This is a genomic window from Endozoicomonas sp. ISHI1 (assembly GCF_024606225.1).
Classification (GTDB): Bacteria; Pseudomonadota; Gammaproteobacteria; order Pseudomonadales; family Endozoicomonadaceae; genus Endozoicomonas_A.
In genome coordinates, this window is record NZ_JAGRPU010000046.1 from 1 (window position 1) to 44,903 (window position 44,903).

General features: G+C 47.9%; 17 protein-coding genes. 4 read left to right on the plus strand and 13 right to left on the minus strand.

Annotated features, from left to right (window positions below; genetic code table 11):
* From KBW69_RS19975 to KBW69_RS19985, 3 genes are all read right to left on the minus strand, one after another.
* Positions 1 to 3,355, minus strand: a 3,355-nt coding sequence (locus KBW69_RS19975; protein ID WP_257282016.1) for a hypothetical protein, incomplete at its 3' end; no start/stop codon positions are given.
* Between the two features lie 200 nt (positions 3,356 to 3,555).
* Positions 3,556 to 8,289: a hypothetical protein gene (locus KBW69_RS19980; protein ID WP_257282017.1), complete on the minus strand. Its 4,734-nt coding sequence runs from the start codon at positions 8,287 to 8,289 to the stop codon at positions 3,556 to 3,558.
* Between the two features lie 465 nt (positions 8,290 to 8,754).
* Entirely contained in the window at positions 8,755 to 12,498 is a 3,744-nt protein-coding gene (locus tag KBW69_RS19985; protein ID WP_257282018.1) for a hypothetical protein, read from the minus strand.
* A gap of 761 nt (positions 12,499 to 13,259) precedes the next feature.
* Here KBW69_RS19985 and KBW69_RS19990 point away from each other — a divergent pair.
* Together KBW69_RS19990 and KBW69_RS23950 are read left to right on the plus strand one after the other, a co-directional pair.
* Positions 13,260 to 14,717 (plus strand): C2H2-type zinc finger protein, encoded by a 1,458-nt coding sequence (locus KBW69_RS19990; protein ID WP_257282019.1) that lies wholly within the window; start codon positions 13,260 to 13,262, stop codon positions 14,715 to 14,717.
* A 39-nt stretch (positions 14,718 to 14,756) separates the two neighbouring features.
* Entirely contained in the window at positions 14,757 to 14,882 is a 126-nt protein-coding gene (locus KBW69_RS23950; protein WP_368736451.1) for a transposase, read from the plus strand.
* A 55-nt stretch (positions 14,883 to 14,937) separates the two neighbouring features.
* Here the strand turns inward: KBW69_RS23950 and KBW69_RS19995 are convergent, their stop codons facing one another.
* The 5 genes from KBW69_RS19995 to KBW69_RS20015 form a co-directional block, all read right to left on the minus strand.
* On the minus strand, positions 14,938 to 15,234 hold the full coding sequence (locus tag KBW69_RS19995) for a YcgL domain-containing protein (protein WP_257255511.1): 297 nt from the start codon (positions 15,232 to 15,234) through the stop codon (positions 14,938 to 14,940).
* Positions 15,235 to 15,296: 62 nt separating this feature from the next.
* Positions 15,297 to 16,442 carry a ribonuclease D gene (gene rnd, locus KBW69_RS20000; RefSeq protein ID WP_257255510.1) on the minus strand — a complete coding sequence of 382 codons (1,146 nt, stop codon included), beginning with the start codon at positions 16,440 to 16,442 and terminating at the stop codon, positions 15,297 to 15,299.
* Between the two features lie 323 nt (positions 16,443 to 16,765).
* Complete coding sequence (gene htpX / locus KBW69_RS20005; protein WP_257255509.1) at positions 16,766 to 17,653, minus strand: protease HtpX; 888 nt, start codon at positions 17,651 to 17,653, stop codon at positions 16,766 to 16,768.
* A 100-nt stretch (positions 17,654 to 17,753) separates the two neighbouring features.
* Positions 17,754 to 18,260 (minus strand): hypothetical protein, encoded by a 507-nt coding sequence (locus KBW69_RS20010; RefSeq protein WP_257282020.1) that lies wholly within the window; start codon positions 18,258 to 18,260, stop codon positions 17,754 to 17,756.
* Between the two features lie 6 nt (positions 18,261 to 18,266).
* Positions 18,267 to 19,481: a pyridoxal phosphate-dependent aminotransferase gene (locus KBW69_RS20015; protein WP_257255507.1), complete on the minus strand. Its 1,215-nt coding sequence runs from the start codon at positions 19,479 to 19,481 to the stop codon at positions 18,267 to 18,269.
* A 266-nt stretch (positions 19,482 to 19,747) separates the two neighbouring features.
* On the opposite strand from KBW69_RS20015, the gene msrB reads away from it, so the two are divergent.
* Positions 19,748 to 20,140 (plus strand): peptide-methionine (R)-S-oxide reductase MsrB, encoded by a 393-nt coding sequence (msrB, locus tag KBW69_RS20020; protein ID WP_257255512.1) that lies wholly within the window; start codon positions 19,748 to 19,750, stop codon positions 20,138 to 20,140.
* 69 nt (positions 20,141 to 20,209) lie between these two features.
* On the opposite strand, the gene KBW69_RS20025 is transcribed toward msrB, so the two are convergent.
* The 5 genes from KBW69_RS20025 to KBW69_RS20045 all read right to left on the minus strand — a co-directional run bounded on the left by KBW69_RS20025 (position 20,210) and on the right by KBW69_RS20045 (position 44,378).
* Complete coding sequence (locus KBW69_RS20025; protein WP_257255506.1) at positions 20,210 to 20,560, minus strand: hypothetical protein; 351 nt, start codon at positions 20,558 to 20,560, stop codon at positions 20,210 to 20,212.
* A gap of 291 nt (positions 20,561 to 20,851) precedes the next feature.
* Positions 20,852 to 26,077: a hypothetical protein gene (locus tag KBW69_RS20030; RefSeq protein ID WP_257282021.1), complete on the minus strand. Its 5,226-nt coding sequence runs from the start codon at positions 26,075 to 26,077 to the stop codon at positions 20,852 to 20,854.
* A gap of 251 nt (positions 26,078 to 26,328) precedes the next feature.
* Positions 26,329 to 32,100 (minus strand): hypothetical protein, encoded by a 5,772-nt coding sequence (locus KBW69_RS20035; RefSeq protein WP_257282022.1) that lies wholly within the window; start codon positions 32,098 to 32,100, stop codon positions 26,329 to 26,331.
* Positions 32,101 to 32,242: 142 nt separating this feature from the next.
* Positions 32,243 to 38,554 carry a hypothetical protein gene (locus tag KBW69_RS20040; protein ID WP_257282023.1) on the minus strand — a complete coding sequence of 2,104 codons (6,312 nt, stop codon included), beginning with the start codon at positions 38,552 to 38,554 and terminating at the stop codon, positions 32,243 to 32,245.
* Positions 38,555 to 38,891: 337 nt separating this feature from the next.
* On the minus strand, positions 38,892 to 44,378 hold the full coding sequence (locus tag KBW69_RS20045; RefSeq protein ID WP_257282024.1) for a hypothetical protein: 5,487 nt from the start codon (positions 44,376 to 44,378) through the stop codon (positions 38,892 to 38,894).
* 387 nt (positions 44,379 to 44,765) lie between these two features.
* Here KBW69_RS20045 and KBW69_RS23955 point away from each other — a divergent pair.
* Positions 44,766 to 44,903, plus strand: a 138-nt coding sequence (locus KBW69_RS23955; protein WP_373690723.1) for a MerR family DNA-binding transcriptional regulator, incomplete at its 3' end; no start/stop codon positions are given.

A 44,903-nucleotide genomic window follows, 5' to 3' on the forward strand; every position in this document is an offset into this window, starting at 1 on the left:
CATGGCATTGATGAAATTTTCTTAAAGTCGCCCAATGGAGTAACCAGTCTGGCTTAGAGGTGGAAAGATAAAGAGCAACAGTTCTTATCTGCCGATTATATTTGTCACTCTCTTCATCCTCTGAATCTCTGCATTCTTCATTAGATCCTGTAAAAAGCCACTGTTTCAGTTGTGTTTCCTGGTGTTGCAGCATATCAACAGCAGGTGATCCTGCTGATGCCCAGAGTCTGGTCATAATTTGCAGTAGCTGATGATTAGTTACATCCCCGAAGCTTGTCCAACCCATCACTTTTTTCACTTCCTCATATTTGGGCACGCCCCGGCCATTATTCATGGACGAGAAAGCGTGGAACCGTTCCATATTGAACTCGCCATCCTTGTCTTTCCATTCTGGCCAGCCCGACACTGCTTTGACTTCCTCATGTTTGGGGACTCCTTTGCCATTATTCATGGACGAGAAAGCGCGGAACCGTTCCATATTGAACTCGCCATCCTTGCCTTTCCATTCTGGCCAGCCCAGAACTGCTTTGACTTCCTCATGTTTGGGTATTCCTTTGCCATTATTCATGGACGAGAAAGCGTGGAACAGCTCCGTACTGAACTCACCATTCTTGTCTTTCCATTCAGGCCAGCCCAGCATCTCTTTCACTTGCTCATGCTTGGGCAGGCCTCTGCTAGCATTCATGGACGACAGGGCGCGGAACAGCTCGATGTTGAATTGGCCATCTTTGTCTTTCCATTCCAGCCAGCCCTGCACCTCTTTCACTTCCTGATGTTTGAGCACGCCCTGGCCATTATTCATGGACGAGAAAGCGCGGAACCGCTCCATATTGAACTCATCATCCTTGTCTTTCCATTCTGGCCACCCCAGTATTTCTTCCACTTCCTTATGCTTTGGCAAGCCTTTACCATTATTCATGGACGAAAAGGCGCGAAACAGCTCCATGTTGAATTGGCCATCTTTGTCTTTCCATTCAGGCCAACCCAGCACCTCTTTCACTTCCTCATGGTCGAGCATGCCTTTGCTACTATTCATGGACGAGAAGGCGCGGAACCGCTCCATGTTGAATTGGCCATCTTTGTCTTTCCATTCAGGCCAACCCAGCAGCTGTTTCACTTGCTCATGTTTGGGCACGCCTTTGGTATGATTCATGCCCGAGAAAGCGCGGAATAGCTGTATACTGAACTCGCGATCTGCGTCTTTCCATTCCGGCCAGTTCAGTACCTCTCTCACTTCTTCATGTTTGAGTATGCCTTTGCTACTGTTCATGGACGAGAAGGCGCGGAACAGCTCCATGTTGAATTGGCCATCTTTGTTTTTCCATTCAGGCCAGCCCAGCACTTCTTTCACTTTCTCGTGTTTGAGCATGCCTTTGCTACTGTTGATGGACGAGAAGGCGCGGAACAGCTCCATGTTGAATTGGCCATCCCTGTCTTTCCATTCGGGCCAGCTCAGTACCTCTTTTACTTGCTCATGTTCGGGCACGCCTTTGCCATGATTCATGGACGAGAAGGTGCGGAATAGCTCCATACTGAACTCGCGATCCTTGTCTTTCCATTCGGGCCAGCCCAGAACCTCTTTCACATGCTCATGTTTGAGCATGCCTCTTGCGTTGTACATGGACGAGAAGGATCGGAATAGCTCCATATTGAACTCACCATCCTCCTCTTGCCACTCCGGCCAGCTCAGTATCTCTGCCACTTCCTCATGTTTTGGCAAGCCTTTTGTGTTACACATTGACGAGAAGGCGCGGAACAACTTCATGTTGAACTCACCACGCTTATCCTTCCATTCAGGCCAGCCCAGTATTGCTTTCACTTCCTCATGTGTGGGCACACCTTTGCCATTATTCATAGACGAGAAGGAAGTCAATATATCCAAACTCGCTAAATATTCGAGTTCACACTGGCTACGCTTTGCGAAACTGAGGATATGCTTTTTTGTGCAATTTAGCATGCAGGTTAGCATGCCTGTATTTTTGAAGTTTTCAGAAAGGTGCCCAAAAAAAGTTGCGGCATTATCGAAGAAAGCATTAAAAGACTCTCTCTCAACGAAACAAAGAAGCTTATAAAAAGTGTCTTTTACATTGATGTTTTTTTTCTTGAATATCTCAATCAGGGTTTGTGCTTTTTCCAGCTCTTCCTTACTTAATTCGTATTGGATACTTTCTTTCATTTTTTTCAATAGGTCATCGGGGATCTGGGGGGCTGCCCGATTCCTTTTTTTGGCCGGAGCCCCTGCCACAACTGTTTTTGAATGATTTCTCTTTCTGCCCGAGCCCTTCTTTTTTTTCTGATCAGGTTCTGATGCATCCGGCTCTGTTTCTTTCTGGGGTTGTCTTGCTCTTTTTTGACCGTGAGTACCCGCCAGGCAGTTGTTGCATAAAAACGCTGAAACGGCTGCTTCATTGGCTATCCGACTTAATTCCTGTTGATTCAGTGGCTTGTGACACTTCGAACAAGTGACAACCGAACCTCTGGTATCCTGCTCTGCTGAAGGTTTCAGTGACTCATCGTCTCCATCACCACTGTCGCCCGCCGAACCGGTTGTCTGTTTACGGGCAGCGGCTCCGCTCATCTGGCCTGTTGTCGAGGTGGTTGATGCTTTGATTATTCTGGAGGGTTGATTCTTTTTCCTGGTGCCCGCCTGTCGGCCAGAATATTTGCCAGAAATGATCTCACGGTAAACACAGAGTTCCTGATCATGCCCTGCCAACCATCTCCCAATCAGCCCCGGATGCATCGTGTCGGGATCTGATCTTTCCAGATCCAGAAGATCCGCTTCAGTCACCATGATCCGGTCTGACAAAATCCGGGCCAGCGTGGTTTGGCCTGTCATAGTTGCCCATAGACGTTTAATGCGTAACATTCGAAGGAGTTGTCTTTTATGTTGCAGGCATTTTTTAACAGGGCTGAGAGCAAGGGGAACGTCAGGCTGGGGCTCCGGGTGAGAATCCCAGTGGTTTCCGTCAGGTGGCTTATCGCCATCATCTCCCCCGGCAGCCCCCGTGGCTATCAGCATATTGGAAGTGTTCTCCGGAACTTCAGGGGACATAGCCAACAGGTTAATGTGGCGGGTTGGCTTCATTGACCAAAAGGGCAGGGGCAACAACTCATTCCCACCGCTGGGATCCGCAGGGCCTGAAAGCATGGGAACCAGCGTTTTGTGACACCCGCGAAGAGGCTTGGGCAGTTCAGGTTCAGCTAACTTACCGGCATACAAGAAATGAGCTGGCAGCGGGTTTGAGCCGACGAGTCCCAGTGCAGGCAGCGATTCCCCGAACATTATTGTCACTAGCAGAAGCAGTGATCGAACTACTGAGTAGAAAATTTTGTTTTGTTGTGAGCGTCTCATAGATCCAGACTTAAAAATCAGCGTCTGTGAATCCATTCGCTATTGGGCCAAATTCGTACGTCATTTGACATAAGGCTCAGGCTCATTCATTGATGTTTGCGTCAGATTGTATAGCACCGAAATGGCGAGCCTACCATGAACAGAATTGGTAAAAAGCTTTTTTTCAGAAGCTTCTATTCTGTAAGACGACACAGGTCTTTTTATAAAGTACTCCCACTCCCATCAAGTAAATCTAATTCCTGACAACTCTCATAAACATCAGGGTCAACCTCTGATAATAAAGGGTCTAGCATTTTTAACCGCTTTATTTCGCTGAATGCCCGTTGTATCCACCCTTCAAGTATGTGGTCAGAGATATTGATTTTGGCTTTTTTAAGGACGGTCACTATATGTATAAGCTCCATTTCATCCTTATACTCGTCCAGTAACGTCAGTATTTCGGTGCCAAAAACTTCTGTCTGGTTGAGCTTTAACCATAAACTGCCAAACGCCTGTTTTTCGCTTTTTTCGTCCGTTGGATTAACGCTCTGCGGTTCCGGTTCGCTGATTGGCTCACAGGCTTCAGCTGCACCGGATTGAACGCTATCCAGGTATTGGGACAGTGATTCTTTAACCTCATCGGGGCATTCTGTACCTGATACTTCGATTCTTTCTTTCAGTTTGCCAAGCAAGGATTCAGGCAGTTTTTCTTTATGATGGTCAAGGGATTTCCAGACGATGGGTTTGATGGCCATTCCTCTTTTGATCAGGGTAGCCAGAACATGAACAGGTAAGGGGCTGAAGGCGGCTGTTTCAATTGCACCTTTAGCGTTCAGCGCTTTATTTGCGGCCAGTCTGGCTTCGTGTCTTTGGATGCATACCGGGTCATCCGGGTTTAAGCGCTTTTGCCATTGATCTGCTGTCAAATAATACTGTTCAGACACCCCTGTGATTTTCAAAAAAAACCTGAACTGCTCCTCTGACCAGTTACTGATTGCCATTTTTTCATCCTGTATTTTCAGCTGTGGCATTGGATAACGATAGATCTCAACACCGTCATCCATCACCTCAACCTCAAGCCAGTGCCCTTTAACGGTAAATGACATCTCGTTGAGATTCTGCATCAGCACGGCGATATAGCTCAGGGCCAGCTGTTCTCCTGACGGTATAAGTCCAGAGACAGGTATCTCTACGTGGTTGTTGTCGGTTTTTCGCATACCGGAAAGAAAGTTATCGGGGATATCCTGATTCCAGGGTAGAAGGCTATGGGTTTCTAGTAGCGCTTCAAACACTATCTGGATGCCTTCTTTAGTGACGTCATGAGTTTTTAGTTGAAGGCAGGCTTCAAGCAGCTGTTTTAGATATTGGGAGGAATGGCCTTCGCTGAGTTTTTGCAGGGCGCTCAACGAGGGAAACAGCTCGAATACAGCCCGGGCGTGGCTGGCATTCAGAAAACGCAGCTGATCATCCTTTGTTAAGGGTTGCAGGATTTTCAGGTAGAGCCTTTGCATATAGTCGAATTTCAGCAACCCCGACAATGGTTGCAACCGGACTGAGTACTGCTCCCATAATCTTTGATTCGGCAATGACTTCAGCCGCTTGGCAAAATAGACAAAACGCTCTCTGTCTTCATCGGAAACAGATAGTAACATGGCTTTATTTAACACGTGCAAAGGCACGGCTTTCATTGAATGACGCCACAAAAAAAGGCGATCCTGTTGATTAGCCTGAAGGTAGCGGCTGACGCTTTTTCCACCAGAAGAAGATAAAAGCCCTATCAATGATTCCAGCATCAGAACCGTTTTAGTCTTTTCATGGAGTTGGCAGAATTGTTTTAAAACCGTCCATGTTAGTGACCAGTCTGGCTTAAGTGTGGAAAGATAAAGGGCGACTGTTTTTATCTGGCGATTGCATTTGTCTTCTTCACCCTCTGAATCGCCATTGTATCCGTCATCTGCTTCATTATTCGGGTTGCAATGCTCTCCGGTAAATTCTGTAAACAGCGATTCTTTCAGTTGCCTTTCCTGATGTTGCAGTACTTCAACCGCAGGAAGCCCTGCTGATTTCCAGAGTCTGGTCATAACTTGCAGTAGCCAATGATTGGGAGGGCCGTAGTCACCTATCCAGCCCAGCACTTTTTTCACAGGCTTGTGTTTGGGCAAGCCCTGGTCACAATTCATGGACGAAAAAGTGCGGAACAACTTCATATTGAACTTGCCATCCTTGTGTTTCCATTCCGGCCAGTTCAGTATCTCTTTCACTTTCTCATGTTTGAGCACACCTTTGGAATGATTCATGGACGAGAAGGCGCGGAACAGCTCAATATCGAAATCGTCATCCTTGTGTTTCCATTCCGGCCAGTTCAGCACCTCTTTCACTTGCTCATGTTTGAGTATGCCCTGACCATGATTCAAGGACGTGAAGGCGCGGAATAGCTGTATATTGAACTCGTTATCCTTGTCTTTCCATTCCGACCAGCCCAGCACCTCTTTCACTTTCTCATGTTTGAGCTTGCCCTGGCTACGATTCATGGACGAGAAGGCGCGGAACAGCTCCATACTGAACTCGCCATCTCTGTCTTTCCATTCCGGCCAGCCCAGCACTTCTTTCACTTCCTCATGTTTGAGCATTCCTTTACTACTATTCATGGACGAGAAAGCGCGGAACAGCTCCATAAAGAACTCGCCATCCTTGTCTTTCCATTCCGGCCAGCCCAGCATTTCTTTTATTTCCATGTGTTCGGGCAGGCTTCTCTTTGCGTACATAGATGAGACCGAGCGGAACAGCTCCATACAGAACTCGCCATGCTTGTCTTTCCACTCCGGCCAGTCCAGCACATCTTTCACTTCCTCATGGTTGAGCATGCCTTTACTACTATTCATGGACGCGAAAGCGCGGAAAAGCTCTATACTGAACTCGCCGTCTTTGTGTTTCCATTCCGGCCAGCTCAGCACCTCTTTCACATCCTTATGTTTGAGCATGCCTTTGCTTGTATTCATGGACGAGAAGGCGCGGAAAAGCTCTGTACTGAACTCACCATCCCTGTCTTTCCATTCCGGCCAGCCCAGCACCTCTTTGACTTGCTTATATTTGGGCATGCCTTTGCTACTGTTCATGGACGAGAAGGAACGGAACAACTTTATACTGAACTCGCCGTCCTTGTCTTTCCACTCCGGCCAGCCCAGCAGCTCTTTCACTTCCTCATGTTTCAGCATGCCTCTGTTATGATTCATGGACGAGAAGGCTCGCAATAGCTCCATACTGAACTCGCCATCCTTGCCTTTCCATTCGGGCCAACCCAGCACCTCTTTCACTTCCTTATGTTCAAGCATGCCTCTGCCGCTATTCAAAGAGGAGAAGGTGCGGAACAGCTCCACACTGAACTTGCCATCACTGTCTTTCCATTCAGGCCAGCCCAGCACTTCTTTCACTTCCTCATGTTTGAGCATGCCTTTACTACTATTCATGGACGAGAAAGCGCGGAACAGCTCGATACTCAACTCGCCATCTTTGTCTTTCCATTCCGGCCAGCCCAGCACCTCTCTCACTTCACCATGTTTGAGTATGCCTCTGCCATGATTCATGGACGAAAAAGAGCGGAACAGTTCCGAATTGAACTCGCCATCCTTGCCTTTCCATTCATGCCAGCCCAGAATTGCTTTCACTTCCTTATGTCCGGGCACCCCTTTTCTTTTGTTCATGGACGAGAAGGAAGTCAATACCTTCAAACTCGCTAAATATTGGAGTTCACTCTGGCTACGTTCTGCAAAACTACGGATATGTTTTTTATTATTATTTAGCATGCTGGTCAGCATGCCGGTATTTTTGAAGTTTTCAGAAAGGTGCTCAAAAAAAGTGGTGGCATTAACGAAAAAACCATCAAAAGACTTTCTCTCTACGAAACCAAGCAGTTTATAAAAAGTCGGCTTTACCGTGATGTTTTTTTTCTTGAATACCTCCATCAGGGTTTGCGCTTTTTCCAGCTCTTCCTGACTTAATTCGTATTTGATATGTGCCTTTACTTTTTCCAATGGGCCATCGGTGGTCTGAGTGCCTGTCGGCTTCTTTTTTTTGGCCGGTGGTGCATTGGTTGCTTTTGAATTTTTTCTCTTTCTACCCGGGCCTTTCTTTTTTTTCTGAACAGGTTCTGATGAGTCAGGCTCTGTTTCTTGCCGCGGTGGTCTTGCTCTTTTTTTACCTCGAGTGCCCGACAGGCAGCTTTTGCATAACAGTGCTGAAACTGCTGCCTCATGGGCTACACGTCTTAATTCCTGTAGATTCAGTGCCTTGCCACACTTGGTACAAGTTACAACCGAACTTGCGGTATCCTGCGCAGCAGAGGGTTCCATTGGATCATCGCCGCCACGACCATTGCCGACTGTCGAACCAATGACCTTTCTATGGGCAGCAGCTTGGGAAACCTGATGGGATTTTCGAGTCTGGCTTTTTGTCTCGGTCGTTGATGCTTTGGTCGTTTGGGAGGATTGACTCTTTTCCCTGTTAGCCGCCTGTCGGCCAGAATATTTGTCAGAAGTGACCTCAAGGTAAACACTGAGTTCCCGACCATTCTCTGCCAGCCGTGTCTGAACCAGCACCGGATGCATATTGGCGGTGTTTGATCTTTCCAGGTCCAAAAGGTCCGCTTCAATCACCATGATCCGGTTTGACAATATCCGGGCCAGGGTGGTTTGCCCTGTCGTAATAGCCCATAGTCGTTTGATTCGCAACATTTGAAGGAGTTGCTTTTTTTGTTGCAGGCATTTTTGAATAGGGTCAGAAACAAGATTAAGGTCAAGGTCAGTCCGGGACTCAGGGTCAGGATTCCAGTTATTTCTGTCAGTTGGCTTATCGCCATCATCTCCCCCGGCAGCGGCGATGGTGTTCAGCTTATTGGAAGTGTTATCGGGGACTTCCGGGGGCATAGCCAACAGTTCAGTGCGGAGTGTTGGCTTCATTGGCCAGATGGCTTGGGGAGGCAGTTGGAGAGACTGAAGAGGACTATTATTTGGCAGCCGCCGCAGTAAACTGAAGGCGAATTTCATAAACCCAGCCGGAACAGGGTCGGGCGGTTCAGGTTCGGCCAACTGATAGGGATATAAGAAATGTACTGGTAGTGGGCTTGAGCCGATCCATTCCAAAGCTTGCAGTGACTCCCCAAACATTATTGCCACCAGCAGAAGCAGTGATCGAACCATTGAGAAGGCAGTTTTGTTTTTTTGTGAGCGTCTCATAGATTCAGGCTAATAAAATCAGCGTCTGTGAATCCATCCGCTTTTGGAAAAATTCATACGTCATTCGGATAGGGCCCATTGATTGACGTTTGCGCGAGACTTCATAGCACTGCACCGGCGAACTTGCCATGAACGGAGTTGGCTGACGTTTTTTTTTCAGAAGCTTTTATCATACGACACAGATCTTTTTTATAAAATAACTCCACACCGATCAAGCAACTCTAGTTCCTGACAACTCTGATAAACATCAGGATCAACCTCTGATAATAAAGGATCTCGCCTTTTTAACAGCTTTATTTCGCCGCATGCCCGTTGCCTCCATCCTTCCATTATGTGGTTATCGATATCGATTTTGGCTTTTTTAAGAGCGGTAACGATATGCATAAGCTCCATTTCATCCCTGTACCCGTCCAGTAATGTCAGTATTTCGATGTCAAAAACTTCTGTCTGGTTGAGTTTTAACCATAAAAGACCAAAAGCCTGTTTTTCTCTTTTGTCATCTGTCGGGTTAACGCTTTGTGGTTCTGGTTCACTTAACGGCACACAGGCTTCAGCCGCCCCGGATTGAACGTTATCCAGGTATTGGGACAGTGATGCTTTAATCTCATCGGGGCATTCTGTACCTGATGCTTCGATTCTTTCCCTCAGTTTGCCAAGCAAGGATTTATGCAGTCTCTCTTTATGGTGGTCAAGAGATTTCCAGACGACAGGTTTGATGGCCATTCTTCTGTTGAGCAGGGTAGCCAAAACATGAATAGGCAAGGGATTGGAGGGGAGAGCTTCTTCAACATCGCCTCTTGCCTTCAGCCTTCTGTTAGCGGCCAGTCTGGCTTCGTGCCTCTGGAGGTATGCCGGGTCATCCTCTTTTAAACGCCTTTGCCAATCTTCTGCGGTCAGATAATAGTGTTCAGGTACATTGATGATTTTCAAAAAAATCCTGAGCTGTCGCTCTGACCAGTTGCTAATTTCAATTTTTTCATCCTGTATTTTTAGCTGCGGTATTGGAAAACGGTAGGTCATAATACCGAAAGGCAGCCCTTCAACTTCAAGCCGCTGTCCTCTGACAGTGAAGGACACTTCTTTAAGGTTCCGCATCAGCATAGAAATAAAACTCAGGGCCAGCCCTTCTCCTGACGGGATAAGCCCAGAGACAGGTATCTCAACGGTATTGTTGTCGGTAGCACGCATCCCCGACAGAAAGCGATCGGGGATATCGTTATCCCGGGGCAGAAGGCTATGGGTTTTGAGTAGCGCTTCAAAGAGTGTCTGGATGCCTTCTTTGGTAATGTCATGGGTTTTTAGCCCAAGGCAGGCTTCAAGCAGCCCTTTTAACCATTGGGAGGAATGCTCTTTGCTGAGTTTATGCAGGGCGCTCAACGAAGGAAACAGGTCGAATATAGCCCGGGCATGGCTGGCATCCATAAAAAGCAACTGATCATCCTTTGTTAAGGGTTGCAGGATTTCCAGGTAGAGCCTTTGCATATAGTCGAGTCTCAGCACCCCTGACAGTGGTTGCAACCGGACTGTATACTGTTCCCAGAGGCTCTCATCCGACAATGACTTCAGCCGCTTGGCGAAATAGACAAAACGCTCCCTGTCTTCATCGGAAGAAAACAAAGCCGTTGCCTTATTTAACACGGGCAAAGGCACGGTTTTATCCGCATGATGCCAGAAAAAAATCCGATCCTTTTCGCTGGTCTGAAGGTAGCGCTCGACGCCCTTTCCCCCATAAGAAGACAGAAGCTTTATCAATGATTCCAGCATCAGAACGGTTTCAGTGTTTTCATGTATTTCAAGAAATTGTTTTAAAACCGACCAGTTTAGTGACCAGCCCGGCTTAGGGGTGGCGAGATAGAGAGCGACCGTTTTTATCTGGTGATTGAATTTATCATCTTCTTCAGCTCTTTCATTATCTGAATCGCTGTCTTCTGAAGTGAATTCTCTAAACAGGCTCTTTTTCAGTTGTGTTTCCCGGTATTGCAGTTCCTCAATGGCAGGTAGCCCTTCTGATGCCCAGAGCCTGGCCATAATTTGCAGGAGTAGGTGATTGGGGGCTGTCCAGCAACTTGTCCAGTCCATCACTTGTTTCACTGCCTTATATTTGAGCACGCCTTGACCATTGTTCATGGAAGAAAAGGCGCGGAAGCACTCCATACTGAACTCACCATTTTTTTCTCTCCATTCAGACCAGTTCAGTACCTCTTTCACTTCCTCATATTTTGGCATACGTCTGGTGTAGTACATTAATGAGAAAGAGTGTAATAGCTCCATATTGAACTCGCCATACTTGTCTTTCCATTCCGGCCAGCTCAGTACCTTTATCACCTCACTCTGTTTGGGCATGCCTTTGCCATGATTCATAGACGAGAGGGCGCTGAACAACTTCCTATTGAACTTGCCATCCTTGCCTCTCCATTCCGGCCAGCTCAGTATCTCTATTACCTCATTATGTTTGGGCATGCCTCTGCCATGATTCATAGACGAGAAGGCAAGGAACAGCTCAATACTGAACTTGCCATCTATGCCTCTCCATTCCGGCCAGCTCAGTATCTCTATCACCTCATTATGTTTGAGCATGCCTCTGCCACGGTTCATAGACGAGAGGGCGAGGAACAAGTTCATATTGAACTTGCCATCTTTGTCTTTCCATTCCCGCCAGCCCAGCACCGCTTTCACTTCCTCATGCTTGGGCAAGCTTTTGCCATTATTCATTGACGCAAAGGAAGACAATACATCCAGAGTCGCTAAATATTCGAGTTCATCCTGACTGCGTTGGGCAAAATCAAGGATATGTTCTTCTCTATTCTCCAGCATGTTGGTCAGTATGCTGGTACTTTCGACGGTTTCATGAAGGTGCTCAAAAAATACGATCGCATTACGGAAGAAGCCATTAAAAGACCTTCTTTCTACATGGCTAAGTAGCCTGTAAAAAGAGTGTTTGACAGTGATGTTTTTTTTCTCGAATACCTTCATCAGGGTTTTCGCTTTTTCCAGCTCTTGCTCAGTTAATTCGTAATGGATATTTTCTTTTACTTTTTCCAGTGGGTTATCTGTAACTTGAGTTTTTGCCCTTTTTCTTAGTTTGTCCGCTGGTGCTCCTGAAGCAACGACTTTCAAAGTATTTCTCTTTTTATCCAGGCCATTCTTTTCTATCTGAACAGGTTCCGATGAATCAGGCTCTGTTTCTTCCGGCGTTCGTCCAGCTCCTTTATTATCATGAGTGTCCGACAGGCACTTATCGCATAAAAACACTGAAGCAGCTGCATCACCGGCTATACGACGTAATTCCTGAGTATTCAGTGCATTGTTACACCTTGAGCATGTAACAACCGAATTTTCTTGATCCTGCTCAGCTGAGGGTTTCAGTGGGTCATCGCCTCCATCACCACTGCCGCCTGTCGAACCGGTTTCCTGGTTATGGGCTGCGGTTCCACTCATCTGGCCGGATTGGCCAGTCTGACCTGTTGTTGCGGTCATTGATGCATTGGCCTGTCTGGAGGGTTGACCTTTTTCTCCGTTATCCGCCTGACGACCAGAATATTTGCCAGAAACGATCTCACGGTAAACACTGAGTTCGTGATCATTCTGTGCCAGCAATGCCTGAATCAGAACCGGATGCATCGTGGCAGGGTCTGAGCTTTCCAGATCAAGTAGATCCGCTTCAATAACCATGATCCGGTCTGACATTATCCGGGCCAGAATGGTTTGGCCTTTTATAATTGACCATAGTCGTTTAATTCGCAAGATTCGAAGCAATTGTTTTTTTTGTTGCAGGCATTTTTGAACAGGGTCAGGAACGAGGTTAAGGTCAGGCTGGGGCTCTGGGTCAGGAGTCCGGTTGTTTCCGTCAGGTGGCTCGTCGTCATCAACTTCCCCGGCAGCACCCAAGGCGATCAGTGCCTTGCAATGGTTCTCTGGGTATTCATGTAACACAGCCTTCAGGTCAATGCGGTGTTTTTGCTTTATTGGCCAAATCGGTAGAGGAGGCAATGGGAGAGGCGCAAGTGGACTTTTATTCGGTAGTAGCTGGAACAAGCTGAGGGCGAACTGCATAAATTCAACTGACAGAGAGTTGGGCTGTTCAGGTTCAGCCAGCATATTGGTAGAGAGGAAATGCGCTGGTACCGGGCTTGAGCCGACTAATCCCAGAGCGGGCAGCGACTCCCCATACATTATGGTTACTAACAGAAGCAGTGATCGGACCATCGAGTGGGCAGTTTCGTTTTTTTGTGGCTCTCTCCTGGACCCGAGCTTAAAAAAAATCAACATCCGAGACCTCATTCGCTATTGGAAATATTTCGTCATTTTCACGACGTCCGGCGTAATGTACAGGCTCATTAACTGACCTCTACCATTTGCACCGGAATGTATAGCACTGCAATGACCAGCCTGCCATGAAGGGAGTTAGCGAAAAGCTTGTTTTGGTATTAGAAAAACTATAATGGTTTTGTCACCCCGGGTTTCACATTTACAGTTCTGTGCTCATCCCTGAGTTCATCGCTTTTCTAAAACCAAATCTTACGACAGTTGTTAGGAATAAAACATCGGCGTTTCAGTAAAATTTCAGCACGTTTGCCGTAGATGAAAGAATCTATGAACCACTCTGTTTTAGTTTCTTGCCCCTTATCCTCTCGTCTATCCTCACTGCTCGTATCCATAGAAAAAATAAGGATAGAATCATTAAAAGTCTACTCTTGCACGTATTGGTCTTTGTGCCTTTCGTCTGCCCGGTTGAGCTGCAGACTTATCGCTTTATCGTTGAGGTTAACCAGAATGGGGCTTCGACCAGCCAGAGTTTTTCTATAAAAACTAAGCCGGGCACACTATCTGCAATGCCAATGACCGATGGGATGTCAATGCAAAACGAACCATCACACTTTACCCGCACAAACGGATATTCAGGCTCAGGCACGCTAAGCAGTGACAAACCCTATGGGCGAAGCAAATTTCAGATCATTACTTTAATGTACGGAACGGGCGGCGGTAACTATTCCCGGACAACGGGGCCAGAGGTTCATGGTCAGTCATTCAATATGCATTCAGAAAAATCGCATTCACTATACGACGACGACCATAGTGATGAAAATTCGGGCCGGCCCATCGACTCTCGACATAGCTTTGACGAAAATTGTCATGAACAGCCCTGTTGTAATCGACAAGGACGCTGTATCTTCGCTCCCTACACATATACCCAGTGTCGTTCAATATCAGATGACTATTTCGCTTGCAAAACATATGTCCATTTGACAACAGGCGATCAGGAATCTTGCTCGGTAAGCCGTCCTGCTGAAGATCCGACAATTGTCTCAGGGGCTGACAGCACAACCGGTCCATCATTAACATTCAATCCACCTCCTGCGAAAAAAGAAAGGAAATCAGGCTCTAAAAAATACCGATGTGATCACCCCGGCTGTGAAAAATTACTTGGCTCTCAAGCCTCACTGGACACTCACAAAAGGCAATACCACACCGGAGAGAAAACCTGTCCTGAATGTCAGAAGATCCTGCCAAGCATGAAAACCCTGTCGGATCACAAGAGAAGAGATCACACCCTGGATCAAACCTGCCCTGAGTGTCAGAAGACCCTGCCAAATGCTCAAGCCCTGTCGGATCACAGGAGAAGACATCACACCTCAAAGCAAACCTGCCCTGATTGCCGGAAGACCCTGCCAAACGCTAAAGCCTTCTCGAATCACAAAAGTCAATATCACACCGGAGAGCAAACCTGCCCTGAGTGCCAGAAGATCCTGCGAAATGGGAGAGCCCTGTCGGATCACAAAAGTCAATGTCACAGCGGAGAGCAAACCTGCCCTGAGTGCCGGAAGACCCTGCCAAATGCGAGAGCCCTGTCGGTTCACAAAAGAAGAGATCACACCCCGGAGCAAACCTGCCCTGAGTGTCAGAAGACCCTGCCAAACGCTCAAGCCCTGTCGGATCACAAAAGAAAAAAGCACACCCGAGAGCAAACCTGCCCTGAGTGTCAGAAGACCCTGCCAAGCGCTCAAGCTCTGTCGGATCACAAAAGAAAAGATCACACCCCGGAGCGTACCTGCTCTGAGTGCCAAAAGACCCTGCCAAACGCGAGAGCCCTGTTGGATCACAAAAGGCAACACCGAAAACGAAAGCTTGATGATGCAAAGTCAAGTGATTGATTTTGCTTGTCACAGGCTCAGGAGGGAAAGGTACTGCACATGTCCGGGCATGATCTGAAGTGCAATGTTCACGTCCGTATTTCAATCACCTGCGGCGGGTTAACCGATGACAAAATGACATGGAAGGAAATCTTCTTCAACAAGCAGTTCTTAATGCTCATGTAGCACTATGAAATCATCAACCCTCGTTAAGGTGCTAATTAAGTGAACAGCGTTGTTTTCATACCGGGTCGTTAAAGCTCAGCAGTTCTTCAGGAAGGTGCTGAATATAGTCTGCTTCGGTTGGAGGCATCTGTAGGTAAAAACCCTTTTCCTGAAGCTCGGACATCACTTTTTCAATGTCAGCCCTGGCCAGTTTGCGCTCGGGTGTCAGCAGAATATCCATTACATGAACGGCTTTACCGAAGGCCTGATGAAGCGCTTCGGGTATTTTCTCCAGCTGGTTGCGTTTGTCAACGTAGAGGTACATTTCGTTGTGTTTGCTACTTTTGAAAATGGAGGCAAGGACTTTAGACATAATATCAATACCATCTTGAAGATGCTCAGGACCAGAAGAGTAACAGGTACTTGTATCCTGTGTTATCTCTGGTCTTCTTTGTACTCTTTCAGTGCCAGAATTAAGGGCTCGGCAATTACCTGCTGTCGCCAGCCCTTAATGCTCTCTGGTATCGAAAAACGGCCACTGCTCTGCCACTGACGTAAGAGAGCGTTGGACATTTTGCCCGGGAATAACAACTCTACAGGCATATCCAGCTCATCCGATTTGTGATGCACCCAGGCCTTGATCAGTTTGTTATAGTTTCTGGCGGCTTTGGGCAGAGGAGCAGGGAGTTGATCCGGATAGTCAGCTTCCGGGCTGTCTTTGGCTTGTCTGACCAGATTCAGAATAACCTCGCCGTATTTTCTCAGGGTCTTGGGTTTCATATCCTGAATGGAAGAGAGTGAACGCATATTGTCTGGCATATAACGGGCAATTGGCCACAGGCATCCCTTGGGGATGATCCGGTTGCGTGGTGTATTACTCTTTCGGGCTTCCATTTCACGGTATTCACAGATGTTTTGTAAAACCGCCAGCTGTTGAGGCCGCAATTGCCAGGCACGCTTGACATCTTTCCAGATTTCGTTGGGGATAGGGAACAATGGCGAAGTGAGTAAGGCATCACAATCCTCTTTGAGCCATTGCAACTGAGGCTTGCCTTCCAGTTTTTCGAGTAATAGCTCGTACGCTTCCAGCAGATGCACGACATCAAGTGTGGCATAGCTGATCTGGGCTTCAGTCAGTGGACGCTGAAGCCAGTCTGAACGAGTAGCATCCTTTGGGAGGTCAACTTTCAGAAGCGTTTTCAGCAGATTCTGATAGCTTAATGAATGTCCCAGCCCTGCATAGGCTGCAGCAAGCTGTGTATCCAGCAATGCAACAGGTAGGCAACCGGTCAGAATATTGAAAACTTCGAGATCTTCACCGCAGGCGTGAAGGACTTTGACAACAGATTCAGATTGCAGAACCCGGCCAAAGGAACTCCAGTCCTGAATGCTGAGCGGGTCAATCAGGAAAACCTTATCACGGGTACCCACCTGAATAAGTCCGGGAATAGGGTAAAAGGTATCGGTTCGAATAAACTCGGTATCCAGTGCGATGGCATCCAGCTGAAGCCACCTTTGGCAATAGTGGTCAAGGCTTTCGCTGTTGAGAACCCAGATGGGATCAGAATGTTCAATAGGCATATAAGCAGCTGGATTAGAAATAAAAGCTTATTATAAAGAGCTTGTCTCTGAAGCCAAAGTAATATTCTCCGGTCTCTGGTTTAGAAAAGAGGTTGTTGCCGATGGCAACCAAGCGTCTTAAAACAGATCCTCTGCATGGGAGAGCTGGAAAGGTTCCCGGAACCCGAGGGCTGATCCCGCCTTTGCTCTCTGCGTTAATGGCTGACAAGCGAAGTGCAGCAGTGCTTTCATAGTAAAATCCTGTTCTTGTCTGGAGCTGTTGCGGTTTTGTTTTTCAGAAAAAAAGGCCCGCGTCAGCGAGCCTTTTAAAGCAAGAAATCTCATCAGCGATGGGATTGCAGAGACTGAATTCGATCTTCAAGCGGAGGGTGGCTTGAGAACAGGGCGGCTAATCCACCCTGGCCATTCTTGCGAATACCGAAGGCCGTCATGGTGGCAGGCATTGCACTAGGGGCGTCGTATTCAGCTCTCAGTCTCTCCAGGGCGGCAATCATATCGCCACGACCTGCCAGCTCGGCACCTGCTTCATCGGCACGAAATTCACGTTTACGAGAGAACCACATCACAATAGCGCTGGCGGCAATACCCAGCACGATCTCGGCAATAAAACTTACGACGTAGAAGCCGATACCCGGGCCACTGCTTTCTTCGTCACGACGGAGGAAGCTGTCCACGGCGTAGCCGATGATGCGGGCGAAGAACATCACAAAGGTGTTCACAACTCCCTGAATCAGTGCCAGCGTCACCATGTCACCGTTGGCAACGTGACCGATTTCGTGACCGATTACGGCTCTTGCTTCTCTTGGGCTGAAGCGATCGAGCAGGCCCTGGCTCACGGCAACCAGTGAGGCGTTTTTGTTCCAGCCGGTGGCAAAAGCATTGGCTTCCGGAGAGGGGAAAATCCCCACGTCCGGCATGCCAATGCCGGCTTTTTCAGAGAGTTCCTTAACCGTATCCAGTAACCAGCGCTCTTGGGCCGTACGGGGTTGATCGATAATCTGGGTGCCTGTGCCCATCTTGGCCATGGTTTTGGAAAGGAGCAGGGAAACCAATGAACCGGCAAAACCGAAAACTGCACAGAAAGCCAGCAGCGACTTCATATCGAGTCCCTGGGCTGTGATGTAGCTACCCACGCCAAGGATGTTAAGAGTGATACTGGCGACTGCGATGACAGCAAGGTTGGTTAATAGAAATAGCAGAATTCTTTTCATTACCGAATGGTTACCTTTTCTGGTTGGACACTGGGAATATGGAGGCGCAGAGTTCGGATTTCAATCCTCATTCAGCCATTTTACAGTTGTTTACAGTTCATCAGGCTTTATCAGTAAAAAATTGCTGGCAGAGCTGGTTTAGCTGGTGTGTACTCCCGGATTTTAATGTTTCACGAAACTGCCAGCCCAGAGTCCCCTTTTTCATAAGAATCGGTTCTGGCAGGTCTTCAAGTTCGGTCGTCAGGCTTGGCATACTGAGCCTGAGGAAACTTTTTTCGGTCAGAACCACCTGATCCAGCCCTTGCATTCGAACTCTCTCGGCATAGTGTATATAACCTTCCCGTGCCAGCCAGAGAAAACTGTCAAAACAGGCTTGATGCCGTTTTCCGGGCAATCCGAATTCATCCACTGGCTCGGGGGAAATAATGTCGTCGACGTACAGAGAGGTCTGTCTTGGGAAGACATTATAGAGATGTACCAGGGTCTTGGCACAGTCATGAAAAAAATCGTCGATGTGAATGTCAGCCATGTTCAGAATGTTGGTTTCCAGAATCCTGTGATCAGTATCATATGGGCCGTTGTGTAACGGCCAGGGTTGACTGAACACTCTTTATTATTGTTTGTACCTACTAAGGAATCGTTCAAGTTTATCGCCCACCATCTCCAGATCTTCAACTCTGGGCAGGGTAATAATCCTGAGATGGTCCGGGTTCGGCCAGTTGAAGGCGCGACCCTGCACCAGCAGGATTTTTTCCTGAATCAGCAAGTCCAGTACCAGCCGTTCATCGTCGTGAATCGGATATTTTTTCGGGTCCAGTTTCGGGAACACATAAAGGGCTCCCCTGGGTTTTACGCAGCTGACGCCGGGTATCTGATTCAGGCGCTCATAGATCACATCTCTCTGTGCCAGAAGTCTGCCGCCGGGAAGTATGAGGTCATTGATGCTCTGGTAACCCCCCAGTGCTGTTTGAATAGCGTGCTGGGCAGGAACGTTCGAGCACAGGCGCATGGAGGCCAGCATCTCCAGGCCTTCCAGATAATCTCTGGCTTTATGTTTGGGACCGCTGGCGACCATCCAGCCAGAACGAAAGCCGGCTGCACGATAAGACTTGGAGAGCCCGTTGAATGAAATCATGAACACATCATCCGCCAGAGAAGCCATGGCCGTGTGCTCTGTCCCGTCAAAGAGAATCTTGTCATAGATCTCGTCAGCAAAAACAATCAGGCTGTGCTGGCGGGCAATCTTGATGATTTCCTGCAGCAGCTCAGGTGGGTAAACGGCACCCGTAGGATTGTTAGGGTTGATGACAACAATGCCCCGGGTCTTGGCGGTGATTTTACTGCGAATATCATTCAGGTCCGGATACCAGTCAGATTGCTCGTCACAGAGGTAGTGAACTGCTCTGCCTCCTGAAAGGTTGGCAGCTGCAGTCCAGAGGGGGTAGTCCGGTGCCGGGATCAGAATTTCATCACCGTTATTCAGCAAGCCCTGCATGGCCATGACGACCAGTTCGCTGACGCCATTACCGATAAAAATGTCTTCCAGCTCGACACCGGGAAAACCTTTCTGCTGACAGTAGTGCATCACAGCCTTGCGCGCCGAAAACAAACCTTTGGAGTCGGTATAGCCCTGGGAGTTGGGAAGGTTGAGAATGACATCCTGAATAATCTCTTCAGGTGCATCAAAGCCGAAAGGTGCAGGGTTGCCGGTGTTGAGTTTCAGAACACGTTGGCCTTCCTCTTCCAGTCTTCTGGCTTCGCGCAATACCGGACCACGTATTTCGTAGCAGACGTTTTCCAGTTTCAGGGACTTCTCAATATCCTTCATGGTTTTTTTCCTGTGGCCGATGAAAGGCCGATTGTCTTTTTGTATTCTGTTATCCGGGGCAGCCTGAGTATTGTTCCATCAATGAGTGGTGTCAGTGCCTTGATTGTTATGGGTCAGGTCATATGATTCTCCGGAACATCATCAACCTGACTATAAATAGACAAGAGCGGGTAAAAAATGTTCTCTCTGGCAGGCATTATGATCGCTTTAAGGCAACAGTGCACGGCTTAAACCCGGATATTTCCGTTATGGAAGCTGGAGTTGGTATGAAAGTTGAAAAAACCGATGCCCAATGGCAGGAAGAGCTGACCGAAGAGCAGTATCACGTCTGTCGGCAGAAGGGTACTGAGCGACCTTTTTCTGGTGAATACGTTCATTTTGATGGTGAAGGTCGTTATAGCTGTGTCTGTTGTGATCAAATATTGTTCGAATCCACTACTAAATTTGATGCAGGTTGTGGTTGGCCCAGCTTCTGGGAAGTAGTGGATAAAGAGGCGGTAAAATACATTGAAGACAAAAGTCTGGGTATGGACCGGATAGAAGTGGTGTGCTCTGCCTGCAACGCGCATCTGGGGCATGTATTCCCAGACGGGCCTGAGCCCACAGGGTTGAGATACTGTATGAATTCGGTCGCTCTTCAGTTCAAAAAGGACAACTGAATTGTCCAGAACCCAGTGCACACCAGAGGTTTTGAGCTCTTACACAAAATCTCCGGGTCGGAGCCGGAGCTAATCTGCCTCTTCGGGGTCGTAACCTTCCAGCTCCCCCTGATCTTCCATTTCATCAAGGTCCGGTTCATCGGGAGCCGGTTCCGGAATCCCTGAATCATCATCTTCATTTATGAACTGTTCAGTGAAAGGTTGATCGCCGTCCTCCTCTGCATCACTCCAGTCTGCATGGTTCACAGTGGCAAAGCCCAACGCCAGTAATATGGCCATGAACGAGGCCGCCGGAACAGCAGAAGAGTAGAGTTTTCTGACAGATATACACTTTAATAGCTCTGGCTTCCCGAGGGCATAGAGAGTGTCAGTCAGCCAGTTAAGTGTCTCTTTTTCTGAGTTTATCTGAGAGTTATTCATTCGAACTGTTTTTTCACGCAAGGAATACATTCATTCATACCTTCTGATAAGGGTTAATCGGTAGCCTGATCAAAAGAAAGCTGTATGAATCCCTCTCCATACTGGCTTCTTTTGGGTGGCGATGATGGGGGGACCTATTGGTCCCTGATATCAAAGTTCGCCGTGGGTATTCTTATAGTTATTACCCGGAGCTTCATCAAGATCGAAGGCCTCAAGACCAGCCTGTGTTGGTTTCATGGCCGTGGATCGAAAGCTTGATTGAGGCGTATTTCTCTTATCATGAACATGTTGTCATTCGAAGAAGGTACCCAGGGTGTAAGAGTAAGGAATACTTTCTGTATGGGAGAATGACCATTTAGGCACATTGTCCCTGAAGTATTTCTCCCAGCCATGCTTATACATCTTCATGGTCTGATCACGTCGTTCACGGAACTGCTGATAATGCTCGTTCCGCGTCCAGCCGAACATCACGTTGTCTGCTTTAACACGGTTGGCATACTCTTCATTTGTTTCATTGAAGCGCTGAGGCGTGGCAATGGCAGTACGTTTCACATAGTCAGCTTCCGTTTCACCCGTGCCTCGCCAGCGATTGATCTTGTCAAGGCTTCGACCCAGGGGGCCACCCAGCCATTGGGTGAGCATCTTATTGTCGTTCATAAAGAAGTCGAAAGTGAGACTCGACGCCAGAGCGAACCCGAAGGTTTGAGCATAGGTAAACCCGGATATCAGACCCTGGGCGTATGCTCCGGCCGTGGCTACCGGGCCCAGCACCAGACCGGCTGTGGCTGAGGCCAAGGTTTTCACTTTTTCGGGGGTGATCCTGTGCAGCAGCGGTATCTGAACCCCTTGTCCGGAACCCATGGATTTGACTATTTCGGGCACCAGACGAAAAATGCTGCGATACATCTGAGGATTGGCATGGCACTGTCTGGCAAACAGCATAGAGCCGGTTCTCAGCAGAATGACTGAGGAAGCGGCCTTGCCCAATGGCATGGCCAGCCCACCCACTTCGGAGATTTTTTCAATTCCGCTGTGGTAGGCATATTGGTCGGTTCGGTCAAGATCAACGCCAAAGCGTTCCAGCCAGTGCTGGAAAGGTGTCAGCATCCTGTGCGTGTAATCACCCCTGTTGGTCAGGTCCAGAAGGTAAAGGAACGCAATATTTGAGAGGGAAGTTTTGGCAGCCTCCAGGGCGGTCCGGGTCATCAGTAGAGGTTTGTAGCTGGAGTAGTACCAGGTGACCGCCTGTACCAGAAAAGCTGAAGGTTTGATCCAGTAATCATGCAGCTGTCGCTCAACTGCTGCGGCATGAACCTGCATCAATGTGTCATGGATAGCCTGGATCAGGTCTGATTCAGACAGGCCAGCCGCATTGGCATAAGGTGCCAGGGTATCCTGAACGTTGGCCAGAAATGCTGCCGTCCTGCGGCCATTTTCAAAGGCAATATCATCAAGCACGTAGTTGGCGATGATAGCTGCTGCGAACTCTTTCATGCCGGCAACAGACTCTTTCATACCCGCCGGGCCAGTTGCGGTCACAGTCACAGGAGCAAAAGCAATGCGCATGAATTGCTCAGCACCCTCATCGGACAGCATCTGGACAACCTTCCTGAACTCTGGCACCTTGACACCGTGTATATAACCAAGGAAGTGTTCAAACTCAGCCACTGTCTGATAACCATCAACACCTCTGACGGCCTTTATGTAATTCTCAAGTTCAACCTTGCTGATCAGACCTTCATGCAGAAGAGCTATTATCTTGTTACCACTGGCAGAACGGGTAGCCAGGTATTCCAGGAAGCTTTTCAGGTCATCTTCTTCATACTTGACGAAGTGAATGGCTATTTTGCCCATGCCGTTAATGACTTCGTCGTATTGAAGTGCCCCTTTACCCATCTCATTTCTGACTCTCTGCACCAGAATCTGGACCTCTTCCAGGATACTCTGAGGCTGATCATCTACAAGCTCGGAAGAGTGGGGAGGGAAACTCCTCATCAGGTTCCTGAAGACTCTTGCAATCCGACTGGCCTGATGAAATGTCAGATCTTTTCCGACCGCTGCCTGCAGGCGAATGGGCGCAAATTCATCGTCAAAATCGAAAGTCGAAAGGAGGGGGGGGACCTTACCGCTTTTCGCTGCAGATGCTGCCAGACCCATTGCAGCTTCCAGAGCCTGCTTCTTGAGAGCGTGCTGATAGATGAAGTCATGCATATCGGTCAGAACTTTTACCTGTCTCGGCGTGTACTGGAAGGGACCGTCATCATTTTCGACGGCTTGCTCGGCAGCCTTCAGGACATACTTCATTCTCTCAATGTCTGCTTTCCTGGCTTCAATTGCTGCTTCCAGACGTGGCTGTTCCCGATTCTTTCGATAAGCAGTCACCAACTCACTTTCAGCTTTTTCTAATGCTTGTCTGGCTGTGGTTGCCTCACGATCAAGGACGTATCGGGGCTTGGGCCCCAGGCGTGTCATATGCCTGTCAAGCTCGTTCTCAATGACCGTGATACGCGTATTAACGTCTGACTGAATCGTGTTGATAACTTCCTCGTCCAGCTGTTGGAGTTTTGCTTTAATTCGACTATTTTGGTCGTTTATAGTGGCATCATCCTTATAGTCTTCCATGTTGAGTTGACGAGCTATCTCGTTGTTCCGCGCTCTCCTGACTGTTTCATCTTCATAGACTTCGTTGACTTCATCCCGAAATGCCTGAATTCTGGTTATTAAAGCATCCTTCCGGTCAGACAGGCTGGCACCCTCGTCAAAGTTCATCATTAGATCACTGGCCAGTTTCGCTGTGAAAGCCTTGACTTTTTGTACAGCCGCAACGTAATCAAGAGGGTGGATATTCAGTTGGTGCTCTACGGCTGCAATCAAACGTGTCTGTCGTTTTCTGACCTGCTGATCGTGGTACGGTTCTTCGACTTTATAAGTAAGACTCGCATCAAGCTTCCTGAGTCTGAGACCCCTCTCGTCAAGCGTTTTGCTGTCTTCTTTCCAGAGGGCCTGTTCTATCTCACCCAGCAGGTATTCTCCGGCGTCATTGTGGTTCATTATTTTAAGAACCATGGCAAGTCTTGCTGCTCTGTCCTTCCGTTTTCCATAGGCGATGTTGAGTGTTTCTTCTACTTCTGCCAGCGGATCTGTCTGTTGTTCTCTGTCTTGCTTATCCGGTTCAGGGCCTCCGACTTTATAGTGAAGATGCGCAAGAAGCCTGGCGAGTTTAAGACCTTTCCCGACCAGAGCTGCGTTTTCATCTGCCCAGAGGGTGTTATCTATCTTATCCAGCATATGATCTGTGAGATCATCGCCGTCAAACATTCTTCGGACCCTGATAAGTCTTGTTGTTTTGTCATCTTCTTCATTGACTTTGATGTCGAGTATTCCTTCTATGTCTTTCAGTATGTCAAGGGCCTTTTTCTCTGACCGTTGTCTGGCTTTTGCGATGAACTCCTGCAGCTCTTCAGAAATGCTTTGGCGACGAAGGTACACATCATCGTTTTCATCAGGGGCTTTCATCTGAAGGGCTTTTTCCACGTCACTCAATGTCTCAAGGACTTCAGGCATCACTTCGGAGTGGCCTGTTCTTATGTAATCCACATAGGTGTCCAGAAATTTAAGCTTGATAAGTTTGTGATATACAGCTGACTCCACGGCAGAGCGGTCTGATAGTGCGGTCTTGTCGTTCGGATCAATACCAAGAACCTGAGCCAGGACACCTTTTCTAATATCGGTGTAAATATCTTCCTGATCGAGTTGAATGCTCATAGTCTTAAGTTGTTGACGCAGACTCTGCGCTTCAGCATTCATTGTTTCCAGTTTTTGAATCAGGCGTTCTTGCTGATCGTCAATATCTGTATTGTCATCAAAATCCTCAATGCTTAAATGTGCGGCAATGGTTGCAACGAGAGCTTTGGTCGCAGCTATTGTTTCAGCTTCTGTTCTGATGCCCGGTCTGGCATGTTTTGCCCGCAGTTCCTCCAGGTTTCCGGATAACTCAAGCAGCTGTCTGGCCATGTCGGTCATGACTCTGGCAGTAAACTCTTCGTCTACTCCGGGATCGATCTCCGCTGGTTTGATATCGCCGATAACGGGTATCACTTTGCGAATATTCTGAAAAAAGTGCGGGTTCATCAGAAGATTTCTAAGCACGGGCTTGAAGCTGAAGTATTTTGCGAGTTGCTTATGCAACCGGGTTGGTGTGATGACTAATGAAGCGACTCTGATGTGTTCCAGTGTGAACTCAAATTCACTTGGTTCACATGGGTTATCTGGAGTAGCCAGAGCCAAGGCCTGCTGAAGGGATTCGTAGTATGCAAGCGAACGCACCGCCAGTTTGTCTTCGTCTGAAAGCATCGTGGGTTGATCTTTATCAATGCCAGCATCGTGCCGCGCAACAATCTCCTCCAGCAGTGACATCTGCCTGCTTCGAATGATGAACTCGTAGTTTTTTATCTTATATCTGAGAAGCCATGTTATGACAGCAGGGGCGGGGTTATTAACCCCAGCTATTGCCCAGAGTTTGTAGAGGTTTTCTACAAGAGCGACGTCACCCGGATTGTGCATCTGACCATGAAAAACAATATCCTCTCCCGGAGCTTCTGCTATTTCCAACTTAGGATAACCCGCAGGCACAGGATAAAACTGTGTGTCATCCTCGACGTGTACAACATAGCCGACGGGTTTGTTGTGTGCCAATAGTTCGTTAAGCGCCTGCTGTTGTAAATCCTCTTTCAGGACATGAACCTGGATGTAGGCAGAGGCGGCAGCCGCCAGGAGAGCCTCATCATTGACAAAGAGTGATTGACCCAGACGTTGCGGTTCAGGGGGCTGATCGCCCGAAGCGATAAGGCGCATGAAGGTACGCCCATTCACTGCAACTTTTTCAACTTCAATGGTGGCAAGGGCAACATAGTGATCGCGTTTACCGAGGTGTCCTGCTCTGTTACTGGCAGCTTCCAGTAATTCAGCCAGTTGCATGGGGCTGGTGATTTTCGTTAACGGTTCTAATAATGATGAACTGAACACTAATTGACGGCGAGCAGACTCTACTGAATCCTGATCGGTCATTCCGCCTCTGACTTCAATGACCAGTTTCTTTTCCTCAAGGTTGTGGGTAAACCTGAAGACGCCCTCATCACCTACCTTGAGAACTTTGGTATATTTCTGAGCAACGCCATTCACGTCCGTTTCAAACTGATCAACACTGGAAACGCCATCATCAATACCATAAAGAATGTCTGTAAGGCTTATAATAGTAGGGATATAATCGGGACTTTCTGAAGGTGAAGGCTCATAAGGGTAGGTGGTGGTAACAGATTTGGGTACTGGCTGCTGGTCATCACCTAAAGTTGGCTGAACCATGACTTCACTACGAGTATACTCAGCACCTCTACTGCCCGGAATATAGGCAGATTTTGTCTCCAGTTTGCGAACGGCCAGTGCTTCTGTACTCATGATGGAAGAGCTGATTGCAATGGCCACTGCAAGGCTTAATGCATTGGGGCAGGTATTTGTCATTCTACTACCTCAGAGCTGAATACTTTTATTGCTGTGAAAAGTGATTGCCCTTCCTGGCGAGGAAGCAACTTGGCTCATGGCTGTTCCGGTAAGCTGTTGAACGAATTCAGTTCACAGTATTAAAGTCCAATGCCAGTAAAATGGAGCATTTTTTTCAGGGAAGGAATGCATTCATAACTTCTTACAGTGCTCAGTCGATGGCCTGATCTGAAAGAAACCGGGTATTTATTCCTTAATAACGAGGTCTGGTATCAAAGTTCGTGGCGGGTATTCTTATCTTTATCAAGGTGAAGCTTCTCAACCTCAAGGTCAGTCCTTGCTGCTTTCACCGCAGCAGGGTTTTCGTCAGCCGCTGCAGCCCTTGACTCGAATAAAGCACCCAGAGTGTAGGAGTCAGGAATACTTTCTGCATGAGAAAACGACCATTTAGGCACATTGTCCCTGAAGTATTTCTCCCAGCTATTCTCAAACATTTTCATTGTGCGATCACGGCGTTCACGGAACTGCAGATAATTTTCATGTCGAGTCCAGCCAGGCATTATGTTGCTTGCTTTAACATGGTTTGCATAGGCTTCATCGGTTTCATTAAAGCGCTGAGGCGAGGCAATAGCGGTACGTTTCACATAGTCAGATTCCGTTTCACCCACGCCTGTCCAGCGATTTATCTTGTCAAGACTCCGGCCCAGAGGGCCACCCAGCCATTGAGTAAGCATCTTGTTGTCGTTCATAAAGAAATCGTAAGTGAGACTCGAAGCCAGAGCGAATCCGAAGGTTTGGGCGTAGGTAAACCCTGATATCAGACCGTGGGCGTATGCTCCGACCGTGGCTACCGGACCCAGCACCAGTCCGGCTGTGGCCGAGGCCAGAGTCTTTATTTTTTGTGGTGTCACCCGGTGCAGCAGCGGTACCTGAACGCCTTGCCCGGAACTCATGGATGCCACTATTTCGGGCACCAGGCGGGAAATGCTGCGATACATCCGGGGGTTGGCGTTGTGCTGTCTTGCAAACAGCATGGAACCGGTTTTCAGTAGAACGACTGAGGAAGCAGCCTTGCCGAATGGCATCGCCAGCCCGCCCAGCTCTGCAAGTTGTTCAATTTCACTGTGGAATTTATAGTGTTGGGTTCGGTCAAGATCAAAGCTGTAGTGTTCCAACCAGTGCTGGAAAGGTATGCGCATCCTGTGCGTGTAATCACCCCTGTTGGTCAGGTCCAGAAGATAGAGGAACCACATGTTTGACAGCGACAGCAAGCCAGCCTTCAAGGCGGTATGGGCCACCAGCAGAGGTTTATAGCTGGAGTAGTACCAGGTGACCGCCTGTAACAGGAAGGCTGAAGGTTTGGCCCAGTAGTCATTGAGCTGCTGTTCAACCGCTGCGGCATGAGCCTGCTTTAATGTGTCATGGATAGCCTGGAGCAGCTCTGATTCAGACAAGCCAACGGCATTGGCGTAGGGTGCCAGGGTATCCTGAACATTGGCCAGAAATGCTGCCGACCTGCGACCATTTTCGAAGGCAATATCATCAAGCACATAGTTCGCGATGATAGCCGCTGCGTACTCTTTCATGCCGGCAACGGACTCTTTCATACCCGCCGGACAAGTTGCGGTCACGGTCACAGGAGCAAAGGCAATCCGCATGAATTGCTCAGCTCCTTCATCGGACAGTGCCCGGACAACGACTTTAAAGCGATGCACGTTGACGCCGTGTTTATAACCAAGGAAGTGCTCAAATTCATCCACTGTCTGATATCCATCGACACCTCTGATAGCCTTTAAGTAGTTCTCAAGTTCAGCCTTGCTGATCGCGCCTTCCCTCAGCAGAGCTATGATCTTGTTACCACTGGCAGAATGGCTAGCGAAGTATTCCGGGAAGCTTTCCAGATCCTCCGTTTCAGGCTCGACGAAGTGAATGTCTGTTTTGCCCATGGCGCGAATTTCGTCCTTGAATTCTTGGGATCCTATTTTCATCTCATCCATGGCCTTGAGCGCAAGAATATCAACTTCATCCAGTGCATCCTCGGGCTGACCATACGGGGGCTGGACAGGGGATTTAGGAAAGGCGGTCTTCAGGCTCTTAAAAACTTCCACAATCCGACTGGCCTGTTTAAATGTCACTTTGTCGTCGGCATTTGCCTGTACGCGAATGGATGCAAATTCATCGTTAAAATTGAAAGCCGGAAGAAATGTCATTCCCTTATCGCTCTCCATTGTTGCTACGCGCAGGCCAATTGCGGCTTCCATAGCTTGTTTTTTGAGAGGGTGCTGCTGCATGAAGTCTTTGATATCGGTCAGAAGTTTTGCCTCTCTTGGTGAGTACAGGAAGGGACTGCTATCCCTGTCGTGCTCACGCTGGAATTCCGTGACCTGAGTGTACTTTTTTCTGGTAAGAGGCAGTTCACCCCATACTCCATCTTCATCGGTTGCCCGACCTTGGGTATCTGAATGGTCATTAACAGCAAGAATGTAATCAGCTTCTTCCAGCGAAGCGGGGTCGCCATTTATCCAGATGTGCAGATTTGTTTTGGCTTCCTGTTCCTTAATGATTTCATCCCGTATTTCGACACTGTATCCCAGCAGGTGTTTTATGATGTCCTCTGCTCGCTCTTCATTGGACTGCTCGTCACCTGCAGACAGACCCAGCTCGCTCTGAAATTGTTTCATTGCCCGATTGAGCTCCACGTCGTCTTCATCCGAGGTCTCTTGGAGATACGCATCCATATCGCGTTTAGTCTTCTCCAGGACATTTTTAGCTTCTTTTACTGCTAGCCTGGCTCTGGCTACCTCACGTTCAAGTACGTATCGGGGATTTAGTTTCAGCTGAGCTATTTGCCTGTCAAGCTCATTCTCAATGACTGCGGTACGCTCATTAATGGTAGGCTGACCCACTTTGTGAATTTCTCGAGTCAGTTTTACGAGTGTTTCTTCAATGAGAGTGATCTGATCATCCACACAGGCATTATTTTTATAGTCTTTAATGTTGAGTTGATGAGCAATTTCATTGTTTGTATCTCTTGATAAACCTTCATCTTCATAGCGGTGGAATACTTTGAACCTTAATTCCGAAATTCTGGCCAGTAGGGCATCCACCTGATTTTGCACGCTGGCGTCTTTTTCTAATTCTACTTCCAGATTATCGGCCACTTTAGCAATTAAAGCCTTGTTCCTTTCCCTGGCAGCAGCATTTTCACTCCTGTCGATGCCCAGATCGTCCTCTAAAGCCTGAAGCATCAGATTCTGTCGTCCTTTGGCTAGCTGATCTGCATGTTCGACATAAAGGGTAAGATGAGAATAAAGCAGGAGCTTCTCAAGTTTACCTTTCCTTTTTTTGTAATCAGCAGGTTTGGTATCTTCTCTCCAGAGGGCATGATACTGATGCTCCGTTATTTTTTCGATGACATCATCGTCTTCAAGTTTTATACGAACCCTGTCAAGTCGTTCCAGTTTGTTATCACTTTCACTGACCTGGATCTCGAGTATTTCTTCTGCGGTTTTCAGTACATCCAGCGCCTCTTCCTCTGCCCGCTGTCTGGCCTCTGAGAGGTATGTCTGAATTTTCTCAGAAATCGCGTTACGACGATAATACACATCGCCCTCGCTATCGAGGTCAACCATGTTCAGGGTTTTTTCTACAGCGGTCAGCTTCCGAAGTATTTTAGGACGGAGGCTTGATGTTCTGATGTCTTCCAGTTTTTTTTCGAAGCCTGCAAGATAGATGAACATATTGAATACTGATTTTTCCAGGACGTTCTGGTTCTCTTCTGTGCTGTCTTCACTCAGTCTAATACCAAGAATCTCTGCCAGAGCATTTTGCCTGGCCTCGGGGTAAGAATGATCTTGACCATACATTTGCTTCATTGTATGGAGCAGGATGTCTTTTTGAATATCCATTGCCTTGATTTTCTGAAGCAGCTGTTCTTGCTGAGCGTCAACATTTGCATTGGTATCAAAATTTTTAATGTTTAAATCTGCGGCAATGGTTGCATAGCGAGCTTTGATTGCAGCTGCATTTCCAGCTTCTGTGATGGTTTTCTGAAGGAGGTGTTGTTGGATCAGAGCTTTCTGCTGTTCAAGGTGCTGCAGAATGGCCTGGTGACGGACTTGCGGGGCATCTTCGTCGTCAGGAATCAGGCCGAGCTTACTTTCCAGGTTGGCCAGTCTCTCCGGAGCCTCCTCGTCGGCCAGTTCTGTCTTATGTTGTATATGCTGTTGAACAGACTGAAAGCGGGCAACAAGATCGTTTTCATTGTCCGGAGTCATACCGAACTGATTTTCAAGAGCTGCCAGTTTTGTCATTATAATTCCATAATCAGGCTGTTCTGTTGCAGCAAAGGTTGTAGCCAACGCCTGCGTGATTTCATGAATTTTCTTTCTGAAAATTTTGGCTTGTTCTTCTGATGACTGGATATCATCCCAGTTATCAATACCAAGTTCTGTTGCCGCTTCGCGAATTAATTTTTCGTTAAGTGTGCCCGGTCTGGCATGTTTTGCCCGCAGCTTCTCCAGGTTCCTGGATAACTCAAGCAGCTGTCTGGTCATGTCGGTCATCACTCTGGCAGTAAACTCTTCGTCTTTTTCGGGATCGATCTGCGCTTGTTTGATATCGCCGACAACGGGTATCACTTTCCGAATATGCTGTAAAAAGTGTGGGTTCATCAGAAGTTTTTTAAGTACGGGTTTGAAGCCAAAGTGTTCTTCGAGTTGCTTATACATCCGGGTTTGCGTGATGACTGATGAAGCGGCTCTGATGTGTTCCAGTGTGAACTCATATTGACGTTTATATGGTTTATTTGGAGTAGCCAGCGCCAATGCCTGCTGGAGGGATTCGTAATTTGCAAGGGAACGCACCGCCAGTTTATCTTCGTTAGAAAGCATCGTCGGTTGATCTTTGTTAACGCCGATATCGTGTCGTGCAACAATCTCCTCCAGCAGTGCCATCTGCCTGCTTCGGATGACGAACTCGTAGCTTTTGATCTTATGTTTGAGAAGCTCTGTTATGCCTGCAGGGGCGCGATTATTAACCCCAGCTTCTGCCCAGAGTTTGTAGAGGGTTTCTACAAAAGCGACGTCATCCGGATTTGGCATCTGACCATGAAAAACAATATCCTCCCCCGGAGCTTCTGTTATTTCCAACTTTGGATAACCTGCAGGCACAGGATAAACCTGTGTGTCATCCTCGACGTGTACAACATAGCCGACGGGTTTGTTGTGTGCCAATAGTTCGTTTAGCACCTGCTGTTGCAGGTCCTCCTTCAGGAGATGAACCTGGATGTAGGCAGAGGCCGCAGCTGCCAGGAGAGCCTCATCATTGATAAAGAGTGATTGACCCAGACGTTGCAGTTCAGGGGGCTGATCGCCCGAAGCGATAAGACGCATGAAGGTACGCTCATTCACTTCAACTTTTTCAACTTCAATGGTGGCAAGGGCAACGAAGTGATCACTTGAGCCGAGGTTTCCTGCTCTTGCACCGGCAGCTTTCAAAACGTCAGACAGTTGCTGGGGGCTGGCGATTTTCGTTAACGGTTCTAATGATGAACAAAATAATTGATGACGAGTAACCTTAACTGAATCCCGATCGGTCATTCCGCCTCTGACTTCAATGACCAGTTTCTTTTCCTCGAGGTTATGGGTAAACCTGAAGACGCCCTCATCACCTACCTTGAGAACTTTGGTATATTTCTGAGCAACGTCATTCTCGTCTGTTTCAAACTGATCAACACTGGAAACGCCTTCATCAATACCATAAAGAATTTCTGTAAAGCTCATACCTCCGGGAGGGATAGAGTCGGTACTTTCTGAAAGCTCATAAGGGTAGGTGGTGGTAATAGATTTGGGTATTGTCTGCTGGTCATCAGCTAAAGTTGGCTGAACTATGACCTCACTACGAGTATACTCAAAACCTCCATTGCCCGGAATATAGGCAGATATCTTCAGTTTGCGAACGGCCTGTGCCTCTGTACTCATGATGGAAGAGCTGATTGCAATCGCCACTGCAAGACTTAGTGCATTGGGGCAGGTGTTTGACATTTTAAAACCTTAGAGCTGAATACTTTTATTACTGTGAAAAGTGATTGTCATACCTGGCGAGGAAGCAACTTACGATGGTTTATGGCTGTCAATCGCTCGTGGCTGTTCCGGTAAGCTTTTGTACGAATTTAGTTCACAGAATTCAAAGTTCGTCCTGCGTCTTCTTATCTTTATCAAGGTGAAGCTTCTCAACCTTGAGACCAGCCGGTGCTGCTTTCACCGCTGCGGGGTTTTCCTCAGCCGCTATAGCCCTTGATTCAAATAAAGCACCCAGAGTGTAGGAGTAAGGAATACTTTCTGCATGAGAAAACGACCATCTGGGCACATTGTCCCTGAAGTATTGCTCCCAGCTATTCTCAAACATCTTCATTGTGCGATCACGGCGTTCACGAAACTGCAGATAATTTTCATGTCGAGTCCAGCCATGCGTCGCGTCGCTTGCTTTAACACGGTTTGTATAGGCTTCATCGGTTTCATTGAAGCGCTGAGGCGAGGCAATAGCGGTGCGTTTTACATAATCATCTTGCGTTTCACCTACGCCTCTCCAGCGGTTGATCTTGTCAAGACTTCGGCCCATAGGTCCGCCCAGCCATTGGGTGAGCATTTTGTTGTCATTCATGAAAAAGTCGAAAGTGAGACTGGATGCCAGAGCGAATCCGAAGGTTTGAGCATAGGTGAACCCGGATATAAGGCCGTGGGCGTATGCTCCGACAGTGGCTACCGGACCCAGCACCAGACCGGCTGTGGCCGAGGCCAGGGTTTTCACTTTTTGTGGTGTCACCCGGTGCAGCAGCGGTACCTGAACGCCTTGTCCGGAACCCATGGATTTCACTATTTCAGGCACCAGACGGGAAATGCTGCGATACATCTGAGGATTGGCATGGTGCTGTCTGGCAAACAGCACAGGGCCCATTCTCAGAAGAATGACTGAAGAAGCAGCTTTGCCCAATGGCATGGCCAGCCCGCCCACTTCAGAGACTTGTTCAATCCCGTCGTGGCAGGCATATTGGTGGGTGCGGTCAAGATCAACACCATAGTGTTCCAGCCAGTGCTGGAAAGGTGTGAGTATTCTGTGCGTGTAATCACCCCTGTTGGTCAGGTCCAGAAGGTAGAGGAACACCATGCCTGACAGGGACAGTTTGGCAGCATTCCGGGCGTTAGTGATTGCCAGCAGAGGTTTGTAGCTGGAGTAGTACCAGGTGACAGGCTGAACCAGAAAGGCTGAAGGTTTTACCCAGTAATCATTGAGCTGCCATTCAACCGCTGCGGCATGAGTCTGCATCAATGTGTCATGGATAGCCTTGATCAGCTCTGATTCAGACAGGCCAGCAGCATTGGCGTAACGCGTCAGGGTATCCTGAACATTGGCAAGAAATGCTGCCGTCCTGCGGCCATTGTCAAAGGCAATATCATCCAGCACGTAGTTGGCGATGACAGCTGCTGCATACTCTTTCATACCGGCAACAGACTCTTTCATACCTGTCGGGCCGGTTGCAGTCGGGGTCACAGGAATAAAGGCGCTCTGCATAAATTCCTCAGCACCCTTATCGGACAGCATCTGGACGAGCTTCCTGAACTGGGGCACATGGACACCGTGTTTGCTGCCAATAAAGTGTTCAAATTCGCCCATTGCCGTATAAACACCGGCACCTCTGACGGCCTTCAGGTAGTGTTCAAGTTCAACTTTGCTGATCAGGCCTTCACGGAGCAAAGTGATTATATTGTAACCACTGGCAGAATGGCTGGCGAAGTATTCCGGGAAGCCTTTCAGGCCCCCTTGTTCATGCTCGACGAAGTGAATGAATGTTTTGCCCATGCCGCGAATCAGGTCGTCGTATTGTTGGGGCCCTTTTTTTGTCTGATAGATGGCCCATAGCGACAAAGTCAGGACATGTGAGAGAGCACTCTGAGGTCGATCTGCTATTGGCTCGAGAGTGGATTCCGGGAAGACCTTCAGGCTCTTGAAAGTTTCCACCATCCGACTGGCCTGTTCAAACGTCAGTTTGTCTCCGATCTGTGCCTGCAAGCGAATCGCAGCAAATCCATCGTCAAAATGCAAAGTCGGAAGCAACAGTGTTTGCTTACCGCTGGCAACTGCTGCTTCTCTCAGGCCAATTGCAGCTTCCAGGGCTTGTTTTTTGAGAGGATGTTGCTGGGTGAACTCGTGGATAGTGTTCAGAACCTGTACCTGTTTCGGCGTGTACTGGAAGGGGCCAGGGTCACTCTCGACGGCTTGCTCTGCTGCCTTCAGGACTCCCTTCATTCTCTCAATGTCTGTTTTCCTGTATTCAATATTATTTTGCAAATGATTCTGTTCCTGAATCAGGTGTCTGACAGTGCCACCATAGCCATCGTTTCCACCTATTTGTACCTGTCTGTTTCTCAGGGCATTAAGCCGTTGTTCATGGGTGTCAGCAGGAGCTGGTTTAAGACCCATAGCTTTTTCGGTGGCTTCAAGAAGCGCATTATGATCCGCCAAGTCTTGTTTTGCATTGGATAAAGCCTCACTTTTGCGGCTCAGGGCTAAAGACAGCTGAGCTATTTCGAGATTGGGTAAGGCTTTAATCAACTCATCGCTGGTTCCAAATTCGATCTCCTTTTGCTTGCGAATCATATCCGCTTGTGCAAGAGCCTCTTCAGTCATTGCATTGGCTACATTCATACTTTTTCTGTCGTGTTCACGCAGTAAGTCTCTGAGCTGAGCGTACTTTTTCCTGTTGTAAAGCAGTTTACCCAATGCTTCACTGAATTTATTTTGACCATCAGAATCTGTATAGCGTGCAATGGCAATCAAGTAATCAGATGCTTCCTCCAGACCGGTGTCACCTGTTATCTGGATATTCAGACCTGATTTGATTCCCAGTTCCTCAAGGATTTCATCTCGTTTTTCTGCGCTGCATTCCAGCAGGAAATGCCTGATGTCTTTCAGTCGCTCTTCAGTGGTTTGCTCGTCACTTGCAGCCAGGCCTAACTCGATCTGAGCTTCTTTCATTCTCTGGTTGAGAGCTGCGTTTTCTTTATCCGGGATATGTTGGAGGTCAGCACGGTTCCCCGCAAATATCAGGTGTTCGCCACGAAGCTCTTTCAGGTTGCGATGAATAGCTGCCAGTTCATTTTCAGCATTTTTAATTGCTCCTCTGGCTGTGGCGGCATCACGATCAAGGACAAATCGGGGCTTAGGCCCCAAGCGAGCCATTTGCCTGTCCAGCTCATTTTCAATGGCTGCGATACGCTCATCAACCTCAGGCTGACCGGCTTTAAACACTTCTTCATCCAAGTGTTCAAGTTTTGCCTTAATCAGGCTGTTCTGCTCGTCTATACCGGCATCAACTCTAAAGTCCCTAAGCTCGAGTTGATCAGCCATTTGATTGTTTCTGATTCTTTTGACACCCTCATCGTCATAAGTTTCGTTTACTTCTTTCATTAGTTCCTTAATTCTGTCTCTTAGAGCATGCTGCTGGTCGAACAGATTGGCATCGTCTGCAAACCCTATCTGCAGATCACTGGCCAGTTTAGCTATGAAATTTTTTCCTCTTTCTTTAGCGGCAGGATATTCATGATGTAAGATATTCAGTGCGACCTCCAGATCGATAAGATAAATTGCCTGTCGTATTCTGGCTCGCTGATCCGATTCTTCGTTTAAAGAGTTGAGAAGATCATGAATGCCAGAGAGTAAGACGTCCACCTGCATCGGACTCCCCTCCGGAGCGGGTCTGTCAGTTGCAACACGGAGGAGCCTGTCCATGTCAGCCAACTGGTCATTTGAGACATTACCGCTATCAAGTCTTGCACGAACCCTTGCCAGTTTTGCTGCCTTGCCATCACTTTCACTGATTCTGACTCTGATACCGAGTCTGTCTTCCAGCAGTTGCAGTATGATCGAGACCTGTGCCTCTTGCCGCAGTCTGGCTTCACTGACGTATAAGCGTATGTCTTCAGAAACGAGCTGACGATTGAGATACACATCGTCCCTTTCATTGATGTGACTCTTATCTCCCAGAGCTTTTTCCATGGCACGAAGTGTCTCAAAAACTTCAGGCAAGGCTTTGGACTGACCAGGTGTGTTGATGTCTTTCAGTTGTTCTTCCAGTGCTGCATTCTTGAGAAGCGTGGTATGAATGGTTGACTTCAGGACATTGATGTCTTCTGTTGCGATGCCCTCGTTAAGCTCACTCAGATCAGCGATTTCTTGTTTGACATTCATTGTCTTAATTTTTTCAGCCCGATCTTTGGTATCTTTTTTGATGGTCTGTTGCTGAAAACGTTCCTGACCGGCCTGAGCTGCCTGCTGCTTCGGGTGCTTTCGAATGGCCCGGGAACGGACTTCCGGACCCTTTTCGATATCCTGGTCCAGACTGAGCCGATGTTGAATCCTGGTCAGAAGTTTGTGGATTCCAGCATCGGTCATTTCTGTCTTTTGTTGCAGGTGCTGGTACTGCTGAATGGACTGACAGCGGGCTACCAGATCGTTTTCATCCACCGGAGTAATACCGAACCGGTCTTCAATGGCTGCCAGTTTTGCTTTTACAGCCTCAGGACCAGGCTGTCCTGTTGCGGCAAATGTTGCGGCCACTGATTGGTGCATTTCATGAATGTTTTTTCTGATAAGTCTGACTTGTTCTTCTGCTGGCTGGGTACCATCCCAGTTGTCAATACCAAGCACCTCTGCCAGTTGAGTGTTGTGAGCTATGCTGGCTTCTTCTCTGGCGTCAAGGAGTTGTCGTTGCAGATACGGGATTCGTTCGACTTCATACTGAAGTTTCTGTGACTGTTCTTCCAGTTCTTTCGCCACTTTACGAATCAGTGCGAGCTTATCCCCGGCCTGTTGCTTAAGTTGAAGTGCTCTGAGTTTTTCCTCTTCACTGGCATTGGCTGTCTCCGATACAAGCTCTAAATGGTTTTTAACCCGGATCAGTTCGCTTTTTTTGACCAGGTGCTCTTGCAGCTGTCTTTCCCACTCAACCATTTGTCTGGCCGTGTCGCTCACGACTTTGGCAGCAAACTGTTCGTCGTGGTTAAAAACATCGAGCTGTGATTCGTCGACAACGGGTATATGACTCATAATACCGTTAACAAAATTCTGATTGATCAGGAGGTCTTTAAGTGCAGGCTTGAAGCTGAAGTGTTTTGTGAGTTGAATCTGCAACCAGGTTGGTGTGATGACAGTTGAACTGGCTCTGACATGCTCTGGTGTGAATTCAAATTCAACTGCTTGAGCTGGCATGGCACTGGACAATGCCTGCTGAAGAAATTCGTAGTAGGAAAGCGCATGCACTGCCAGTTTATCCTGGTCTGTAAGCGTCGTCGGCTGATCTTTGCCAGCTCCGGCATCGTGCCGTGCAACAAACTCCTCCAACAGTGCCATCTGCCTGCTTAGAATGGCGAACTGGTAGCCTTTGACCTTATGTTTTTTAACCCGTGTCGCAGCAGCAGCGGGGTTATTCTCCCCGGCTTCTAACCAAAGTTTATGGAGGTTTTCTACAAAGGCGATATCATGGGGATTCGGATTCTGACCATGGAAAACAATAACCTCTCCGGAAGCTTCTGCTACTTCCAGCTTTGGATAGCCCTCAGGCACAGGATAAACCTGTGTGTCATCCTCGACGTGAACAACATAGCCGACAGGTTTGCTGTGTGCCAACAGATCATTAAGGGCCTGCTGTTGTATATCCCCTTCCAGGACATGAACCTGAACATAGGCAGAGGTGGCTGCCGCCAGCAGGGCTTCATCATTGACAAAGAGTGATTGACCCAGACGTTGCAGTGCAGGGGGCTGATCGCCCGAAGCGATAAGACGCATGAAGGTACGCCCATTCACTTCAACTTTTTCTACTTCAATGGTGGCAAGGGGAACATAGTGATCACTTGCGCCGAGGTTTCCTGCCCTGTCACCGACACCCTCCAGCAAAAATGCCAGTTGTACCGGGTTGGCGATTTTCGTTGACAGCTCTAATGATTGGATGCCAACCAATTGATCACGAACAGCCTTAACTGAATCCTGATCGGTCATTCCACCTCTGACTTCAATGACCAGTTCCTTTTCTTCAAGGTTATGGGTGAACCTGAAGAATCCTTCATCACCCACCTTCAGGACTTTGGTATATTTCTGAGCAATACCATCCTCGCTTGTTTCAAACTGATCAACACTGGAAACGTCACCATTAATACCATAAAGAACTTCTGTAAAGCCTATAGAAGGAAGGGCAGAGTCCTTACTTTCCTGAGGCTTATAAGAGTAGGTGGTGGTAAAGGATTTGGGTATTGGTTGTTGGTCTTGGCCTAAAGTTGGCTGAATCACAACCTCACTCTGGGTAAACTCCTTGTGTCCATTGCCCCCGATATCGATAGATTTTATCTGCAGCCTGCGATCGGCCAGTGCCTGTGTAACAATGATGGAAGAGCTGATGGCAAAGGCCACTGCAAGGCTCACTGCATCGGGGCGAGCATATCTCATCCTACTACCTCAGAGCTGAGTACTTTATTACCGTGAAAAGTGATGTCCAGACCAGGCTGGGATGCGGCTTTTATTTTTTAATCGCTCATGGCTGTTTCGTTAAGTTGTAGAGAGAATTTAGTTCATAGTGGCAAACTCGGTAAGCTGTTGAGCGAATTTAGTTAACAAAGGCAAAGTTCAATGCCAATAAAATTGAGCGGTTTTTTCGGGGAAGGGCGACATTCATAGCTTCTAAAAGGGTTTAATCGGTAGCACGATCTGAAAGAAAACAGTATTTATTCCTTTATACCGATTTCTTTTGGATGGCTATGGAGGAATCATCCACCGTTTTCTGATATCAAAGTTCGCTGCGGGTATTCTCATTTTTATCAGGATCAAACTTTTGATCAGCCGTTGGTGTATTCAAGGCTGCGCCCTCTGGCGCTGCAGTTGCTCTGTTGTCATCGCTCTGTTGCCAATCGTAGAAGATGCCCAGTGTGTAAGAGTAAGGAATACTTTCTGCGTGGGAGAATGACCATTTAGGCATATTGTCCCTGAAATATTTTTCCCAGCCATTCTCATACATCTTCATGGTGCGATCACGGCGTTCACGGAACTGAAGATAATTCTCTTTCCGCGTCCAGCCATGCATCATGTTGTTTGTTTTGACACGATTGGCATACTCTTCATCCGTTTCATTAAAGCGCTGAGGCGTGGCAATGGCAGTACGTTTCATATAGTCAGATTCCGTTTCACCTGCGCCTCTCCAGCGATTAAGCTTGTCAAGACTTCGTCCCAGAGGTCCCCCCAGCCATTGAGTGAGTATCTTGTTGTCGTTCATCAAGAAGTCGAAACCGAGACTTGACACCAGAGCGAATTCGAAGGTTTGAGCATAGGTAAACCGGGATATAAGACCATGAGCGTATGCTCCGACAGTGGCTAACGGACCCAGCACCAGACCGGCAGTAGCCGAGGCCAAAGTCTTTACTTTTTGTGGTGTCACCCGGTGCAGCAGCGGTACCTGAACGCCTTGTCCGGAACCCATGGATTTCACCATTTCGGGAACCAGACGGGAAATGCTGCAATACATCCGGGGGTTGGCGTTGTGTTGTCTGGCAAACAGCATCGTGCCGGTTTTCAGCAGAATGACTGAGGAAGCAGCCTTGCCCAAAGGCATGGCCAGCCCGCCTGCTTCAGATATTTTTTCAATGCCACTGTGATAGGCATATTGGCTGTTTCGGTCAAGATCAACGCCATAGCGTTCCAGCCAGTGCTGGAAAGGTGTAAACAGTCTGTGTGTGTAATCACCTCTGTTGGTCAGATCCAGAAGATAGAGGAACGCCATGTTCGAGAGAGACAGTCTGGCTGCCTCCGGAGCGGTATGGGTCACCAGTAGAGGATTGTAGTTGGAGTAGTACCAGATAAACGCCTGTAACAGAGAGGCTGAAGGTTTGACCCAGTAATCATTGAGCTGCCACTCAACCGCTGCGGAATGAGTCTGCATTAATGTGTCATGGATAGCCTTGATCAGCTCTGATTCAGACAGGCCGGCAGCATTAACATAAAGTGTCAGGGTATCCTGAACATTGGCCAGAAATGCTGCCGTCCTGCGGCCATTTTCAAAGGCAATATCATCAAGCACGTAGTTGGCGATGGTAGCCGCTGCGTACTCTTTTATACCGGCAACAGACTCTTTCATACCTGTCGGGCCGGTTGCAGTCACGGTCACAGGAATAAAGGCGCTCTGCATAAATTCCTCAGCACCCTTATCGGACAGCATCTGGACAACCCTCCTGAACTGGGGCAAACGGACACCGTGCTTGCTGCCAACAAAGAGTTCAAATTCGCCCATTGCCGTATAAACACCGACACCTCTGACGGCCTTTATGTAGTGCTCAAGTTCAACCCTGCTGATCAGACCTTCACGGAGCAAAGTGATTATCCTGTTACCACTGGCAGAATGGCTGGCGAAGTATTCCGGGAAGTCTTTCAGGCCCCCTTGTTCATGCTCGACGAAGTGAATGGCTGTTTTGCCCATGTCGCGAATGACGTCGTCGTATTGTTGGGCTCCTGTTTCCACGTAGTACAAGGCCCAACCCGCCAGTTCCTCGACATTTTTGATAGCACTCCAGGGTCGATCTTGCATAGGCATGAGGGGGGATTCCGGGAAGATCTTCAGGCTCTTGAAAACGTCCACCATCCGACTGGCCTGTTCAATCGTCAGTTTATCCCCGACCAGTGCCTGCATGCGAATCGCTGCAAATTCATTGTTAAAATCGAAAGTCGAAAGCAACGGTGCTTTCTTGCCGCCTTCTCTTGCCGCTTCTTTCAGGCCAATGGCGGCTTCCAGAGCTTGTTTTTTGAGAGGGTGCTGCTGCATGAAATTGTTGATAGTGCTCAGAACCATTACCTGTTCCGGCGTGTACTGGAAGGGACCAGAGTCACTTTCGACGGCTTGCTCTGCAGCCTTCAGGACTCGCTTCATTCTCTCAATGTCTGCTTTTCTGAACTCAATCTCATCTTGCAGATCTGCCTGTTCCTGAATCAGATGCCGGACAGTGCCACCATAACCATCATTCCCACCATATTCTACCTGTCTCTTTCTCAGGGCATTAAGCCGTTGTTCATGGGTGTCAGCAGGGGCTGGTTTAAGACCCACGTCTTTTTCGATGGCTTCAAGAAGCGCATCGTCGTGTTCACGCAGGAAGTCTGTGATCTGAATGTACCTTTTCCTGCTATGAAGCAGTCTACCTAATGCTTCGCCGACTTCGTACTGACCAGCAGAATCTGCATAGCGTGCAATGGCAATTAAGTAATCAGATGCTTCCTCTGAACCAAGGTCATTTATCATATGGATGTTCAGACTTGATTTGACTCTCAGTTCCTCAAGGATTTTATCTCGTTTTTCTGCACTGCATTCCAGCAGGAAATGCCTGATGTTCTTCACTCGCTCTTCAGTGGTTTGCTCGTCACTTGAAGCCAGACCCAACTCGATCTGAACTTCTTTCATTCCCTGCTTGAGAACCATGCTTTCTTCATCTGAGACATCCTGGAGGTCGTCAGGGTTCCCTTCATATACCAGGCTTGTACCTCGAAGCCTTTTCAGATTGCGATAAATGGCTGCCAGCTCACTTTCAGCTTCTTTAATTGCTCGTCTTGCCGTGGCAACATCACGATCAAGGACGAATCGGGGTTTAGGTCCAAGGCGAGGCATTTGCCTGTCCAGCTCATTTTCAATGGCTGCAATACGCTCATCAACCTCAGGCTGACCCGCTTTGAACACTTCTTCGTCCAAGTCTTCAAGTTTTGCTTTAATTAGACTGTTTTGCTCGTTTATAGTGGCGTGATATCTATAGTTCTTAATGTTGAGTTGATCAGCAATTTGATTATTTCTGATTCTTTTGACACCCTCATCGTCATAAGTTTCGTTTACTTCTTCCTTTAATTCCTGAATTCGGTCTCTTAGAGCATGCTGCTGGTCAAACAGATTGGCATCGTCAGCAAACCCTATCTGCAGATCACTGGCCAGTTTAGCTATGAACATTTTTTCTCTTTCTTTAGCAGCGGGATTTTCATGAGGGGAGATATTCAGTGCGTCCTCCAGGGCGATAAGATGATTTGTCTGTCGTTTCCTGGCTCTTTGATCCGATTCTTCGATTAAAAAGTTGAGAAGATCACGAATGCCAGAGACCAAGACGTCCATCTGCATCGGGCTTCCCTCCGGAGCGAGTCTGTCAGTTGCAACGCGGAGGAGTCTGTGCATGTCAGCCAACTCGTCCTTTGAGACATCACCGCTATCAAGTCGTGCACGAACCCTTGCCAGTTTTGCTGCTTTGCTATCACTTTCACCGATTCTGACACTGATGCTGAGTCTGTCTTCCAGCATTTGCAGTATGATCCAGACCTGTGCCTCTTCCCGCTGTCTGGCTTCACTGACGTATAGATGTATGTCTTCAGAAACGAGCTGACGATTGAAATACACATCGTCCCTTTCATCGATGTGACTCTTATCTCCCAAAACTCTTTCCATGGCCCGAAGTGTCTCAAGTACTTCAGGCATGGCTTTGGACTGGCCTGGTGCGGTGATGATGTCAGAATTTTTCAGATCCTGTTGTTCATTTATTGTTCGAATTCTGTGAGAGTGGAGTTCTTTTTGGGCAATCATTGTTTTAATTTTTGCAAGCAGGCTTTCTTGTTGAGCATCAACATCTTCATTGCTATTAAAATTCTGAATGTTTAAATGTGCGGCAATGGTAGCGTAGCGGTCTTTGATTTCAGTTGCTTTTTCAGCATCTTTTCTGGTGTTCTGTTGCTGAAGATATTGTTGAAAGGCCTCGGATCCCTGCGGCTCTTCCAGCGTGTTTTCCAATTCAAGATGCTGTCGGGCCATGTTACCAATGGCTTTTTTAACAAACGTTGTGTCTTCTCCGAAAGCAAAGCGCTGCATCAGTTTGCTGATAACGTCTGTACCTTTTTGAACATTCTGAAAAAAATGCCGACTTGTCAGAAGATCTCTGAGTGCGGGTTTGAAACTGAAGAGTTTTTCGAATTGAACCAACATCCAGCCTGGCGTGATGACCGATAACACGGCTCCGATGTGTTCTGCTGTGAGTTCAAATTCATCGGTTCCATATGAAGCAGCAGTGGTTAATGCCTGCTGAATAGATTCATAGTAAGCAAGCATCACCAGTTTATCATGTAAAAGTTCAGCATGGTGTTGTAGGGCTAGCTCATTAGAGAACCCCTCCAGTAGCGCCATCTGTCTGCTTCGAATAACGTACTGGTAGCTTTTGACCTTGTCTTTTTTAACCTGTGCAATGTGCTTATTATCATTACCGCCAAATTTTTTCCAGGGGTTATAGAGGCTCTCCACAAAAGCAATATCGGCCAGATTCTGCTTCTGACCACGGAAAACAATAATCTCCCCCGGAGCCTCAGTCACTTCCAGTTTTGGATAACCCTCAGGCACAGGATAAGCCTGTGTGACATCCTCGACGTGGACTACATAGCCAACAGGCTGATGGCAGAGCACGAGAGTATTCAGGGCTACCTTTTGTAAACCTTCTCCCAGAAGATAAACCTGGGTATAGGCAGAGGTGGCTAGTGCGAAAAGAGCCTCATCATTGACAAAGAGCGACTGACCCAGTCGCTGCAGTTCAGGGAGCTTATCGCCTGCAGCAATAAGGCGCATAAAAGTACGCTCGTTCACTTCAACTTTGCCTACTTTCATGGTGGCAAGGGCAACATAGTGATCAGCTTCGCCAAGGCTTCCTGCTCTTTCATGGGCTCCTTTTAGTACCCCAGCCAGATGTTCGGGGCTGGCGACTTTCGTTGTCGGTTCAAGTGGTTGGATGTCACCCGATTGACTTCGAACAGCCTTAATTGAATCCTGATGGGTCATGCCGTTTCTGACTTGGATGACCAATGCTTCATCTGCAAGATTATGGGTAAACTTGAAGACCCCCTCATTACCCACCTTCAGGACTTTGGTGTATTTCCGGGCAACGTCATTCTCGTCGGTTTCAAACTGATCAACACTGGAAACGCCACCCTCAATGCCAGAAAGAATGTCTGTGAAGCCTTCAGAGGGAATCTCGTAGTCTGCTCTGGCTTGAGTCTGATCAGGGTAGGTGGTGGTAAAGGATTTGGGTATGGGTTTCTGGTCGTGACCTAAAGTTGGCTTAACCATGACCTCAATCTGGGTAAACTCCGGCTGTCCATTGCCCTGAATATCGATAGATTTTATTTGCAGCCTGCGATCAGCCAATGCCTGTGTATTAATGATGGAAGAGCTGATGGCAAAGGCCATTGCAAGGCTCAGTGCATTGGGGCGAGCATGCGTCATTCTACTACCTCAGGGCTGAGTACTTTTATTCCCTGGCAGCCTGTCGGACTTAAGCGTCCGTAGCGAGGATTGCAGGAATTTTTAGACCAATTTATTGCAACCGCAGTAGGACAGCCTTAAGTCCGACAGGCTGCTAGAAAAGTGGTGTCCAGACCAGACGGGAAAGCAGCTTTTAATCGCTCACGGCTGTTTCGGTAAGTTGTTGAGAGAATTTAGTTCACACTGGCAAATTCGGTAAGCTGTTGAGCGAATTTAGTTAACAGCGGCAAAGTTCAACGCCAATAAAATGGAGTTGTTTTTTCAGGGAAGGGGGGTTAAAAACAGTTCGCAATAATCTATTATAATCTAAATTTATCTAATATAATCTCAAGAATTGATAAGAGATTAGTGAAGATAGCTGAGGCAGCTCGTTTACTTGGTACAGACCCAGTAACACTACGAAAATGGGAAAGTACAGGTGAGCTGCTTCCTGCCAGAAAGACCAAAGGCGGAACTCGTTACTACGACGTGTCTGAATTGATGGGC

Coding starts and splice junctions, on each gene's coding strand:
- rnd (WP_257255510.1), bottom strand. CDS start 16,442: ATGCCTATTGAACATTCTGATCCCATCTGGGTTCTCAACAGCGAAAGC.
- KBW69_RS20045 (WP_257282024.1), bottom strand. CDS start 44,378: ATGACGCATGCTCGCCCCAATGCACTGAGCCTTGCAATGGCCTTTGCC.
- KBW69_RS20040 (WP_257282023.1), bottom strand. CDS start 38,554: ATGAGATATGCTCGCCCCGATGCAGTGAGCCTTGCAGTGGCCTTTGCC.
- msrB (WP_257255512.1), top strand. CDS start 19,748: ATGAAAGTTGAAAAAACCGATGCCCAATGGCAGGAAGAGCTGACCGAA.
- KBW69_RS19980 (WP_257282017.1), bottom strand. CDS start 8,289: ATGAAGCCAACACTCCGCACTGAACTGTTGGCTATGCCCCCGGAAGTC.
- KBW69_RS23950 (WP_368736451.1), top strand. CDS start 14,757: ATGTCCGGGCATGATCTGAAGTGCAATGTTCACGTCCGTATTTCAATC.
- KBW69_RS20025 (WP_257255506.1), bottom strand. CDS start 20,560: ATGAATAACTCTCAGATAAACTCAGAAAAAGAGACACTTAACTGGCTG.
- htpX (WP_257255509.1), bottom strand. CDS start 17,653: ATGAAAAGAATTCTGCTATTTCTATTAACCAACCTTGCTGTCATCGCA.
- KBW69_RS20030 (WP_257282021.1), bottom strand. CDS start 26,077: ATGACAAATACCTGCCCCAATGCATTAAGCCTTGCAGTGGCCATTGCA.
- KBW69_RS20035 (WP_257282022.1), bottom strand. CDS start 32,100: ATGTCAAACACCTGCCCCAATGCACTAAGTCTTGCAGTGGCGATTGCA.
- KBW69_RS19995 (WP_257255511.1), bottom strand. CDS start 15,234: ATGTCTAAAGTCCTTGCCTCCATTTTCAAAAGTAGCAAACACAACGAA.
- KBW69_RS20015 (WP_257255507.1), bottom strand. CDS start 19,481: ATGAAGGATATTGAGAAGTCCCTGAAACTGGAAAACGTCTGCTACGAA.